This is a genomic window from Escherichia sp. WS3063 (assembly GCF_046486595.1).
Taxonomy (GTDB): Bacteria; Pseudomonadota; Gammaproteobacteria; order Enterobacterales; family Enterobacteriaceae; genus Escherichia; species Escherichia coli.
This window is the reverse complement of the sequence record NZ_JBJQKY010000035.1, coordinates 1-45,210: the sequence shown is the minus strand read 5'-3', so window position 1 is coordinate 45,210 and position 45,210 is coordinate 1. Positions and strand designations below refer to the sequence as shown.

33 protein-coding genes, 1 tRNA gene and 1 pseudogene are annotated in these 45,210 nt (G+C 49.9%); 16 read left to right on the top strand and 19 right to left on the bottom strand.

The window, feature by feature from the left end; genetic code table 11:
* Positions 1-95: 95 nt before the first annotated feature.
* Complete coding sequence (locus ACJHYW_RS22955) at positions 96-824, bottom strand: hypothetical protein (protein WP_061093050.1); 729 nt, start codon at positions 822-824, stop codon at positions 96-98.
* A gap of 279 nt (positions 825-1,103) precedes the next feature.
* On the opposite strand from ACJHYW_RS22955, the gene ACJHYW_RS22950 reads away from it, so the two are divergent.
* On the top strand, positions 1,104-1,895 hold the full coding sequence (locus ACJHYW_RS22950; RefSeq protein ID WP_061093049.1) for a hypothetical protein: 792 nt from the start codon (positions 1,104-1,106) through the stop codon (positions 1,893-1,895).
* 208 nt (positions 1,896-2,103) lie between these two features.
* On the opposite strand, the gene ACJHYW_RS22945 is transcribed toward ACJHYW_RS22950, so the two are convergent.
* The 16 genes from ACJHYW_RS22945 to tssB all read right to left on the bottom strand — a co-directional run bounded on the left by ACJHYW_RS22945 (position 2,104) and on the right by tssB (position 22,060).
* Positions 2,104-2,403, bottom strand: coding sequence for a hypothetical protein (locus tag ACJHYW_RS22945; protein WP_061093048.1), 300 nt, complete (start codon positions 2,401-2,403; stop codon positions 2,104-2,106).
* Between the two features lie 52 nt (positions 2,404-2,455).
* Positions 2,456-2,935, bottom strand: coding sequence for an Hcp family type VI secretion system effector (locus ACJHYW_RS22940; RefSeq protein WP_061093047.1), 480 nt, complete (start codon positions 2,933-2,935; stop codon positions 2,456-2,458).
* 21 nt (positions 2,936-2,956) lie between these two features.
* On the bottom strand, positions 2,957-4,312 hold the full coding sequence (locus ACJHYW_RS22935; RefSeq protein WP_061093046.1) for a VasL domain-containing protein: 1,356 nt from the start codon (positions 4,310-4,312) through the stop codon (positions 2,957-2,959).
* A 10-nt stretch (positions 4,313-4,322) separates the two neighbouring features.
* The gene (gene tssM, locus ACJHYW_RS22930) at positions 4,323-7,754 is read right to left on the bottom strand and encodes a type VI secretion system membrane subunit TssM (RefSeq protein ID WP_123056338.1); all 3,432 of its coding nucleotides are present in this window, start codon (positions 7,752-7,754) and stop codon (positions 4,323-4,325) included.
* A gap of 108 nt (positions 7,755-7,862) precedes the next feature.
* Positions 7,863-9,290 (bottom strand): type VI secretion system protein TssA, encoded by a 1,428-nt coding sequence (gene tssA / locus ACJHYW_RS22925; protein ID WP_061093044.1) that lies wholly within the window; start codon positions 9,288-9,290, stop codon positions 7,863-7,865.
* Positions 9,291-9,294: 4 nt separating this feature from the next.
* Positions 9,295-10,038 (bottom strand): type VI secretion system-associated protein VasI, encoded by a 744-nt coding sequence (gene vasI / locus ACJHYW_RS22920; RefSeq protein ID WP_061093043.1) that lies wholly within the window; start codon positions 10,036-10,038, stop codon positions 9,295-9,297.
* Positions 10,035-12,773, bottom strand: coding sequence for a type VI secretion system ATPase TssH (gene tssH / locus ACJHYW_RS22915; protein WP_061093042.1), 2,739 nt, complete (start codon positions 12,771-12,773; stop codon positions 10,035-10,037). The genes vasI and tssH overlap by 4 nt, the downstream gene beginning before the upstream one ends.
* A gap of 11 nt (positions 12,774-12,784) precedes the next feature.
* The gene (gene icmH, locus ACJHYW_RS22910; protein ID WP_061093051.1) at positions 12,785-13,555 is read right to left on the bottom strand and encodes a type IVB secretion system protein IcmH/DotU; all 771 of its coding nucleotides are present in this window, start codon (positions 13,553-13,555) and stop codon (positions 12,785-12,787) included.
* A gap of 52 nt (positions 13,556-13,607) precedes the next feature.
* The gene (tssK, locus tag ACJHYW_RS22905) at positions 13,608-14,951 is read right to left on the bottom strand and encodes a type VI secretion system baseplate subunit TssK (protein WP_061093041.1); all 1,344 of its coding nucleotides are present in this window, start codon (positions 14,949-14,951) and stop codon (positions 13,608-13,610) included.
* A gap of 2 nt (positions 14,952-14,953) precedes the next feature.
* Positions 14,954-15,457: a type VI secretion system lipoprotein TssJ gene (gene tssJ, locus ACJHYW_RS22900; protein ID WP_088170642.1), complete on the bottom strand. Its 504-nt coding sequence runs from the start codon at positions 15,455-15,457 to the stop codon at positions 14,954-14,956.
* A 26-nt stretch (positions 15,458-15,483) separates the two neighbouring features.
* The gene (gene tagH, locus ACJHYW_RS22895) at positions 15,484-16,770 is read right to left on the bottom strand and encodes a type VI secretion system-associated FHA domain protein TagH (protein ID WP_061093052.1); all 1,287 of its coding nucleotides are present in this window, start codon (positions 16,768-16,770) and stop codon (positions 15,484-15,486) included.
* A 16-nt stretch (positions 16,771-16,786) separates the two neighbouring features.
* Positions 16,787-17,830 (bottom strand): type VI secretion system baseplate subunit TssG, encoded by a 1,044-nt coding sequence (gene tssG, locus ACJHYW_RS22890; protein WP_061093053.1) that lies wholly within the window; start codon positions 17,828-17,830, stop codon positions 16,787-16,789.
* Positions 17,797-19,620, bottom strand: coding sequence for a type VI secretion system baseplate subunit TssF (tssF, locus tag ACJHYW_RS22885; protein ID WP_061093039.1), 1,824 nt, complete (start codon positions 19,618-19,620; stop codon positions 17,797-17,799). The genes tssG and tssF overlap by 34 nt, the downstream gene beginning before the upstream one ends.
* A 4-nt stretch (positions 19,621-19,624) precedes the next feature.
* Positions 19,625-20,047, bottom strand: a complete 423-nt coding sequence (gene tssE / locus ACJHYW_RS22880; protein ID WP_061093038.1) for a type VI secretion system baseplate subunit TssE — start codon at positions 20,045-20,047, stop codon at positions 19,625-19,627.
* Positions 20,048-20,049: 2 nt separating this feature from the next.
* Entirely contained in the window at positions 20,050-21,534 is a 1,485-nt protein-coding gene (gene tssC / locus ACJHYW_RS22875) for a type VI secretion system contractile sheath large subunit (protein WP_061093037.1), read from the bottom strand.
* Positions 21,535-21,553: 19 nt separating this feature from the next.
* On the bottom strand, positions 21,554-22,060 hold the full coding sequence (tssB, locus tag ACJHYW_RS22870) for a type VI secretion system contractile sheath small subunit (RefSeq protein ID WP_061093036.1): 507 nt from the start codon (positions 22,058-22,060) through the stop codon (positions 21,554-21,556).
* A gap of 682 nt (positions 22,061-22,742) precedes the next feature.
* On the opposite strand from tssB, the gene ACJHYW_RS22865 reads away from it, so the two are divergent.
* From ACJHYW_RS22865 to ACJHYW_RS22800, 14 genes and pseudogenes are all read left to right on the top strand, one after another.
* Positions 22,743-23,261 (top strand): Hcp family type VI secretion system effector, encoded by a 519-nt coding sequence (locus ACJHYW_RS22865; protein ID WP_016159310.1) that lies wholly within the window; start codon positions 22,743-22,745, stop codon positions 23,259-23,261.
* A 213-nt stretch (positions 23,262-23,474) separates the two neighbouring features.
* The gene (gene tssI / locus ACJHYW_RS22860; RefSeq protein WP_061093035.1) at positions 23,475-25,463 is read left to right on the top strand and encodes a type VI secretion system tip protein VgrG; all 1,989 of its coding nucleotides are present in this window, start codon (positions 23,475-23,477) and stop codon (positions 25,461-25,463) included.
* A gap of 10 nt (positions 25,464-25,473) precedes the next feature.
* On the top strand, positions 25,474-26,655 hold the full coding sequence (locus tag ACJHYW_RS22855; protein WP_061093034.1) for a DUF2169 domain-containing protein: 1,182 nt from the start codon (positions 25,474-25,476) through the stop codon (positions 26,653-26,655).
* Between the two features lie 2 nt (positions 26,656-26,657).
* Complete coding sequence (locus ACJHYW_RS22850; protein ID WP_077249119.1) at positions 26,658-31,076, top strand: PAAR-like domain-containing protein; 4,419 nt, start codon at positions 26,658-26,660, stop codon at positions 31,074-31,076.
* Between the two features lie 19 nt (positions 31,077-31,095).
* Positions 31,096-31,389, top strand: a complete 294-nt coding sequence (locus ACJHYW_RS22845; RefSeq protein ID WP_061093033.1) for a hypothetical protein — start codon at positions 31,096-31,098, stop codon at positions 31,387-31,389.
* 146 nt (positions 31,390-31,535) lie between these two features.
* A complete protein-coding gene (locus ACJHYW_RS22840) occupies positions 31,536-31,925 on the top strand; it encodes a hypothetical protein (RefSeq protein ID WP_061093032.1) in 390 nt (129 codons plus the stop codon).
* Between the two features lie 137 nt (positions 31,926-32,062).
* Entirely contained in the window at positions 32,063-33,145 is a 1,083-nt protein-coding gene (locus tag ACJHYW_RS22835; RefSeq protein WP_223718430.1) for an RHS repeat domain-containing protein, read from the top strand.
* Positions 33,142-33,669: a hypothetical protein gene (locus tag ACJHYW_RS22830; protein WP_061093078.1), complete on the top strand. Its 528-nt coding sequence runs from the start codon at positions 33,142-33,144 to the stop codon at positions 33,667-33,669. Before ACJHYW_RS22835 ends, ACJHYW_RS22830 begins: the two co-directional genes overlap by 4 nt.
* A 223-nt stretch (positions 33,670-33,892) precedes the next feature.
* Positions 33,893-35,425, top strand: coding sequence for an RHS repeat-associated core domain-containing protein (locus ACJHYW_RS22825; RefSeq protein ID WP_061102077.1), 1,533 nt, complete (start codon positions 33,893-33,895; stop codon positions 35,423-35,425).
* A gap of 12 nt (positions 35,426-35,437) precedes the next feature.
* Positions 35,438-35,995 carry an imm11 family protein gene (locus ACJHYW_RS22820; RefSeq protein WP_061093031.1) on the top strand — a complete coding sequence of 186 codons (558 nt, stop codon included), beginning with the start codon at positions 35,438-35,440 and terminating at the stop codon, positions 35,993-35,995.
* 627 nt (positions 35,996-36,622) lie between these two features.
* Positions 36,623-37,759: an ISAs1-like element ISEc1 family transposase gene (locus ACJHYW_RS22815; protein ID WP_061093030.1), complete on the top strand. Its 1,137-nt coding sequence runs from the start codon at positions 36,623-36,625 to the stop codon at positions 37,757-37,759.
* A gap of 169 nt (positions 37,760-37,928) precedes the next feature.
* Entirely contained in the window at positions 37,929-38,762 is an 834-nt protein-coding gene (locus tag ACJHYW_RS22810) for a DUF4225 domain-containing protein (RefSeq protein WP_226274223.1), read from the top strand.
* A 647-nt stretch (positions 38,763-39,409) separates the two neighbouring features.
* A pseudogene (locus tag ACJHYW_RS22805) lies at positions 39,410-40,545 on the top strand (ISAs1 family transposase).
* Positions 40,546-40,898: 353 nt separating this feature from the next.
* Positions 40,899-42,563: a hypothetical protein gene (locus ACJHYW_RS22800; RefSeq protein WP_223718429.1), complete on the top strand. Its 1,665-nt coding sequence runs from the start codon at positions 40,899-40,901 to the stop codon at positions 42,561-42,563.
* Positions 42,564-42,829: 266 nt separating this feature from the next.
* Here the strand turns inward: ACJHYW_RS22800 and cbl are convergent, their stop codons facing one another.
* Together cbl and nac are read right to left on the bottom strand one after the other, a co-directional pair.
* Positions 42,830-43,780: an HTH-type transcriptional regulator Cbl gene (gene cbl, locus ACJHYW_RS22795; RefSeq protein ID WP_001011018.1), complete on the bottom strand. Its 951-nt coding sequence runs from the start codon at positions 43,778-43,780 to the stop codon at positions 42,830-42,832.
* Between the two features lie 101 nt (positions 43,781-43,881).
* On the bottom strand, positions 43,882-44,799 hold the full coding sequence (nac, locus tag ACJHYW_RS22790; protein WP_061093028.1) for a nitrogen assimilation transcriptional regulator NAC: 918 nt from the start codon (positions 44,797-44,799) through the stop codon (positions 43,882-43,884).
* Between the two features lie 324 nt (positions 44,800-45,123).
* Here nac and ACJHYW_RS22785 point away from each other — a divergent pair.
* Positions 45,124-45,199, top strand: a tRNA-Asn gene (locus tag ACJHYW_RS22785).
* The last annotated feature ends 11 nt before the right edge of the window (positions 45,200-45,210 follow it).

Here is a 45,210-nt window from a genome sequence, read left to right as displayed (position 1 = left end):
GAACTCAGGGGTGAAAGTACGTTTGGTTTTCTTGTTCATTAAGTCACCTGTTTTGTGTTGAGGTGAGAATATCACCTTTAATCAGGTGGCCAAATTTACTGTGCCACTACAGTGGAAATCTGATTTGAAGGTTTTGCCAGAGGAGGAAAAAAGGTACGGATAAACTGCTCCAGATTTGTTCGTTTGATAACAAACCAGGCGTCATCCGGGAAATGGTAGACGGGAAAAAAATGGTGCTGCTCCCGGTTAATATGCAGTCTGCTCAATTTCTCCCTGTAATATTCCTGTTTACCGGAGGGCAGACATTGTAACTGTTGAGTAATACGTTGTTCTGATGAAATATCTTCGACTAACTGATATAAAGCGCCACCACTCTGAACAGTAATGCCGCAATGAATATTACACCGACCTGTCTGAGGAGGTGGAAGGCCCAGCGAAAAAGCCAGTCTTTGTTGCAACGCAATACATTCATGTCCCATTAATGGCGTATCAATAATATGTCTGCCAGGGGAAATAATATCGCCTTCTGTTTTTACCTGCCAGTAATCATCTGTTGCCAGACATTCAGGACTCAGATAACACAACCTACCGATAATATCATTATGTGTTTTTGCCAGCACAATGGCGTTTTTATTTTGTGTTACCCGGCGCATTTTCACCGGGGACTGAAAATAAACAGACAGGATTAAATGGCCGTACAGCGCATAGCGCCATATAGCAGCTTCGGTGACACTGATACCCGGTTGTTGATTAATAATATGTGCGGCTTCAGAAATAGTGACCCATTCAGGCACTGCGGAAGAATGATTGCAAATGGCATTCATATCTCGTTCTCCTTCATAACATTCCAGATTCCAGAGGTACTTCGTGCTGCTATAACGTACCCGACAACCGGAACACCGGGACAGACAATGGATGCGGTATTCGGTTATAAAACGGTATATATTTAAATAGTGAACACCATGAGCGTAATATATTTATTTGATGAATGTATTGATGAAAGGAAAATTGCTTTTTAGCTATTATCGGCGGGTGTATAATTTAGTCCGTTTTTTTCAAATAAATAATCGCAAATAGCATCTGATGCCACTGAGGACGCAGGTATGAATTTCAGACCAGCAGTATATTTATGTGCAGCAACATTTTTACTGGCTGGCTGTGCGCCACGCTCCCCCATTGATGCGAAGAAAACGGGCGCATCCGCCAAAGAGAGCAGCATCAGCAAAAACACAACGGCACAACTGACCGATAAAGATATTTTTGGCAATGAAACCACGCTGGCAGTTTCTGAGGAAGATATTCAGGCAGCACTGGAAGGCGAAGCGTTCCGCGTGCCGCTGAATTCACCCGTGATTCTGGTTCAATCCGGTAGCCGCGCACCGGAGGCCATGATGCAGCAGGAAATGAGTAAATATTATACCGTTGCCACATTCTCCGGTATCCCGGACAGACAAAAACCTGTGACCTGTAACAAAGACAAAAACAAAGATAAAAGCGAGAACCAGGATGTTGCTGTTGTTGAGAATATGAACTGGATGCAGGCACTGCGTTTTGTGGCTGCAAAAGGACATCAGAAATCGATTATTGTTTACCAGGATACGTTGCAGACAGGAAAATATGACTCTGCGCTGAAATCAACAGTGTGGTCAGATTATAAAAATCAAAAACTAACTGACACAATGTCATTACGTTTTTTGGTTCGCTTCACTCTGGTGGATGTGGCAACTGGCGAGTGGGCTACCTGGTCACCTGTAAATTATGAGTCCAGAGTTATCTTCCCTCAGACTGAAAAAAAGGGTGCAATCACTACCGATGTGACAGAGCAACAAATCACCCAGCTTAAGCAGAAAACATACGCAGCAATGACCAGGGATCTGGTGAACCGCTATCAGTAAGCAACATCCCCCTTACCTGCCGCTAATAAATAGTGGCGGCAGGCACTGGCACGAAAAACTCCCTGATGCTGACGATTATTAAACATCTTTCTGGTATTTTCTGTTGCAAACCATCCCATTCATAGCATATCAGTATCCATCATTTTAAATTTACAGTGATTGTATGCCTCAAAGCTAATCGCTTCCGATGATGGTGCCCGCAATAAATTTAATCGGAATCGTCTTCTGTATCCTCCTCATATGAATCCCTGACGGTCCCCAGTTTTGTATTGCCATTGGCAGGCGTCCCATCTCCCATCAGAACGTCGATGTCATAGCCAGGATATTGTTTCTTTATATTGCGTTTGAACTCTGAGACCGTCGAATCATTTTTGGACATTTTCACCCGCTGATATTGTGGCATATCTTTTTTATCACCCCGGACGTCCTTACCATCGGGTGTTTTGAAGCGAACATCAAATCCCTGTACATCCCAGATTTTCTTTTCAACATTTTTTACTAATGGCATTTTTATTCTCTCTTCAGAAAATTACACTAAATCAAAAAAAGTATCGCTATTCTTAATAGAGTCTCTCTTCCCATAAGCTATATGCACTGGTTCCTGCAACACAGTGCTCCTGAGTAATACTTTCATAGGTGAATGATATGGCCTCTTCTGGTTGTCCCTGGCTATTGTTGACAGTGTGCGGCACAATATGCTTTATGCTGGCAATGCGGGCGTTAATCAGCTTCACTTTGAAATACAGCTCGTTAATACCAAAACGGTTGGTGCGGTAATACTCAAAATCACAGGTCAGACACTCATTTTCGCTGATAGCCTTACTCAACAAAGGGGAAGATTTATCCACGGGTTTCTGAATAATGAGCGCTTGATGATTCACGTTTTGTGCACGGGTTAATCCGTGGCTGAGTCCCAGCACCATGATCTGATCCATATGCGCAATCTGCGCTTTGTTCCCAATAGATGCCAGTGATGAACAGCCTGCGGAGATCAGCCCCTGGAGATCGCCGTTCAGTGTCAGGTAAACAGGATTTGCCATATTAAGCTCCTTGGTCCGGGGTTATTTCCCGACCCCTTTATCAATAATTGCCGTTTCCGGTAGAGAGTGATTTTTCAGCAACAACCAGCGACTTAACACGCCGTCCAGCCGCTCGTTAATCTGTTTTTCCAGTACGTCGGTATTCTGCCCCTGCGCACGGGCGTCCTGGTACTGCGTCAGCAGCGACTCAACGGGTGTTTCCTGCCCCAGCCCCCGCTCCGCCTGCCAGATAACATTTTTGATGTAGGAAAGGGTTACCCCCTCTTTCTCACGTTTCATCACGAGGTCTGCAAAGGCATGTAAGTCCTGGCGGGCCTGTAACCAGCCGCGTAACTGTGGACTACTCTGCGCACGAGTTTTCAGCGTCTCATTCCACTGTGCGGTGGCCTGCTGCTGTTGCAGACTCTCCGGCCAGCGGCTGTCGGCGGTACGCGCCATCTGTAAGCCCGTATTCAGCGGCTGAACAGGTGAAGCATCAAGGAGTTGCTGTAGCCTGCGCTCATAGTTTTCCAGCTCAGGCGACACAAGCCAGACTGTCGCAGCGCCCTGCGCGGTATCGCTGACCTGGGTGAGTTGTTGCTGCATGGGAGAGACCAGCCACCACCAGAGAGCGGCGGCAACAGCCCCGGAGCAGAGAACACCCGCGATAAAACCTTTCACCGCACTGCCCTGCTTTGCCACACTGGTCGGTGGCGTACTGTCAGCCAGGCTGCGCACCTCCACCTTCATCTCCGGCAGTTCAGGCAGCGGCGGCATCACCGTTTCGGTTGCTGGCGTAATACCGTTTTCCGGGGCATAAATCAGCGTTCTGACCGTGGTCTGTGCGGTGTGTTCAACGCTGCTTTTCGGCTGCGGCTCAAGTCGTTTACGCGTGTTCTGAACAAAATAAAGCAGGTTTTCCACGCGCGGCTGGCGCTTCAGTTCCACCTGCTGGAGCTTGTCACAGATAAGCTGTAGTGCCCGTTCCGTGCGATATAACAGAGGCAGGTCAGCCTCCACAAAGGATATCTGCTGGCGCAGGATATTCCCGGTGCGGGTGTTGAACCAGTCCAGCATCTCGGTCCGCGCCGGGCCGCCCTGCGGCCAGAAGTTATCCCACTCGTGAGTGACCATCGCCGCCAGCAATTCCGCCCCTTCGCAGAATCCCGCCAGCCCCTGTGTCCGGGTCCGGGCCAGCGTGTAGTAGGTGGCGGTATGCAAATCCACCCCGTTGGCCTTAAATATCGCCAGCGCCAGCGACTCCACCAGTTTCCAGTTCAGCTCCGGCTGCGACGGGTGGCTGGCCTTGTTGATTTCCTCGCGGATGGCGCTGAACTCTGGCAGGCCACGCGGGTCACTGCCGGTAACGATAGTTTGTGTCAGTACGTTATTGCTCATCCCTGTCTCCTCAGTACAGCGTGTCCGACAGCCTGAACTGGCTGAAAAGCCCGCCACTGAATGGATTGTCCTCGGTGTCAGCGTGTATCCTGTAGACCATCGCGCCACCGTCCACGTTAAACCGCACGCTGAATGTCCCTGCCTCAACGCTGGTTAACTGCCCTGCCCCGAACAGGCGGAACTGCGCCCACGGCCCGGTGAAACGGATGCTGCGCGGCGCTCCGCCGCTGACACCTATCAGCGTCAGTTTGCTTTCATTGCCTTCCCGCATATTGTTCGGCCACACCAGGTGGGCGGTATAGTTGCGGCCCTGGCTGTAATCGACTAACTGACCGTCGAGGTTCAGTACACTGCGCCGTTTGTTGCCGGAGAGCGATACCGTTTCCACCGCAAACTGCGTTCCCAGACCGTTTTGTTTACTGAAGAAGATGTCGCGAATCTTCTGCGCAGTATCCAGTTGCCGGATGATGTCCTCACGGATAATCACCCCGTCATCGCCATCACGGCTCAGGTCATTTTCAATAAACAGTTTCAGGTTCTGCTGCCAGAATGTGTCCAGTACGCCATCCGGTTTAAAGAAACGCTCAAACGCATCCAGTGAGGCATCCTGCGCCGAGCGCGGATTAAACGGATAGTTACCGGCAAGCTGTTCATTGAACGGTTTCACCACGTTGTCACGCCAGTCAATTTCCATATAGTGAACGGCCTCCACCATCACCACATGCCAGGCCTGGTCGGCCAGCTTGCCCACCCAGCGGTTAAGTGGCGCGGGCAGGGTTTTCGCCATCTGGCGGGTGGCGAATATCGGGTCGCTACTGTTCTGGTCCAGACGTAGCTGGACGGCTTTCAGCGCCGATTTCCCCGGCACCGGCGCGTTCTGGATCGCCAGCAGATAGCGGTGCAGTTCCGTTAACTGCTGGTACACCGCCTGCATGGTACTTTCTTTGTCCTTCTGCACCGCGAGCGTACTGTTTTCCGGGGCGAATTCATGCCCGAGGCGCGTCAGCAGGCGGTAGTCCGGCTCCGCCAGCGCGTCCTCCCGTTCTTTATCAGAGAGTTTTTCAGAGAGTACCGCAGGCTGCGTGTTATCACGCAGGGCAGTCAGCGCCCGCTGAAGTGGCTGGTCACCACTGATAATCTGCTCCAGCGCACCGGTCAGTTGCGCAATGGATTCATAATCCCGGACGTTCAGGTTATCCATCCCGGCCCGCCAGGTGGCGGTGTAGTCGCTGAGATACTGTTCAGTCAGCTGGCGCTGGATCTCTGTCTGGTCAGCGTCGCTGTATTTCACGCTGCGGGTGAGGTTGAGTACCCAGGAATCCATCGCCGTCAGTTCAACCAGTTCATCGCGCTGCTTCACAAAGTAGCTTTGCAGGCCGTAACGGGTGAGAAACTGCGGAACAACCAGTTTGTTGTCATCGGCAGACGTGAACACCTGCTCAAAGGTCGGCCCCACCTGGTCACGCAGGTTAAGGTCAGCAGGCAGTACGCCCAGTGCCCGCGTTTTCAGGCTCTGGTAAACCCGCTGGTAGACAGGCAGTTTGCTCAGTTCTTTCTGTGCTGACACAACGGGCTTGTCATACGGCATCCAGCGGCTGATGGCGTCACCGTCACCCGCCTGACGCTCTGCGTGCCAGTCCGTGTGCGCCAGCGCGTAGTCAAGATGAGACATCAGTTGCGCCTGGATATCGCGCTGGCCGTGGAACTTTTCGCTCCAGCGTTTTGCCATATACTGCTTTACGACCTCATTATTACGTCCGCTTTTATCCTCCAGCATTCGCATCACGCGCAGCACAGCGAGTTTTTCCTCGCTCTCCGGCGGCGCGGCGTTCATCTCTTTGACCAGCCCGTTAAACAGGGCAGGCAAATAACGCTGCTCCAGCAGTTGCAGGTAGGTCTGCTCCACATACGGCCCGACACGCCGCCCCTGGTATAACCCCATATCCGCCAGGCGGCTGCGGTCGCCCCAGTCGCCATAAGCAAGAGTGGCATCACGTACCGGGTTCAGCAGCGGCAGTTGCAGGTTGCCATAGTCATCCATCCCCTGCGGGGGCGTGATATCCATAAACGCTTTCGCCTGCTTCAGCACCAGGACGCCGGAGGCATAGTTGTCATTGTAATAATGGTGCCAGCCGGTGATTAACAGCAGCGCCGCCACGCCGCCCGTTGCGGAAAAGGCGGTCAGGCGGCGGCGACTGCTGGTCAGCCAGGTCCGGCTCTCCGTTGCCAGGTTAGGCTCTGCCAGTAATGCCTGCGGGAACAGGTTGCGGGTGAAATACGGCGTGGTATCCACCAGCGGCCAGGCCGTCAGCGGACTGCTGCCCAGCCGGTACTGGCGGGCGGCGGACTGGGTAAAGATGTCATCCATCTGGCCGCGTTGCAGTGACGAGGTGAGATAGACGCCGCGCAGCATGACGTCCATGTTTTCGCCATCCAGCAATCCATCCAGCAGCGCCACCAGGGATTCCCGGCTTCCCTGCATCTGGCGGGCAAAGCTGAACAGGGAGCCACGCATATGGCTCTGCGCCAGCATCAGATCCGGCAGCGCCTGGTTCATTCGGTCACACCACGACTGCCAGAAGGCATTAAGTTCGCTTCGCCAGTCCTCGTTTTCATGGGCACGACGGGTGAACGTGACGCCCAGAATGGTGTCACGATCTTTTTTATCCAGTGACTGAAACAGCGTGGCAAAACCATGCAGCAGATCCAGCCGGGTCAGCACCACATAGACCGGCAACTGGCAGTGAAGCTGCTGGCGTACATCCTGGAGGCGGCTGCGCAGCGTCTGTAGCAGATACTCACGGCGGCGCTTGTCGGCGGTCAGCAGGTCAGGTAAATCGAGGGTCAGAATGAGCCCGTTCAGCGGCTGACGGGCGCGCTTCTCTACCAGCCAGCCCAGGGCATGTTCCCATAACCGGCGGTGCAAAACATTTGCATCCGGCTGTTCACAGAGCGAGCCATCAATATCGAATATCACCGCCTGTTGCCCGACATGCGGGATGAGATACAGGCGCGGCTCCGCCCCACGCACCGCTTCGGGGATATAAATTATGTCAGACGGAAAACCCTCGCGCAGCAGTGTCGTTTTGCCACTGCCCGCCGGACCGATAACCATATACCAGGGCAACTGCCACAGGTAGCGGCGGTTGTCGAGATGGCGTTGCAGGCGCAGTAACCAGCGGTCGAGGTAACGCTGCTGGGCGTTCAGCTCCACGCTGAGCGGATCAACGGCCTCTTCGCGCTGCTGTTTTTGCTGTTTTTCAAGCTGTTGCAGGCGCTTCATTACCCGGACAGTAAGCCACACCAGGGCAATAATCCCCCATGCTGCCGTTGCCAGCCAGCGGTTAGCCAGTGGTTTGAGCCACTGTTCTTCATACAGCGTCCACGTCGGGCCTTTCCACCAGATCCACACCAGCAGGAAAATCCACGCCAGTATCAGCAGCCAGAATGCAGAAACCTTAAACCGGGGCATCGCCGGGCGCAGGGCTGATTTGAGTCCGCTGAATAGTCGGGGTGTTGGTAATCTGAACACAAAAACTCCTGTTCTCTTTTATTGTTCTGCCGTGAATTTTTGTTCAAGCTGTTCAAGTAACGATGGCTCCCAGTCGGCCACCATCATTTGCAACCCCATCCTGAACAACATCCGGTACTGCTGCTGCGCAAGCTGTACCAGCCCCGCCTCTTCCGTCAACTGGGCGGCAAGGTACTGGCGGTGAAACTGATCGCGGGGATCGCCTTCGGGTAGCATGTCCAGATACCGCAGCGCCGCCTCCAGCCCCTGCTCAGCAAAACAGGCCCTGGCCGCCTGCGATTCCTCACCGGCCTGCGCAACCGGTGCCACTTTGCAGTCGGGCGAAGCGGACAGCCATTGTTTCGTCTGCTCACTGATAAACGGTGTGCGGTCATTAAACAGCAGCCCGGTAAGCTGGGGCAGGCGCTCAAGGAAGCGGGTGACCTCATCGCGGATGGCGTCTGCCACCTGTTTGTAACCCAGGCGCAGTGCCGTCTGTGCAGAAAGGCAGTGACCGTCCAGCCAGTAAGGAGCCAGCAGTACGCTTTTCTCCACCTGCTGCCACAGCGCCATATCCGCGCTGGCAAGCCGGGACTGGTAATCCGCCACCATATCGGCAGAAACCGCAGCCAGCGGGGTGCGTCCATCGCTTTCCACCTGGGGTGTACTGGTGATGTTCTGCCACAGCGCATGGCGGCGCAGACGGTAGCCCTGCGGTGAGTCCGGCTGGCGTTCACATAAAATGGCCGCCACTTTTAACAGCGTGTCACGCCAGGCTTTGTCGTCGTGACTGTCAACCGTAACCTGGGGGGCCGGGACGGCAGGCGCCGTACTGGCGTTTTGCGAAGCAGCGGATACGGGAGCAGCAACGGTTTGCGCCAGTGTGCCGGTATTTGCCGGAGAGGCCGGTGACACGGGCGCAGTACCATTAAACGCGCGCTGGTACAGGGCAAAAAGATCATCCGTCGCCTGTGCCAGTTCCGGGACGTTATGCGACTGCCAGCACTGCGCCAGCTTTGCCAGTTCCCCCAGCAGCGCATCGCGCTGTGCCGTGGCTGCACTTTCCGCAAAAGACGTGACGCCCGCCTCAAAACGTTTTATCACCTGACTGGCAAAGCGTTTTTTATGCGCCATATTCTGCGGCGCGGCCACCGCCCAGTAATGCTCCACATACAGCGCCAGCAGGCGCAAGGCCAGGAGCGGATCACCGGCATGTTGCAGGGTTCTCAGCAGATGCGCCAGCAGGCGAAAATCCTTACTCTCCGAAGCCAGAAGGACCAGCCCCCGGTGCTGGAGTTCAGGGATATCCAGCTGGCTGTGCGCCAGCGATCCCAGCTTGACAATCCCACCGTCGATATACTCCCAGTCCGGGTTATCGTCCTTCAGCGCTGATGCCAGTTTCTCTTCCGGCAGGTTTTCCAGCAGGTGCGATACCCAGACATTCGGATCGCGTAAGTCCATTGCCATATTTTTATTCTCCCGCCCAGTGGCAGGCATCGCGCAGGGGTGCAATCGCCCCTGCCAGCCCGTCAATGTTAAAGGTCAGCTTTCCGGCGGCGTTGTCTGCGCCGGTATCCACCGTCAGCGTTTTTGCGCCAAATAACTGTTTAATTTCATCAATACCGGATAACCCCCGGCTGGACTCCAGCAGGGTGCCGTTCTCGCGTACAAACCAGTGGCTGCGTAATGCCCGGCTGTCAGCATTCAGGGTAACGGCGATATCATGGACATCCAGAGGGTGCATCAGCGCCACCTGCATCCGGGTAATATTGTCCACGCAACTGAACATCAGCACCGGGCGCGGCGGAACATGGCCGATAGCCGGGGTGGTTATCACCACCGTCGGGCGTTCCCCCGGCACCTGCGTCACCAGCAGCTCCGTGGTGTTGCCCTGGCGGCGTTTTTCCTGCTCTGTGGCGCGGGTCCAGGCTTCGCCCACAAAACCAGCTTTGACCAGCGCCCCGTCAAACCCTGACGGGGACAGCGGTTCCAGCAGGCGGTCATAGCAGTCAAGCCGCTCCAGCGCCGCAGACTCCCGCCGACAGGACTGCATGGCCTGTAACGTGGCTGTCGCATCCGGCGGTGTCGCTGTGGCGACAGCTACTGCCACACCGGCCATTGACGATGTTTCTGCGGGCGCGGCACTGGCGGGTAAGCCCGCCATCAGGCCCGCGATAAACCATCCTGTCTGCCGGAAAACGCGCAACCTGCTCATAAAACCGTTTCATCCTCTGTGACGGACTCGTCGTCCAGAGCATCTTCCACATCTGCTGTGAACGCGCCGTCTGCCGCCGACAGCCGAATCCGGGCAATCGCCGTGTTGGCTGCCATCTTCTGCAACAGCAGCAGGGAGAGCGGCGGCAGCATGTCGCCGTCAATGACCGATTCGAGCATCCTCGCGCCGTTTTCCGCTCGGGTGACGCGGCTCATGATTTCGTCCGTCACTTCCGGTTCAATAATCACTTCTGCGCTAAAGCGGCTGCGCAGCACGTTATCCAGGCGGGTGAGTTTCCCGGCAATGATGGTGGCGAGTGTCTCTTTCGACAGCGGCAGGTACGGCACCACTTCCATACGCGCCAGCAGGGCAGGTTTAAAGAAGTCCGCCAGCACCGGATACAGGGCTTCCTGCATGGTTTCCGGGTCATCGGCATGTTCGACAATCACCTGGTAGCCGAGGTTGGAGGTGAGGAAGAAGACGATATTTTTGCAGTCAATCAGGCGGCCCTCACCGTCGGCCATCTCACCCTTGTCAAATGCCTGGTAGAACAGGTTGAGCACATCCGGGTGCGCTTTTTCCACTTCGTCGAGAAGTACCACCGAGTACGGTTTCTGGCGGATCGCTTCGGTCAGCACGCCGCCTTCGCCATAGCCGACATAGCCCGGAGGAGAACCAATCAGCCGCGAAACGGTGTGTTTTTCCTGAAACTCGGACATATTGATGGTGGTGAGGTACTGGCGACCGCCGTAGAGCAGCTCCGCCAGTTGCAGGACGGTTTCGGTTTTACCCACGCCGCTGGGGCCAGCCAGCAGGAACGCGCCAAGCGGACGTCCCGGACGGCGCAGGTCGGCGCGCGCGGTCAGCAGGTGTTTATGCAGGCTGGCAATCGCCAGGTCCTGGCCTTTGATGGTGTCGCCCAGCCATACCGGCAGGTCGGTGATGACTGACATCTCATTCTGCGACAGGCGGTTAAGCGGCACACCGGTCCATTCGGCAATCACCGCCGCAATCTGTTTTTTATCGACATGCGGGGAAACCAGCAACCGGTCGTTATGCAGGGCGTCCAGTTCGGCAGTGAGCTGTGCCAGCCGCTGCACCGGGGAAACTGTTTCAGCGGTCTCTTCCGGCTGTACACTGCCAGCTTCATCAGCCGGTGTGGCACCGGTATTATCCTGCTCTGAATCTGGCGGCGTATCCACTACGACATCTGTGTCCTCTGCCACGCCCAGTAACTTCTGACGCAGCGCGATAATCTCCTGTACCAGCGTCTGTTGCTGATGCCAGGCGGCCTCCAGTTCATCCAGCGCCGTCAGCGTTTCATCATACTGCACCAGCACTTCGGTCATCCGTGTGGTGTCGGTACGCAGCCCGATGCGAAGCTCGCGCTCAAGCTGGCGAATTTCCGCCTCCTGCTGGTGGCTCAGGGTGGTCAGCGCCGAGATTTGCTTCGGTGGCGATGACAGGTTGATTGCCACACGGGCGCAGGCGGTATCCAGCACATCAATGGCTTTGTCCGGCAACTGACGCCCGGAGAGATAACGCTCACTTAATGTCGCAGCGGCCTGCAAGGCGTCATCATCAATCAGCACGCCGTGAGACTGTTCATAGACCGAAGAGAGGCCGCGCAGAATAATGGTGGCTTCGGCGGCACTGGGTTCGCTGACCTTCACCAACTGGAAGCGGCGCGACAGGGCGGCATCTTTCTCAAAGTATTTTTTGTATTCGCTCCAGGTTGTGGCGGCGATGGTTTTCAGTTCGCCACGCGCCAGCGCCGGTTTGAGCAGGTTGGATATATCCAGCCCGCCCTGCTGGTTGCCCGCGCCAATCAGGGTGTGCGCTTCGTCAATAAACAGAATGACCGGCTCCGGGGACGATATGACTTCCGCCATCAGCCCCTTGAAGCGTTTTTCAAACTCACCTTTCACCGACGCACCAGCCTGCAATGCGCCCAGGTCAAGGGTCATAATATCGGTGTTTTTCAGCTTGTCCGGCACCTGGCCTGTCACAATACGCAGCGCCAGCCCTTCAATCAGCGCGCTTTTTCCCACGCCTGCTTCGCCCACCACAACCGGGTTGTTTTTACGGCGGCGGCAGAGAATGTCGATCATCAGGTCAATTTCATGATCGCGGCACAGCACCGGGTCGAGCCTGCCGTTACGGGCATCTTCGGTCATGTTTTTGGCGTAGCGGGCAAGCAGGGTGTCCCCTGTATCCACCACAACACTGACGGCCTTTTCGTCGACCCCCTGCATCGCGGTTTCTGCCGACTCGCGCGTCCACTGCGCAAAGTCCTGTTGCAGACGATCGCGGTTAATGCCGGTCAGCAGACGTGCGGCCACGCCGGGGACATAACGCAGTGGTGAATGCAGCAGGGCCAGCAGCAGTACACCGCCACGCAGTTCGCTGTGCTGCATCTCTGCGGAGGCCAGCAGCCCCCCCTCTTTCAGCCACTCGACCAGCATCGGGGAAAATGCCGGGTAATTGTCTGCTGTGCGCGACGTGGCGTAGTTCTCCACCGTCAGCGCCCGGCGAAGCTCATTCAGGTCGATGTCGGCCCGCTCAGAGATCACCCTTAAGTCGCTGCGCACTGATGCCAACATCTGCAACAGAACATGCGCCACCGTAATTTCCGATGCCTGCTGACTCATGCACTCCGCTGCCGCCGCTTCCAGCGCCTGGCGGGAAAACGGATTAAGATGTTTAACCAGTGAGGCCAGATTAATCTGGATCATATATTGTGTCCTTACCTGGCGAGCAGCCGGTTCAGTTGATGCAGAATATCCTGCGTCTGACTGTCCAGACGCAGCATGTAGAACAGATAAAACAATGCCAGTACCACCACGCCCCCCATCAGAACATGCTTTATGGTCAGGCGTTTCATTAACTGATAGCGCCCGCCCTGGGTCTTTTTGTCCTGGTGCAGTAATGGGAAGGGGGCATCGCCACGCAACGTATGCAGGACGTGGTGCAGACGGCGGTAGATCCGCTCAAACTCCCCCTGATCCTGGACGGCCACTTTGTAGCGCCCGCGAAATCCCAGCGAAAAACAGATAAAGATAAACTCCAGCAGATCCTGGTAGCGTTTTGGCTCACGGATCAGGCGCTCCAGCAGGATGAAGACCTTCTCCCCCCCCCAGGCTTCATTGTGGAAATGGACCAGCAGCGACTGTTTGATCCACTCATTCTTGTTCGACCAGCCGTTACCCAGCGCAGCCTCATCGATAAAAGTGCACAGAACATAGCGAAAAGAGACGATCACGCCAGGCTCATAGCCCTGCTCCTGGAGTAACTGCTCCACTGCCTGAACGTCGGTCACAACCTGTGCAAAAAGATGTTCCGGCATGGTCTGACTGTTCATCCCGTCCAGGCGCATCACCATCCCCAGTAACGGCGTGGCGGCATCGATCATCGGGTTCAGACTGTTACCGCGCAGGGGCAACCGGTACTGGCGGCTGGAAATATCGCCATCGCTGTCCGGCACCACGGTACTCTGCCTCTCCGGTATATTCCCCATAGCCAGATATTCATTTTCACCGGCTGGCAGGATGAACGGATCGTTCATGGCCTTAACCTCTTATTGCCCACAGTTGTACCCCCAGATCCGGGAAAGTGCCGGAAATATGCAGCGCCAGTGCCCCGGCTTTCATCACGTCCTGCCAGGCAGCTACGCCCTTGTCGAGTTCGAAGTAAACATAACCGTCGTGATAGGGTAACTGGCGCGGCGCGGCGGTCCGTGGCGTCAGCGGCACGCCCGGCACCTGGACGCTGACCATATCGCGGATTTTGTTGGTGGCGGCAATTTTTGACTGCTGGGTAAACTGGTGGATAAGCTGGCTGTGAGGCATTCGCGCACGCACCGCCAGAATAAAGGTGCCGGACTGCAACAGTGTAGGATCGTTAACGGTGGCGACATAAAACCCATCCGAGAAGACCAGCGGCAGGTTCTGCGCACGCGGCATCAGTACAGTATTGAGCGCCCGGCGCAGTTCCGGGATCACGGTACTGAATGAGTGGGTCAGATCGCGGTGACTGTACACCTCCACCGGACAGGGAAGACGGCTGTCCTCCGTGAAGGTCATCAGTTCACCCAGCAGGCGAACAAGATCCAGATAAAAGGTTTCCGGATGCAGGGTATGCAGGTGCGTGCGGTGAGTGAAGTGCATCTGGCTGCGGTTAAGCATCTGCAACATCATAAACTCGGCCACATCGGCAATGCCACTTTGCTCTGGCGAGCCAATACGCTTTGCCAGTTCGCTGGCGCGGTTGCTGATAAGCCCCTGCACATCACCGGCAAACCCGCTGAGTACCGGACTGACCCGGATGGCCTGACAGGTGGGAATAAAACTGTCGTCCAGCACCAGCGCGCCATTAGCCAGCTTGTCACGGATACGGCACAGCGGCAGCGTCACCATTGCGCTGAGATCATCCGCACCGCTGACAATTTTGGGTGCAAGTTGCCCGAGGACAATTTGCTGAACATCGCCATCATCAGAGTGCAAATCACGGACATCAGCACGGGCCAGGCGGTAACGCTCCGTCCCCTGCCCTGCGCTCTGACGTCCCTCAATTTCACAGGTAATATCGCTGATGACAGGCAGCGCCAGATAAATGTCATGGCTTCCGGGTTTTGAGAGATCAAGCGGCTGATACGGGACAGGAAGCTGATCCTGCTCCGGAATGCTGAACACCGTACCATCCGGCATACAGCCTGCTGCGTTGTCGAGCATGAGTTTTCCCTGGGCCAGCAGCTCGGTGTTAATCGACAATGACGTGAAGCCCCAGGCAAAATCATCCTGTGCGCTGATACGCTGGTTCAGCAAATACTCCTGGTTCCGCTGCTGTTGCTGAAAATGCTGCGGCAGGGCAAACAACCCTTCCTGCCAGATCACCCTGTTTTTCATGGTCGCCATTGTCAGTTTTCCTCTTTTTTCATTTCGATACTGCTTTGCCTTACATGCACCAGCAAACGGTAGTGATGGCCTGTACCTTCCACCGCTTCGATTTGTTTCCATTCGGTCGCCTGGTCATCGGAGAAGTAGGCCACGACACCGATAAACTGCGTTTTCTCATCCAGCTTTACCGGCGGCAGGGTTTTAATGGTGTCCGGCAGCAGGTTAAAGTCCTGGTGGTCGATATAGTTTTTACCCAGCACATCCGGCAGCGGCGTACTGGCGATCTGGTCATAGTCGGCTGCCTGCAACTTAGAGTCGTCGCTCATATAAATCAGTTGCACATCAACTGCCGCCGCCTCACCTTCTGCATTAATATTTGTGTCCGGCTCGGTCAGCAACGTGACCGTCACCTCTGAGGCCTGATCCGCCAGTTTCCCGACCTGAATATCCGGATTCTTGATCACCTGGCCGAGCTTTTTCACTGTTTCGCAGCCTGTCAGGGTGAGGCTGAACAGCACCACCATCGTGCAGACGCGAAAGAAGCGCGCGGTCATGCTTCCGGCTCCCGCTGTTTCTCACGCAGTACCCGGTCATAGACCTGGGCATAGACTTCGTTAAACAGCATTTCAAATCCCTGCTGGCGATCGGACGCCAGTTCTTCGTAATAATGGCTGTACATCTGCCAGGCTCCGGCGGCGTCCAGCGGCTGGCGAAGTTCATGGCTGCGGCGGTACTGCACAAAACGGCGCATCAGGCTCTGTGGTGAAAACGCATCCAGCAGCACGCGGAGCGACTCCACAATCGCCGCCCGGTTGGCCTCTTCGTGATGGCGGATATTGCGCAGGCTTTCGCTGACGGCGGCAGGGGCCGCCAGATGTACCGGGCTTTTGCCCTCTGCAAACATCACATCAAGCGCGGTGGCGTAATCCATGTTCAGCCGCAGCGGGTTATCTTCCAGCGGGCGCAAATGTTTATCCGACAGGCTGTTACGGTGCTGTTGTAGATCGAGTAACCCTTTTATTGCCGCCTGTAGGGTTCGTCCGGCCTCTTCGAGAAAACCATCCGCATCCTGCGAGTTGCGTACAGCCAGGGTACTACCCAGCCCACGCAGTAGCGGGGTAACAGCAAGATGGAGTTGGGCGATGTCAGTCGGATTAACGGAATCATCATGCTTCTCCTGCGGATCGGGATACACCGGAGGCAGATCCATAAACGGTTTGTCGATCACACCATCCCTGACGGGAGCCGAAGAGCGGGTTGGGACGATCCCGGAGAGAGGATCACCCGCCACCGTCAAACTTTCTGCCTGAAGCGCCTGCAACGGATCGGCTGAAAAACTGTTGGCCACGGTATCTGCAAGCTGGTGTCGCTGGGGCATACCTGGATATGCAGGCTGGCCGTCCGTTGTCAGCAATGAGTCCGCCAGACGATCACGGTTAGTGACGATAGTTTCAGGTGCTGCCATCTGTTCGCTGTAAGTGATCAGTTTTCCTGTGTGGATAAACACCTTCAGCGCCAGTGCCCCCAGCACGATCTCGTCCCCCTGTCGCAGACGTACCAGCCCGGCATCCAGGGCAACCGGAGCCAGGTTAATCATCAGTCCTGTACCCAGACTCTTCAGACAAAATGCGCCGTCATGCACCACCACCTGGCAGGCACGACCGGCAACGGAACCGGCCCTGTCCTGTACCGGCCAGTGGCACTCAGGCAGGTTACCGATATCCCCGCCATCAGCAGTAAAGAGGCATTTTGCGGCACGTCCGCTCTCCAGTTCATTACCGTTCATCACCTGTAATGTCATTGAGAGCCGGGAGGACTGCGTTTTTTCTTCAGCCATATGCGATTCCATAAAATTAATCCCTGATGTGAAGGGTGACGGAGGGCGGCGTTTTGGGCTGACCAATAAACGCCGTGCGTCCGATGCAGGAGCGGGAACGATCACCCAGCAGCATTCCTTTTGCCTGTTCCGGAGCCAGATCCAGCCGGAGATCCCAGGCAAACTGATCGCGCAACAGAAAGGCAATAAACATGGTCAGCGCCTGGTGGTTTTCGCCTTCCGGTAAAAACGAGAGATAGCACGCCATGGAAAGATTACTTAACCGCAGCAGAAATTTTCCGCTGCGATCAGGTACTCTGGCACCCAGCGTAAAATTAACGCCAATGACGGAGCGCCCTGGTACGTATCCGGCGGTTTTCTTTTTAGCATTACGCACGCCCAGCCGGTTCTGCTGGTCAGGCGCAATGACCACCTTTCGTAACTGCCAGCTTTCAATACTGACATCCGGCAGATCAAAGCAGTGGCTGACCAGGTTGCACACCACATCCGGCGAGCGCCCCGGCGTTGCCAGAATTCCGGCATACGCGAGCATTTTGCTGTGGTTGATGGCAAGCCTGTCACGCACACTCTGGTTGCCCAGCCCAACCAGCGCATACATTCGCTGTGAAAAGACATCCGTCCCACCGTTGCGAAAACAGATGTAATAGCGGTACTTACGCCAGGCATGGTAGGCAAATTGCGTCCAGCGGTGGCTGAACAGATCAAGAAATGCTTTCAGCCCTTCTTCATTCTGTGCGGATTCCCGCGCCATCCGATCCAGGTAATAACCGGGTAGCGGAGACTGGCCGCCGGAGAAACCGAGAAATTTTGTGGTCAGGGTAAACTGCCCGGAATCCCTGCGCTCAAGCGTGCTCAGGTCGCTACAGGGAAAGGCAATACTGGCGTCAGATTTAAACAGCGCCACTTCCTTTTCTGGCTCGGTGCGCAGGGACGGATCCTGATTCGGTGCACCATATCGGCGGTACAGTGATTCCATCAGCACATAAAAATTTATCCCGCGCACATCCGGGAGTATTCCCGTTCCCTCTATATCAGGGCGTGCTGGCCCGTATGTTGCCATTCCCAGGACTCCTGACTTTCCGTGTTAATAATTTTGAGGCAGTGAAATGAGTTGATGCTGGCATAAAGGGCAAAGAAGTATGAGAGCACCGTCCCCAGGAAATAGATCTCCCCCTCACAGACAAAGGGTGCGGGGTTAATCCACAGCGTGGTGGAGAGACCGCGGACCGGTATGCCTTTAAACAGGCGATCGACGGGACGGGATTCCATTTTTTCGATGGCATCCAGCTTCTGGGAGGAAAGCCGGGCCTGCTGCGGGTGATGAATGCCTGGTAAATCAAAAGTACGCAGTACCTGAACCAGTGCTTCCCTGTCCAGCAGCGAGAGGTAGTTCAGGTTCATGCTTGAAATCAGCGACCAGTGCATATCACCATCCGTCACCGGGTATAACGGGCGGGTTGGCCGGGTGACATTGCTGAAGGAAGCCACTGCCGGGTTTTTATTCACGGCTTCACAGATATCACCCACATGCAGTGACGCGGGCAACATCCGGTTGGTGCATACCAGCGAGGCCGTGAACACTTCTCCGTCCAGTAGGGCCTGCTCCGGCAGGCTGCCATCAGCATGGACAAAGGCAATGGAATGATCCAGTCCCCGGTGAAACAGTGACGTTTTTGTGCGGTGATGCCAGTAAACGACTTCACGCTGACGGCTGTACTCGATCTGGTGCTGAAAACCCTCAAATTCAGGCCAAAGGCGATACTTTTCCCCTTTGCTGACCGTTGGAAGTTTGCTGGAAACAGATTTTATCTGAAAAATATCATAGAACTCTGGATACTGTTGGCTGGCCGTTAATGGGTACTGTGGCGCACTGTCATCGGGCCTCACGGGTTCAGAATGATGGACAAACAGGTTCACTGCTGGTGTGCAATATGGACGAAGTGAAGCCTTACGCAGCTTAACATCCACCGGAAGAGGCAGATTAAAGTGCAGTCGTAGTGTAAAAGCATGGAGCGGGAAGCCTTTCGGCAACGGTGCAGCCTCCCGCAGATGAAAGAAGAAAAAGCTCTCCGGATAACAGAAATACTCCTGAAGTACACGGTAGCCATTATGTACGTTTTTCGGCCACGGCAGCAGCGCATCCTCCCGCTCAAATCCCGCAGCCTCAAGCCACAGATCCGGCAGCGCCACACGGTGATCTCCGGCTACCAGTTCCGCATCCATCAGACGCTCACTAAACCACAGATAGAGTTGATGGCGGGTATAATCATCCTCATTTCCCAGCCAGAAGGAGAGCTTATTCAGATCCAGTTCACCGGGAGAAACGTTTCCCTCAGTGAAAAAATCTATCTCAATGACACCTTCTTTGAGGGTACTGGTATTCCGTACATCCCTTACCATCAGGGGTTGTAGCCAGATATCACGCGCCAGTGTGAAATAGCAGTTCGGCAGTGCGGCTTTGTTATCATCATCGGTTAACGCCCCCCGAGCATAAGTTCGCATACTGCTGCCTGTCTGCGTTTTTATCAGCTCGTCGCGGTGTACCTGGACGGATGATTTCAGTTCCTTACGGGGTTGGTATTCAATCACTGCCATTGCCGGAACCGGGCGTAAATAGTTAGGCCACAACATATTAATCAGGCTATGCGTAAATTCCGGGAATTCATCCTCCAGCTTTTGTCGCAAACCGCCCGAGAGAAACGCAAACGCCTCCATCAGGCGTTCCACATCAGGATCACCTTCCTTTTCAGCCAGAAAGCGGGCCAGATAAGGTTTCTCCTGTGACAGCAGCTTGCCAAGCTGACGTAGATAATCAAGCTCTTCTCGATAGTAACGTTCTTCGAAGGCCATCAGATTACTCCACACACCAATGCTGGTGGTTATCCAGCAAAATATCAAATTCCAGAACATCCTGTCGGTCACTGAAATCTATGTACGCTACAATATGAAAACCTAGCTCCAGTGGCGCGTGCATTTCCTCTTCGGCAGCACTAACCACCACATCAGAAATGCGGGGTTCGTAACGCAGAATGCTATTTTTAATAGCCAGAATCATCCAGTCCCGGATGTTCATGGAGTCAGGGGAGCCATCATTAAAATCTACAATCCCAAGCTCCGGAGAACCGTGGCAACTACCAGAACGGGTGTTGAGTATATTGCGCAGGTTATTGCGAACAGAATGCAACAACGCCACCTTTGGACGTTGACGCGAAGAGGGATTTACCGCCTCACCAATACGCTCAAACAAACTTCCTCCCGACTCCCGTTCCGTTACCATGCTCACTCCTTGTCCAGACGTCCGACCAGGGATAATTCAAATGAAGCCCCCATGTATTTGAAGTGCGGACGTACTGCGATATTGACCTGATACCAGCCCGGTTCACCTTCAACATCAGCAACTTCAATTTTTGCCTGGCGTAATGGCTTGCGGCTGCGAACTTCTGAAGGCGGGTTTTCCTGGTCAGCCACATACTGACGAATCCAGGTGTTTAACTCGCGTTCAAGATCTCCACGCTCTTTCCATGAACCCAACTGTTCACGCTGAAGCACTTTAATGTAATGCGCCAGCCTGTTGATAATGAACAGATAAGGAAGCTGAGTGCCCAGTTTGTAGTTAGTCTCGGCTTCTTTTCCTTCCGGCGTATTGGGGAATACTTTCGGCTTCTGTACTGAATTGGCGGAGAAAAATGCTGCATTGTCAGAGCCTTTACGCATAGTCAGAGTGATGAAACCCTGCTCTGCCAGCTCATACTCCCGTCTGTCGGTAATGAGAATTTCCGTCGGGACTTTAGCCTGAAGCTGGCCCATAGCCTCATATAAATGCACGGGCAAATCTTTTACAGCACCACCACTTTGTGGACCGACAATATTCGGGCACCAGCGCGTTGACATGAAACTCTCAGCCATGTTTGCTGCCAGCAGAAACGCGGTGTTACCCCACAAATAGTGTTCGTGGTTTTTGCTGACATTTTCATGATAATTAAAGCTTTTCACCGGATTCTCATCAGGCGCATAAGGGTGACGCAACAGGAAACGCGGTGCTGTCAGACCGAGATTTCGGGAGTCTTCTGACTCACGCAGTGAACGCCATTTGGTGTAAGCCGGGCCTTCGAAAATGGCGGCAACATCCTTGATACCAGGAAGTTCGGTAAACGAATCCAGGCCAAAGAAATCAGGGGAAACGGAAGACAGGAACGGGCAGTGAGCCATCGCGCTGACTGCGCTGATATATTTCAGCAGCTTCATATCGGCGGCGGTATTATCGAAAGCGTAATTACCAATAACAGCGGCAACTGGCTCCCCACCAAACTGGCCGAAACCACTGGAATAAACATGCCGGTAGTATCCTGACTGGGTAATTTCCGGAGCAAATTCAAAATCATCCAGCAGTTCTTCTTTGGTAGCATGCATCAGATGAATTTTGATGTTTTCGCGCGGATCGGCATGGTCAACCAGCAGTTTCAGTGAACGCAGGAACGATTCCAGCTCCTGAAACTCCGGGGCATGGAGAATCAAATCCATTTGACGCCCCATGCGCTCATCGATGTCAGCAATCATGCCATTGACGGCAAGAATATCGACGGACTCCGCCTCTTCATCACTTTGTAACAGCGCAGTGATAAAAGCAGTCACGCCCTGACGGGCAATATCGTAGCTTTCTGATTCCGGTTTAAAACGAGTCTGCGCCATGATTTCATCCAGCAGGGTGGGCGCGGAGACCGGTGCAGCGGAAGCAGATACTTCCGGTAAGGTAGTTTCTGACATACTGAAGTCCTTGTACAAGTTATTTCCGGCCTGCGAGGCCCAGCTCTGCAATCAGTTGCTCACGGCTCTTTTCGTCATCAAGCAATGCCTGAAGTTGTGCACGGAACGCAGGGATATTGCCCATTGGCCCCCGAAGCGCCACCAATGCTTCGCGTAGTTCCAGCATTTTGCGCATCTCCGGCACCTGGGAGGCAATGTTGTCCGGAGAAAGATCGGCCAGCGAGCTGATTTTCAGATTTACGCTCATGCGCGTATCAGGCGTTTCGCTGAGAGCAGACGGAACGGTGAAATCACGACCAATCCCTGCCTGATCCAGCACTGCGTTAAAGTTGTTGCGGTTGATGGCAACGGGCTGGCGCTCATCCAGTGGCGTGTTATCTGCATCACCTGTCAAATTGCCAGTAACCAACAGATTTAGCGGTAATTCCACTTCTGCTGTCTGATTCCCCGTTTTTGGCTTAAATTTAATATTTACTCTTTCTTTTGGGGCAATACTGCCACCACCGTCATTTCTTCTGCTGCTCATAAGAATAATCCATAAGGTTATCATCCAGGCCATGAGCGCAGCATGTTCTGCATTTAAAAAATACAGCAAATACCAGCCCAATGGCAGTAAAAAAATAAAATTCTACACATTCATAGCGTCACATTCTACGCGCAGAAAAGCATTTGAAAAGAAAATTTTCAAGGGGTATCCTTCCACGAAACAATAGGAACAACAAAAGACAAAGAAGCCTGAAACCATGCATGCCAAGCACGCAATGCCCAATAGTGAATTATGTAACTCATTGATTTTAGATCTTTGATCAAGAAACACAAGGATTTCTTATGACTTACAGAATATATATAAATTCCGTGATTATAATTTGAAATAAAATAAGGATATCCTTATTTTTATCAAAGTGACAATTAAGAACAACAGAATATAATATATATTCATGATAAAGCCATGCCTTTTATAGATGGTGATTGAAAAACATTTACCAACCACTAGCGATCATCCACTCGTTGATTAAAGTTTAACTAAACAGAAAGTTTAAAATTTGTAAAAACAATTATTACGACAAGCGTTAATTCGCATTGTCTGTAAATCAAGCACAGAGAAATGGTGTGGTTCTAGGCATGGACCGTATCGTTATCTGCCTGCCAGGGATTAATGGCAGGTCATCAGCAAGTTGTTGTTAAGAACATTCACAAGGAGTTTACAAATGCCAACACCGTGTTATATCTCAATTACTGGTCAGACCCAGGGAAACATCACCGCAGGTGCATTTACTGCTGATTCCGTCGGCAATATCTACGTGCAGGGCCATGAAGATGAAATGCTGGTGCAGGAATTCCTGCATAACGTCACCGTCCCGACGGACCCACAATCTGGCCAGCCAGCCGGACAGCGCGCTCACAAGCCATTTATCTTCACTGTGGCGCTGAACAAAGCAGTCCCCCTGCTGTACAACGCGCTGGCCTCCGGTGAAATGCTGCCTACCACTGAACTGCACTGGTGGCGTACCTCTGTGGAAGGCAAACAGGAACATTACTTCACTACCCGCCTGACAGACTCGACAATTGTTGATATGAAGTTGCATATGCCGCACTGCCAGGACCCGGCAAAACGCGAGTTCACCCAGTTACTCGAAGTTTCGCTGGCCTACCGCAAAATCGAGTGGGAACACGTTAAGTCAGGCACTTCTGGCGCTGACGACTGGCGTGCACCGCTGGAAGCATAAGTTAAGACAACAGCATCCGACCGTCTGGCCGGGTGCTGTTTTTGTATTACACCGCAGGAAAAAAGGTTGTCAGTAAGGGGTTACGTTTTTACGGGAGATGGCGGATGCCGGATACTTCGGCGGTAGCGTGCCTGAAATCCAGCGTAACACTGTACTGTCACAGCAACTGAACTGTGGAGTGTGTGTTTTCCTGTAAGCATCAGGGAGGTCTAAATGTCATTAAAAGGATTGCGTTTTACGCTGAAAGTGGACGGCCAAAATGCGGACACCTTCGCCGTGGTAAATTTCTGGCTGATGCAGAATTTCTCGTTTCCATTTGTTATGGATGTAGATGTCGCCAGCAAGGAGTTTGGTATTCAAGCAAATAGCTTGCTGGAAAAAAAAGCCACGCTGATCATCTGGCAGGGCCCCAAGGCGCTGCGTTATGTATCGGGTGTAATTGCCAGTTTCGGAATGAAAGAAAACAATAACTGGCAGATGCAGTACCGCCTTCGTATCCAGCCACCTCTGTGGCGTAGCGGCCTACGCCAGAATTTCCGTATTTTTCAACAGCAAGATATTGCAACTATTTCAGCCACCTTACTGGATGAGAATGGTGTAACAGACTGGGAGCCATCCTTAAACAGTGAGCACCCTACTCGCGAGTTCTGCGTACAGTATGGCGAAACGGACCTGGCATTTCTGTCACGGCTATGGGCAGAAGAAGGCATTTATTTTTATGATAAGTTAGCCCCGAACGGCCCGGATCAGAAACTGACATTATGTGATGATGCAGCAGGTTTGTCGCCAATAGGAACCATTACCTTCAACCCAAATACCCGAACTGAAGCCGACAAGGAGTGCATCAATGCGTTTCATTACGAAGCTAATGTTCGTCCTTCATCAATACTGAGCAAAGACTACACCTTTAAAACCCCCGGCTGGGAAGGCAAATATATCCGACAGGGCGAGAATCTGAACAACCAGTTTGAACAGTATGAAATCTATGACTACCCAGGACGTTTCAAGGATGAACAGCACGGGCAGGATTTTACCCGTTATCAGATGGATGGGTTGCGTAATGATGCGGAATTAGGCAGCGGTAGCAGCAATTCGCCGAGGCTATGGCCAGGAACCCGTTTCAAACTGGAGAACCATCCACAGAAAACCCTGAACCGGGAATGGCAAGTGATCGGTAGCACACTAACGGGCGAACAGCCGCAGGCATTACATGGTAGCCAGGGTTACGGAACCTCGATGCATAACCAGTTTACTGTTATCCCGGCAGACCGTACCTGGCGTCCACAGCCAATGATGAAGCCAAAGGTAGATGGTCCACAAAGTGCCATTGTCACCGGTCCGGCTGGCGAGGAAATTTTCTGCGATGAACATGGCCGGGTACGGGTGAAGTTTCACTGGGACAGAACCAAAACCAAAGATGAGAATAACTCCTGTTGGGTACGAGTGTCACAAGCCTGGGCTGGAGCCGGATTCGGCAACCTTGCCATTCCGCGTATAGACCAGGAAGTGATTGTCGATTTTCTTAACGGCGATCCCGACCAGCCCATCATCATGGGACGTACTTATCACCAGGATAACCGCTCTCCCGGTGGTCTGCCTGGCACCAAAACGCAGATGACTATCCGTTCAAAAACCTACAAAGGTGAGGGTTTTAACGAACTACGTTTTGAGGATGCGACCAGTAACGAACAGCTTTATATGCACGCCCAGAAGGACATGGTGACAGAGGTACTGCATGACCGGACGACAACAGTGGATCACGACCATACCGAAACAGTGAAGAATAACCAGACGGTCACAGTAGTTGTTGGTCAGACGGTCAATGTGGGCAGTAAAAAAGAAGGCGGACACGACCAGAAAGTGACGGTTGCCCACGACCAGACAGTCACGGTTCAGAACAACCAGACGCTGAATGTCACAGAAAAGCGTGAAAAAAATGTGGGTGGAGACCAGAAGGTCACTATCACTGGCGGCGATGATGAAACTGTCATGAAGTCGCAAAAGGTAACAGTAAAAGAAAACTATACGCTTGATGTCACCAAAGAAACGAAGATTATTTCCGGCGAGTCGATTGAGCTTATCTGTGGCTCCTGCTCCCTGAAAATGGAAAAAGGTGGCAAGGTAACAATCTCCGGCTCAGAGTTTGATTTTACTGCTGGTGGCCTTGTGCATATCAACGGTAAAGACGTATTTATCAACTGAGGCGTGAAAAATGGAATTTCGTAATCTTACGCCGTTTTCAGTAATGCAATATGCAATGGACGACAAACACAACGAGCGTCATTGTGTGGTCGCCATGAAAACCGGCTTCCGGCTGAAGCAGGACGAGAATGGTCAGTGGCAGGCACAACTGATGGAAAACCCGCCATTGCCGCTCTGTGTGGAGGATGAGTATGCCGGGGAGATGAACACCTCTCCGGTACTGCGTGAAAGTGACCTTGCTCCTCTGAAACCCGCCTGTGACATCATCATCAACGGAACAGCTTATACGCCGGGAGGCGCTGCCGTGCCAGAAATGACGGCAGGCGTTCTTATGCTCTCATCGACAGGTGAGGTGCTGACAGACAAAAAACTGCGGATAACAGGCCAGCGTTTCTACAGGTACCAGCCGTTAATCCGCCAGTGGTATGAAACTGAACCGGAACCCTTCACCTCCCTGCCGCTTGACTACCGTTACGCTTTCGGCGGCGAATGCCGCGTGGAGGCAGGCAGCGAATATGCCAGCCGCGTCCCCGAAGAATATCGCCTGACCGAAGACCAGCGTCGGGAACACCCAAACCAGGAGAATCCACCACTGGCGCATATGGCCTGTCCGGTCAATCCACTCGGATTAGGCTATATGCAGCAGTGGTATCTGCGGGCCTGTCAGGTTCAGCAGGTTGAAGCGCCCCGCATCATCGCCGTGGACAGCCCATTCACACTCAAACAGTTCACAGACTGTCTCGAAGGGAAAGCAGACTGGTTTGCCCCCGAATTTCAGCCAGCCGGTTTTGGCTGTATCGGGCGCGCCTGGCTGCCACGGTTATCTCTTGCTGGCACCTATGACCAGGAGTGGCTGGAAACACAACACCCCGACCTGCCGGATGATTTTGATTTTAACTACTGGAACTGCGCCCCGGATGACCAGCGCATCCCTTTTCCTCTGCCAGGACTGGGATTTGTACTGACGGGTTTTCGCCCGGAGGGCGATATCCGGTTCACCCTGCCCGCACATGAAGGACGCCTTCTGTTGCGCGCCATGAGCGGGCATCGAATGCCATTACCCATGTTGCTGGATACGGTGGAAATCAATACTGACACCCTGACCGTGGCGCTGACCTGGCGCTTTCTGCTGCCCAACAGCACACCACCGGTGCGGGTACTGGAAGCCCGCTACAGAACAAGGAGCGCCTAAGGATGGCCGACAACTTTACAGCCCGTAAGCACGGACAATGGAAAGTCATCAGCACCAAACCGGATGTCTGTAAAACACCACGCGGAGATTCCACACCGCCTGTCCCCTACCCTGTCACAGCCAATATGGCTGAAGCAGTGATGGTGGTGCAGTCGGTGAAGCTGAACGGCTGCCCGGCAGTGGTCCTAAACCAGAGCACCATCCCTCAGACAAAGGGCGATGCCGCAGGTGCGGCAAAAGGTGTCAGCAGCGGTACAGTGGGTGATGTCTGCGAGCCGCTGGACCACAGCGAGACAGTATTTTTTGGCGGCAAGCCGATACTGCGTCACCACGATGAGTTCTGGATGAACAGCCGTAACACCATCGGCCTAATCGTGGGCCAGCCGCCACCGGCAGGCGTGCCTGCGGAAGAAGCGGACCCGCCGGATGAACCGGAGACGGAAGAAGAGGAAGAAAAGAGCAGCTGGCTGGACTGGGTGCAGACAGGACTGGATATTGCCGGGTTTGCACCGGGCTTTGGTTTTTTTGCCGATATGCTGAATGCGGGTATCAGCCTGGCGCGTGGTAATTATGCTGACGCGTTTATGTCTGTGGCGGCCTCACTTCCGGGGATAGGTGATGCGGCAGCGGCTGGCAGGATGGCAGTTAAAGGACGAAAAGCAGCAAAGGCGGCTAAAGAAGCCGCCGAACGAGCCGCAAAGAAAAAGCTGGAGAAGGAGGCGGCAATGCGCTCCCGTGCGCTGAGAAAAGCCCAGAAGAAAGCGGCAGCTAAAAAGAAAGGGGGTATCGTTAAGGGGAAAGCGAAAAATAACAAAGGCAAAGGTAAGGGTGCGGAAAGCAGTGATTGTACCAAACCCGGCGAACCCGTGGACGCCGGAACCGGCGACTTTCTCCAGCACTTCAGCGTTCTTTCCCTTCCCGGCTCACTTCCTCTCACGCTTTCCCGGTTTTACCGTTCTCAGGCACAACATGGCGGCATCTTTGGTCCCAAATGGACCGATGAATGGTCCGTATCCCTGAAGGTACACACTGACGGCAACCTGCACTTCACTGACGGTGAAGGGGTGGAACTGTACTACCCCATTCCGCAGGACGGCATTTTTGAGGGTGCAGCGAACTCCCGCCAGGCACACTACCGGCTGACGGGCGACATGAGCGGAGAACTGTCGTTGTCCGACCGCCGCACACAGCAGACACAGATTTTTTCTCAGGCAGGCACAGGTACTTATTTGCTGTCTGCCCTTCATGACAATTACGGCAACCGGATTGATTTTATCCGCACGGACGGCCTGCTGACAGAAATCCGCCACAGCGACGGCTACACGCTCGCGCTTGCCTGGCTACAGCAGCAACTAATGAGCATTGACCTGGCAACACCGCGGCGTCAGCGCCTTGTCACCTGTCAGTACGATGATAATGGTTATCTGGCAGAGTGCGATACTTTCCAGTTTTCTCATCTGTGGCATGAATACACGACTGAAGGGTTTATGACCCGCTGGCGGGATACGGATAAAACCTGCGTGGATATCCGTTACGACCCGCAGGGGCGCGCCATCAGCACCCTGTCAACCGAAGGCTATTACGACGACCGTTTTATCTATAACGATGAAGAGCACTGTACCACCTACGTGGATGCAGAAGGCGGCGAAACCCGTTACTGGTATAACGAAGACGGCCTGGTCACCCACAGCACCGACCCGCTGGGCCGTGAAGAGATTACAGTATGGGAAAACACGCAACTTCAGTCGCGCACCGACGCGCTGGGGCGTAAAACAGCGTATGAATATAACGATGAGGGCGATATCTGGCATGTTGCCCTGCCGGGCGGCTACAGCCTCTATTACGACTACAACGACGCCGGGCAGTTAACCCGCCTGACCCTGCCGGGCGACCAGGTATGGCTGTGGGACTACGACGATAAGGGCAGCATGGTCTGCCTGACCGACCCGCAGGGCCGGAAACAGCAGTTCAGCTACAGCCAACAGGGTGATTTACTGGCGCGGATTATGCCGGGCGGAGCCACCTGGCGCTGGAGCCATGACGCCCTGCACCAGGTGCGCGAGACCACTGCGCCGGACGGCGGCGTCACGCAGACTGAACAGGATATGCTGGGCCGCCTGCTGAGTGTGAAAGACCCGCTGGGCTTCACCACGCAGTTCCGCCACAGCAAAACCCACGCTGGGCCGCTGGGCAGCGTGGAAGAAATTAACCGCCCGGATGGCGTGCGGGAACTGATGCGCCAGAACAGTGAAAAGCTGCCGGAGAGCTTCACCGATGGCGAAGGCAAAACCACCCGCTACGAATATGGTGCATTTGACCTGTTAACGGCAGTTATCCGCCCGGATGGTGAACGGCTGGAGTGCCGCTACGACAAGCTGACCCGCCTGACCGAAATCACCAACGCGGAAGGTGAGCACTACCGTCTGGAATATGATAAAGCCGGGCAGCTTATCGCGGAAACCGACTTCACCGGGCGCACACTGACCTACAGCTACGATGCGGCAGGCCGCTGTACCCGCACCACCTTCCCGGACGGCACTCACCTGAACCGCCGCTACAACGTGACCGACCAGGTAACGGACGAGGAAGTCACCCAGGGCGACAGCAACCGTACCCTGAGCGCCACCACCTTCCTCTATGACACGCTGTGCCGCCTGGTGGAGGCGAAAAACGATGATGCCATCGTTACGTATGAATATGACAGTGCCAGCAGGGTTGTGGCCGAGACAATCAACGGCAGGCGTACAGAATACAGTTACGACAATAATCTCGACACAGTTTCACAGCGCACCACCGCAGGCATCACAGAGCACTTCACCCGCAACCTGATGGGCTATCTGACCACCTGGCAGATAGCCGACCATGCCCCGCTGACATTTGAACATGACCTGCGCGGCATGGAAACGTCCCGACGCAGCGAGGCCGGGTTTTACCAGACGCTGGCTTACACCCGCACAGGAATGCCAACGAAGCAGAATGCCGGGGACCACCGGGCCGGCTCGGATGAGCGGAATAAAAGCCTGAAGCGCCAGTGGCTGTATGACAAAGCGTATAATCTGACCGCAATCGCCGACTCGCTGCGCGGCTCCATGTTCAACACCATCACGGCGAACGACCAGATAAGCCACGCCACCTGGACGGGTGATTCCAGTCAGTTTCCGCTGTGTGAGGAACTGTTCACTTACGACAAAAACCTGAACATCACCCGCCGCCAGACCCGGGTGAATGACATACTGGAAAGCGAAACGCACCAGCAGAACCGGCATGGACGGGTGATATCAAGTGAGCATGAAGGCTGGCGGCACTCAACGCACCGCATCAATCCGCAGACAGGAAAACCGGAAGAAGGGAAATTTGTCCGGGTGGTGAACGCCCATAACGTCACCTGGAAATACGATGTTAACGGCAGGCTGATACAGAAGCTGGTCGATAAAGGCGGTTACCGACCGCTGGAATGGCGCTACAGATGGGACGCGCGCAGCCAGCTAACCGGGCTGGAAACCCCGGATGGTGAACGCTGGGAATACAAATACGACCCCTTCGGCAGGCGCATCAGCAAGCGCTGCACCAACCGCGACAAACCCGGTATGGATTTTCACTGGAATGGCGACCAGTTGACGGAGGAAATTCCGGTCGGCGCTGACAGTAGTCCTGATACTGAAAACAGCATCCGCTGGATATATGAGCCGGGAAGTTTTACACCGATTGCGCGTTATGAGAAGGGGCAACTGCATTATGCAGTGACGAACACGGTTGGCCGCGTACAGGAACTGCTGACAGAAAACGGCCTGATAGTCTGGAAAGGCAAGCAGCAGCTATGGGGCCGTGAGGAAGGCAGAAATAAGAAAGATGCGCCCACATGCCGGTTACGTTTTCCGGGGCAGTACGAGGATGTGGAATCAGGGTTGTACTATAACCGGTTCCGGTACTATGATTGCGAGACAGGACAATATCTGTGTGCTGATCCGTCAGGATTGGACGGAGGGATTAATCCATATGGGTATGTGCATAATCCATTAGGGTGGGCAGACCCTTTTGGGCTAGCCAAAAAGAACGCTCAGAATACAGTTTTCAGATATCTGAGTGCAGACGATCGTATTCGATATGAGAATGGTCAAAGTTTATTACCTAAAGGTGAGTTTGGTTCAATAGTTGAACATGTTGATGGAAAAAATACAGGACATATTTCTGCATCGCTTACCAAGTGTGCAGCTAAAATATTTGATTCGGGCAATGGGTATATAGAAATTGATGTTCAAAAAATTATCGACAGTGGTATATCATTTATTGATCACAAGAATGTTATGCAAGCGGTTCGTCGTAGCGGCTCTTTAACTAACAGGAGAGATGCCGAAAGAGCACTAGAAGTTCTCTTCAAAGGTGAAATTCCCTTTGATGCAATTATTCGTCATGTTATATAAAATAGGAAGGAGTGGAATAATGCCTGCACTATCTGAGTACTCGAATGTACACAACACTGTTTTTAATATTTTGATTTGTAAAGGATATCGATTGTGGCATGAAAAAAAACAAGAAAGATATTATGCCGAAAAAGATGGTTGGGATTTTGTAGCCAATAGCCCGTGTGCTCTCTTGGGGCTCATTGCTATTTATGAATATAAAAAACCCGATCATTATTATGAGTACTGGTGGAAAGATGAAGGATTACATTTAGAAAAAAACATTAGTGAAATCGCTCCTGAATATAACTCAATCATTTTAAAAAATAATTAGTTGTATACTACTATGATGATGACTCGGTAATAATAACAAACGAAACCCTCAACGGCAGACGGACGGAATATGGCCACGACGCAGAACAGGATTATGTCACCCGGCGCACCACCGCAGGCATTACGGAACGTTTCACCCGCGGGTTGATGGGTGAGCTGACATCGTGGCAGATAGCCGACCATGCGCCGCTGGCATTTGAATATGACCTGCGCGGCCAGGAAACATCCAGACAAAGCGAGGCCGGATTTTACCAGACGCAGGGCTACACGCAGACAGGAATGCTGACAACGCAGCGTTCGGGAAGCCAGGCAGAGCCGGAGGCGAAGAATAAAGACCTGCAACGCCAGTGGCTGTACGACCATGCGTATAACCTGACGATGATATCGGACACGCTGCGCGGGACGATGGTCAACAGCGTGACAGCGAACGACCAGATAAGCCATGCCACCTGGACGGGCAGCAGTAATATGCCGATGAGTGAGGAACGCTTCCTCTACGACAAAAACCTGAATATCACCGCCGCCAGACCTGGGTGAACGAGGTACTGGAGAGCGAGACACATCAGCAGCAACAGCATGGCCGGGTGGCGTCGCGTGGACACAAAGAATGGCGACACTCAACGCACCGGATTAACCCGGACACTGGCAAGCCGGAGGAAGGGAAATTTGTCCGGGTGGTCAACGCGCACGGTATCACCTGGAAGTACGATATTAACGGTCGTCTGGTGGAGAAGCTGGTCGATAAAGGTGGCTATCGCCCTCTCCAGTGGCGTTACAAATGGGATTCACGCAGCCAGTTGACCGGGCTGGAAACACCGGATGGTGAACGCTGGGAGTATAAATACGACCCGTTCGGCAGGCGCATCAGCAAACGCTGTACCAGCCACGATAAACCCGGTATGGATTTTCACTGGAACGGCGACCAGTTGACGGAGGAAATTCCGGTTGGTGTGGATGGCAAACCGGAAGACGAAAACGCCATCCGCTGGATATACGAGCCGGGAGATTTCACGCCGTTTGCGCGTTATGAGAAGGGGCAACTGAATTATGCGGTGACGGACACGGTTGGACGAGTACAGGAACTGCTGACCGAAGACGGCCTGATTGTCTGGAAAGGCAAGCAGCAGCTATGGGGACGTGAGGAAGGCATCAATAAGGGCGATGCACCCACCTGTCGGTTACGTTTTCCGGGGCAGTATGAGGACACAGAATCGGGACTGTACTATAACCGGTTCCGGTACTATGATTGCGGGACGGGGCAGTATATCTCTTCAGATCCGATTGGGCTGAGAGGGGGAATAAAACCATATGGCTATGTTCATAGTCCATTAAATTATATTGACCCATTAGGTTTAGCTAACGCTAAAGTTATAGATAATGTTTTGCATATTGTGGATAAATTTGGAGTAAATGGGGCTGCTCCTGATACTGCAGCATCCAGAGAATTGGCTGAGTTTGTAAAAAGATGGAACGAGCAGATAGTGGCGAATGGTGGTTCAATGGCCAGACGTTCTGTTTGTAAAGAAGTCAGAAAAGCAGCAAGTGAAGCCGCCGCTGCTGAGAGAAAACTTAACCCAAGTTTATATGCTAATGGTGAAGTGGCGGGGCATATTCCAGATGTTGGATGGGGTGGAAAAATTGATGGTCCGTTTATGCCGTTAAGTCCAAAAGTAAATTCTTATATTGGTGGGTTAACTCAAGCAGTGCCTGTTGGTACAACTTATACATCGGTAAGAATAGTGGACATTATACTATGAAAAAATTAAAAGAATTGATTAACGATATTTTGGTTGATTTAAAAATAAATATAACGGAATTACCTGTCACTTTACACAGCCATGATAAAGTACCCACGCTAAAAAAAGATTACTATAGAAATCTTAGCCCTATGCTAAAGGTTAGATTTGGTATGTTCTCTAGTTGGAAGAATGCAACACATGGGGATTGGCTTTCAATAGAAGAGATGATGGAAATTTGGCGTGATGATTTGGTAATAAATGACCGATTGTGGCGAATTAAGGAGAATCAGATAGCTGCTCGTAATAATTGGGACAATGATGCTTCTTCGCTTTTCAAAAATAATAGATTATCACTTTTTGCTGGAAGTGAGTCTACCTATGAACGAATATATCTGCTTTGGTTAGATAGTGAAATTGAACCTGAGATATGGGTATATGACTGCAATGGTGAATCGAGATATAAAAATCTAGAGTCTTATTTAAATGCATATATAAATGACGATGTTAGTGCTAGTAATGAGTCATGGAGAGCCAAATACTGACGCAGCGACAGTCACCCAGTTAGAGTGAGAGCATGAAAAATATGTTTTTATACAATATTTTATCGCTATATTTTTGTCATCTGTTTTTGCGCGAAAATCACTCGACAATTTGCATGATATAACCAATTACTCATTAAATTTACCTGCAGCCTAGTAGGGCTGTCTGACCACCTGGCAGATAGCGGACCATGCCCCGCTGACATTTGAGCATGACCTGCGCGGCATGGAAACCTCCCGACGCAGCGGGGCCGGATTTTACCAGACGCTGGCTTACACGCGCACAGGGATGCCAGCGAAGCAGAATGCCGGGGACCACCAGGCCGGGCCGCATGAGCGAAATAAAAGCCTGGAGCGGGAATGGCTTTACGACAAAGCGTATAACCTGACCGCAATCGCCGACTCGCTGCGCGGCTCCATGTTCAACACCATCACGGCAAACGACCAGATAAGCCACGCCACCTGGACGGGTGATTCCAGCCAGTTTCCGCTGTGCGAGGAGCTGTTCACTTACGATAAAAACCTGAACATCACCCGCCGCCAGACCCGTGTGAATAACGTCCTGGAAAGCGAAACGCACCAGCAACAGCAGCATGGCCGGGTGATATCCAGTGAGCATGAAGGCTGGCGGCACTCAACGCACCGCATCAATCCGCAGACAGGAAAACCGGAAGAAGGGAAATTTGTCCGGGTGGTGAATGCCCATAACATCACCTGGAAATACGATGTTAACGGCAGGCTGGTACAGAAGCTGGTCGATAAAGGTGGCTACCGCCCTCTCGAATGGCGCTACAGATGGGATGCAAGAAGCCAGCTAACCGGACTGGAAACCCCGGATGGCGAACGCTGGGAATATAAATACGACCCGTTTGGCAGGCGCATCAGCAAACGCTGCACCAACCGCGACAAACCCGGCATGGATTTTCACTGGAACGGCGACCAGCTAACGGAGGAAATTCCGGTTGGCGTTAACGGTAAACCGGAAGACGAAAACGCCATCCGCTGGATATACGAGCCGGGAGATTTCACGCCGTTTGCGCGTTATGAGAAGGGGCAACTGAATTATGCGGTGACGGACACGGTTGGACGAGTACAGGAACTGCTGACCGAAGACGGCCTGATTGTCTGGAAAGGCAAGCAGCAGCTATGGGGACGTGAGGAAGGCATCAATAAGGGCGATGCACCCACCTGTCGGTTACGTTTTCCGGGGCAGTATGAGGACACAGAATCGGGACTGTACTATAACCGGTTCCGGTACTATGATTGCGAGACGGGGCAGTATATCTCTTCAGATCCCATAGGATTACTTGGGGGGATAAATCCTTATGGATATGTTCGTAACTCGCTGGAATTGATTGACCCTTGGGGGCTAGACAGTAAACGCGCTCGACTCCTCAAACAAAAAGGATTCCAAGAACATCATATTATCAGCGATAAAAACAGCTTAACCAAAAACCATCCATTGTTGAAGGCCGCGGCATACGACCTACAGAAAATGAAAAACAAGATTTTCTTACCTACAAAATGTGAACTTCATGCAACTCGATCCATTCATAAAGGGAGGCATCAAAAAAAGGTAAGTGAAAACCTGGCAAATGAAATGGACAAAGTGTTAGAACACGGGAGAAAACATGGGTGGACGCAAAAACAATACAGTGACGCACTTGACGAAATAGTTGCTAAAGAAAGAGCCCTCTTGAAATCTGGCCATAGAGCTTTAAATAAAAACAGACGTGCATGGTCTGTTTTACTAACTTAACAGAGAAAATATATGTATAGATGGACAATCCCAGAACAATATGCCAATAAGTATATTGGAGAATATCAATATGAATCTTTTGATTACTTACTTTTTTCTCATAGCACACCAATTGAAAGAGTTGAGAATATCAATCCAGTCATTATCTACGCGATGCCCGATGAAATGATAAATAAATATGATTGCTTGCCAAATAGTTCATTGATCCCCGTAGTTAATGAACGACTAAAGGACTTCCTGGAAACACATGCCAAAGGTAATGTTGAGTTTCATAAAATAGACCTTCACACGAACAATGGACTCAAAGATGGTTTTTATCTTTTGAATACACTCACAAAACTACCGTTAATTGATATGCAGCACTCTCATTGCCAGTATATTCCCGGAACAACAGCGATCATGGGGTTTGAACAGGTTTTTTTTATTGAAGAGCCTCCGGAAGATTTTTGCATTGCACGATGCGCAGAATATTCATCTTATCTTATGTTATCTGATTCATTAGTAAAAAAAATGAAAAAAGAAAAATTTAAAGGAATTTCATATTCGAAAGTTCCTGTTCACCGAGGTTAAAATAATTGGACATATAACAAATATATTAAATCGGTAGCATCTCCAGGGAAGGATCATCGTATTCGTATGCCGTAGGCACGCCGTAATCTGGTATAACGAAGACGGCCTGCTCACCCGCAGCACCGACCCGCTCGGTCGGGAAGAGATTACGGTATGGGAGAACACGCAACTCCAGTCACGCACCGATGCACTGGGGCGTAAAACAGCGTATGAATACAACGATGAGGGCGATATCTGGCACGTCGCCCTGCCGGGTGGTTACAGTCTGTACTATGACTACAACGACGCCGGACAGTTAACCCGCCTGACCCTGCCGGGCGACCAGGTATGGCAGTGGGATTACGACGATAAGGGCAGCATGGTCTGCCTGACCGACCCGCAGGGCCGGAAACAGCAGTTCAGCTACTGCGCACAGGGGGATTTACTGGCGCGGATTATGCCGGGCGGAGCCACCTGGCGCTGGAGCCATGACGCCCCAGGGAACAGGGAAAGATCACGTAACGCTGCTTTTTTGTACTAAATAATTCGCATTTTATGTTTAAAAATTGAGATATTCCTCATTACCTAAAGCTTTTTTTTATTGCTTATACATGATCAAATACTCCTTACATAATTAAGGAGAACAAAATGGAACTTAAAAAATTGATGGAACATATTTCTATTATCCCCGATTACAGACAAGCCTGGAAAGTGGAACATAAATTATCGGATATTCTACTGTTGACTATTTGTGCCGTTATTTCGGGTGCAGAAGGCTGGGAAGATATAGAGGATTTTGGGGAAACACATCTCGATTTTTTGAAGCAATATGGTGATTTTGATAATGGTATTCCTGTTCACGATACCATTGCCAGAGTTGTATCCTGTATCAGTCCTGCAAAATTTCACGAGTGCTTTATTAACTGGATGCGTGACTGCCATTCTTCAGATGATAAAGACGTCATTGCAATTGATGGAAAAACACTCCGGCATTCTTATGACAAGAGTCGCCGCAAGGGTGCGATTCATGTCATTAGTGCGTTCTCAACAATGCACAGTCTGGTCATCGGACAGATCAGGACGGATGAGAAATCCAATGAAATTACAGCTATCCCTGAACTTCTTAACATGCTGGATATTAAAGGAAAAATCATCACAACTGATGCGATGGGTTGCCAGAAAGATATTGCAGAGAAGATACAAAAACAGGGCGGTGATTATTTATTCGCTGTAAAAGGAAATCAGGGGCTGCTTAATAAAGCCTTTGAGGAAAAATTTCCACTGAAAGAATTAAATAATCCAGAGCATGACAGTTACGCCATTAGTGAAAAGAGTCACGGCAGAGAAGAAATCCGTCTTCATATTGTTTGCGATGTCCCTGATGAACTTATTGATTTCACGTTTGAATGGAAAGGACTGAAGAAATTATGCGTGGCAGTCTCCTTTCGGTCAATAATAGCAGAACAAAAGAAAGAGCCAGAAATGACGGTCAGATATTATATCAGTTCTGCTGATTTAACCGCAGAGAAGTTCGCCACAGCAATCCGAAACCACTGGCACGTGGAGAATAAGCTGCACTGGCGTCTGGACGTGGTAATGAATGAAGACGACTGCAAAATAAGAAGAGGAAACGCAGCAGAATTATTTTCAGGGATACGGCACATTGCTATTAATATTTTGACGAATGATAAGGTATTCAAGGCAGGGTTAAGACGTAAGATGCGAAAAGCAGCCATGGACAGAAACTATCTCGCGTCAGTCCTTGCGGGGAGCGGGCTTTCGTAATCTTGCCCTGGGGTTTTGGGCTAACGAAATGGAAAATTTAACATAAATTTAATTCATGCTCTTGCCCTGATTTCGGGCTGACATAATAGTGAAGATTTTAACACAAATTTAATTCATGTCCTCATCCCAGTATAGACTTTAATTTTATTTTTTTGATAAGGTACTACATATGGCTTTCGTTTCTGCGTTAGTTAATTTGCGTTATGATTTAAACAAATATATTGTAGAGTTACGACGCATTTCAAATCTTGCCGCGACATTTCTTATGGAAGATGATTTTATTAAGAATTTCTATCTTAATGAAGTTGAAATAAGCATAAATAATTATAATTTTAGATTCAATAACGAGCGAAACCCATTCAAGCAAAGGGAAATAGTTTTTGAACTTAAAGAAGAAGTTGAGTTGGAAAAAAAAGAATATGATATATTAAGAATGAAAGATCATGTTACTTATATGGTAACTGATATGTTTGAAGAACAAGGCGTGTTAAAATATGTAAAAATATTTGGAGGGGTTGCTACAGGAGGAATAGAACTTTTCACTGCCTATGGGTATTATCAATTGGGTAAAACATTACACCTTAGAAGATTACGTGGGATAGCAATTGTTTTTGCTTCTTATGGCGTTGATAATATATGGGAGTCAGTCTCTCCTTTGATTTTTGAAGAAGCGAATGCAGGGCCTCTTAGACGTGTTATTCGGGGAATTGCTGATGAGTTTGGAATAAGTGAAGATGATTCTGATTTAGGGTATAGTTTTGTTGAATTTTCATTGTCCTTATATAATACTTTTAATGCAAGAAAATTGTTTCCGAATGAAAATAGGTTAGTTATAGGTGTGGGAAGAAAAAGGCCAGGGACTGGTAGGCTTTTTAATAATGTAAGCTGGGATTATGCATCTAAATGGTCAAAAATGAATACAAATATGAAGATTTGGAATTTAGGGTATAGCGCTTATAAAGCCAAACTGGAATTTTATGATGAGAAATATAAATTTAAATAATATTTCACATTACGTACTTTTAAAAAAGTATAATTATTAGCCGGTTAATTCAATTATATAACACAGCCTCATTGCGCTAAAATAAAATTCGTATACCAAGTTTTATCAGCTTTAACTGAGTGATGATCTTTACATTATTGTTTTTTGCATCTGAGCATAAAATCATGACACTAAATATTGAAAACACAGCAGACATAAAGAAAAAAGCGGCCCCTCTTTCCAAGAGGATTCCGAGAATGAAAGCAAAAAATGCCACTGCCGGAAACCATAGCGACAAAGCGTCTTTTGCAGAGTCATATATCACATCTATTAGTGTCAAATCTTTAGTTAAATTTGGATGAAGAGTTTTTTAATATTTTTAAAATTATGCCTAAGACTGAATAACTCGTTATATTTAAAACCGTTAGTAATAATTTTACGCCTTACTTTTTCCAGTTTCATTTATTATCACTCCTTGAGATCTTTAAATTATTATAGTGTATTTTTTAAGTGAGTCAATGCATCAGAGAAAGATCATCAGAAGAACTCTTTTTGTACTAAATAATTCGCATTTTATGTTTAAAAATTGAGATATTCCTCATTGTCTGAAGCTGTTTTTTATTGCTTATACATGATCAAATACTCCTTACATAATTAAGGAGAACAAAATGGAACTTAAAAAATTGATGGAACATATTTCTATTATTCCCGATTACAGACAAGTCTGGAAAGTGGAACATAAATTGTCTGATATTCTACTGCTGACTATTTGTGCCGTTATTTCGGGTGCAGAAGGTTGGGAAGATATAGAGGATTTTGGGGAAACACATCTCGATTTTTTAAAACAATACGGTGATTTTGAAAATGGTATTCCTGTTCACGATACCATTGCCAGAGTTGTATCCTGTATCAGTCCTGCAAAATTTCACGAGTGCTTTATTAACTGGATGCGTGACTGCCATTCTTCAGATGATAAAGACGTCATCGTAATTGATGGAAAAACACTCTGGCATTATTATGACAAGAGTCGCCGCAAGGGAGCGATTCATGTCATTAGTGCGTTCTCAACAATGCACAGTCTGGTCATCGGACAGATCAAGACGGATGAGAAATCCAATGAGATTACAGCTATCCCAGAACTTCTTAACATGCTGGATATTAAAGGAAAAATCATCACAACTGATGCGATGGGTTGCCAGAAAGATATTGCAGAGAAGATACAAAACAGGGAGGTGATTATTTATTCGCTGTAAAAGGAAACCAGGGGCGGCTAAATAAAGCCTTCGAGGAAAAATTTCCGCTGAAAGAATTAAATAATCCAGAGCATGACAGTTACGCAATGAGTGAAAAGAGTCACGGCAGAGAAGAAATCCGTCTTCACATTGTTTGCGATGTCCCTGATGAACTTATTGATTTCACGTTTGAATGGAAAGGTCTGAAGAAATTATGCGTGGCAGTCTCCTTTCGGTCAATAATAGCAGAACAAAAGAAAGAGCCAGAAATGACGGTCAGATATTATATCAGTTCTGCTGATTTAACCGCAGAGAAGTTCGCCACAGCAATCCGAAACCACTGGCACGTGGAGAATAAGCTGCACTGGCGTCTGGACGTGGTAATGAATGAAGACGACTGCAAAATAAGAAGAGGAAACGCCGCAGAATTATTTTCAGGGATACGGCACATCGCTATTAATATTTTAACGAATGATAAGGTATTCAAGGCAGGGTTAAGACGTAAGATGCGAAAAGCTGCCATGGACAGAAACTATCTCGCGTCAGTCCTTGCGGGGAGCGGGCTTTCGTAATCTTTCCCTGGAGTGAGTATTTTGATTTACTGAAATATCTTATTAGAAACGGATATATTGATGAAACATATAATGACTATATAACATATTTCTATGAAAACAGTTTAAACCGGAGTGACAAAGCTTTTTTAAGAAGTATTTCCGATAAAAAAGGGAAAGATTTTTCTTATGCTTTGAATAACCCCTCATTAATAGCAAGTCGATTACAACTTTATGATTATAGCCAGCAAGAAACGTTAAATTTTGATTTGTTGGATCACCTCTTGGATTCATTGACTCAACATACAACACAACTTAAGACATTTATATCTCAACTGAAAAAAGATAAAAATCTCCGATTTATTAAAGAGTACATGGACACTGAACGTAATATTTCAAGGTTAATCCCTTTATTAAATCAGCAGTGGAGTGATTTTTTTCAATTGATGTTGAATGAAAAATTATATACACAACAACAAATAAAATCATATTCCCTGGACAGTCTTTATTTTTCAAATCAAGACACTTTATTAAAAGTCAACCATAATGGCTGTCTATCACAGTATATATCTGAACATAAAACATATCTAAATATAGAACAGCCTCAAATTCAAATGCTAATAGATAAGTTTAAATGTTTAGATATTTTATTTAAGAATTTATCATATAACAACTCAGAAGCATCTTTATTTTCAGCCGTATATAAAGAGTCACTTTATGAACTTAATTATCATAATTTAAAAGAGCTTATTTGCTATGAATACAAATGTGCAGACGAAGATAAAATCAAACACCAAAACTTCACCATATTACTAAGCAATGCATCAACATATCTTTATAAAAAGATAGATAAAAATATCGAAAAATATATAGCTATAGTTCTCGAAAATTGTGAGAATAGTATAGCTGATGCTGAAAATGCAGTTGTTGTAATTATTAATAAATCAGGAATTGATGAGGAAATAAAAAAATCATACATAGCAAAACTCAATAATAGATTGAGTGACTTAAGTAAAATAGATGAATCAAATATGTGGTCTTACTTATTAGACCAACGAAAAATAGAGTATACTGCTGAGAATATTATTTTTTATTTTTCTCAGCATAGTGAATTAGATGAAACAATAATTAAATTTATAGATAGCGAAAAATCTATTACACTAGACTATTATAGTGGGTTTACAGACGATATCAAAGAGAGATTTTTCGACAAGGTCATCATTTGTGAACAAATTAGCGATAACAAATACTTCGAGATATTATCTTCATTAGACTATTGCTATGAATCATTTGATATATCCGGTTTGCAGGATGCGAAGATAAAAGTACTTATCGACACTAATATAATTCGAATGTCCATTCTGAATCTAGAGTTTCTAAGAACTACATATCCTAATAACCTTATGCATTATATAAATAAAAATATAATCGACTATATTAAACTACAGACAGGTGAATCTGCTGTTAGTGACACAAATGAAATTTTGAACGTCTTAGAATTAGATATTGATGATTCACAAAAAGAAAAGCTATCAATGATAGTAGATACTCCAATCTCTATTCAAAATAATAAATACTCAACTCTCTTTAAGAAACACATCCTCACAAATAAATTAGATATAAATGACATCCCTTATCTCATAGAAAATTATGGCACATTAGTAGCACTTCAATCGACAATTCTAATCATTTTAAGTGGTCACGTCAATGAGGTAAAAGATCATGCTGATAAATTATCGATTAACTTGTTAGAGGTCTTAATAAAGGATGCTCATTTTATCCATGATGATAATGTAGAATTATTTGTAAAGCAGATAACTAACATGAATAAAATACAAATCAAGAAGTTTCTAAAACTGATTAATTCTTCTGAGTTAACTATCTTATTAGATAAAAAATTGGCATCGATAAAAATAAGCTCGTCTAATGAAAAAATACTTAAGAGTTTCATAACAAATGGATTAATAAAATCCTACAGCCAAAGTACTGAAGATCCTGAATCATACATAATAGATTTCCCTGAGGAGTTTCTTGATTAATGCTAATCTTTAACAAGATGTCATAAATACACTTCAACAAAGAAAAAACCACCAGCATCTCAATTGCTGGTGGTTTTTCTTCTCCTAATTATCAGGAATCACCTCACGTAGCGGTCGGATGCAGTAGAAAAATTGGTGGTCATTCTGGTGGTCTTGACAATCTCGATTTTTTGTTTTAGCTTACCAATCAGCCAGTTAATGGCTACGGCGATCCCAGTCAGAGGAGCCCAATTTCTGAAAAACCCGCTTTTATAGCGGGCTTTTCGCTATATCTGATAATCAATTTCCTCTTCACTGTTTTCCATCACCTGGCGCTTGATATCCTCAACTGACAGTCCTGCATTACAAAGTTCCAGAAAGCGCCAGACATAGTTACGTTGAAGTTGCCCTCGCTTCAGTCCCAACCAGACAGTATTAGCATCGAAAAGATGCCTCGTATCCAGACGGATTAAATTCTTTTCCTCTTGTTCACCACTGGATTGTTCGGCAACTAATCCGATCCCCAGCCCAAGAGCAACATAGGTTTTAATGACATCAGAATCCTGCGCACTTAATACAATATCTGCCAGCAAACCTTTGCGGGCAAATGCGTCATCAATACGTGAGCGCCCCGTAATCCCCTGTCGGTAAGTAATTAACGGCCACTTCGCTATTGATTCCAGCGTCAACGGTGTAATTTGCGTCAAGGGATGATCGAGTGGAACAAGCAAACTATGGTGCCAACGAAACCACGGGAAGGCGACGAGCTGCGGGTCATTACTCAAACGCTCGCTGGCGATACCAATATCAGCTTCGCCATTTTGCAACAACGTCGCAATTTCCTGTGGTGTACCCTGGATTAGCTCCAGCCGAACCTCCGGGAAAAGTTCGCGAAAAGCTTTAATGACCTCAGGCAAGCTATAACGTGCCTGAGTATGCGTCGTTGCAATAGTGAGAACGCCAGACGTATCGTTGGTAAACAGGTCTGCAAGCCGACGAACATTACTGGCTTCATTCAGAATACGTTCTGCAATGACCAGTAATGCTTTGCCCGGTTCAGTCATGCCCAGCAGTCGCTTACCTCGTCGAACAAATATTTCGATGCCAAGTTCATCCTCCAGTTCCCGAATATGACGGCTAACGCCTGACTGTGAGGTAAAAAGCATATTCGCAACCTCTGTCAGGTTGTAATCCTGACGTGCAGCCTCGCGGATTATCTTTAGTTGTTGGAAATTCACGGTAAACTCCGGGCAGTTCAGATATCCCGTTATTGTTAAAGTCTAATGCCCGGCATAACAAATAATAAAAACCCGCATCTTATTCCATCCCGATATAACGCTTAGCTCACCAATTGCCACTGCCTTTTTTCCATCACTGGAGAATTCATCACTGACATTAACAACTCTTTCACTGCTTGCGCCTGTGGTGATAAGTTCGCTCTGGCGGGTAAATTTAATGACAAAGAGAGACTCATGGAAGGAGTGGTAATGCGTGACATCCAACCATTTACTGCGCCACATAACGAACGCGCGGCCGATTCGGGTAATACTGCAACGCCCATGCCGCTGGCAATCGCTGCGGTAAGCGTGGCAATAGACTCAATTTCACCAATGACTTTTGCCGTGAGTCGCCGTAGGGAAAAAGCCTCATCAACACGAAGTCTAATAGCACTGTAATCACTTGGGAGAAAAAGGTTCATTTGCGCAATAGCATTAACATCAACGCTTTGCCCCGGGCAATCTTGAGTTCCTACCAGAAAAAGATCTTCTTTCAGTAAAGCCTGACTGGATACACCAGCCACAGGGGAATGCTCATAAATCACCGCCATATCGAGTTGGTGATTTATCAGTTTTTCGTTAAGTACTGCACCGCTATTTTCATGAAGATAAATAACGACCTCCGGGAATTCAGCGCGAACCGCCTGTAATAAGGGCATGGTGATGGATGACGCAGCGGTTCCTGGCGCAAAGCCAATCGAGACTTGCCCCGATAATGCCTGACCAACGTTATGCACCGCCAGTTGGGCCTGCTCACACTGACGTAAAATGGCCCGCGCATGGGTATAGAGAATTTTTCCGGCGTCAGTTGGCGTAACACCCCGTTTTGTGCGAATCAAAAGTTGTTGATTTAACTCACCTTCCAGTGTGGCAACCTGCTGACTGAGCGCTGGTTGTGCGATATGCAATACTTCAGCAGCCTGGGTCAGGCTACCAATATCTACAATTTTTACGAAGTATTTCAGGCGTCTGAAGTTCATGTTGCCTCCGGTTTTTAAGAATCGGCCCAAGTGCCGCCATTACTTACAACCAGATTGCAAGATGCTTGCCAGTTTTATTTTGGCGTTGATGTACAAGCTAACCAACTGTCAAATAAGAGATTATGATAGTTTTGTCACTCGATCTTTTTATTAGAACTCGCGTTCTCTGCCCCAAGACATAAAGGTATGCACCACGATGGTTCATTACCAAAAAGATTGAAAGCTCACCATTTTGTCGAAATTGGCAGCAAACAAACAAAAAAATGCATTTCACCCTTTGACATCACCATGCACTGCCATTAATATGCGCCCCGTTCACACGATTCCTCTGTAGTTCAGTCGGTAGAACGGCGGACTGTTAATCCGTATGTCACTGGTTCGAGTCCAGTCAGAGGAGCCAAATTTTAGTCT

What these genes read in the sequence shown, in the direction of transcription:
- ACJHYW_RS22955 (WP_061093050.1), bottom strand. Translation starts at nt 824, where the DNA reads ATGAATGCCATTTGCAATCATTCTTCCGCAGTGCCTGAATGGGTCACT.
- ACJHYW_RS22950 (WP_061093049.1), top strand. Translation starts at nt 1,104, where the DNA reads ATGAATTTCAGACCAGCAGTATATTTATGTGCAGCAACATTTTTACTG.
- ACJHYW_RS22945 (WP_061093048.1), bottom strand. Translation starts at nt 2,403, where the DNA reads ATGCCATTAGTAAAAAATGTTGAAAAGAAAATCTGGGATGTACAGGGA.
- ACJHYW_RS22940 (WP_061093047.1), bottom strand. Translation starts at nt 2,935, where the DNA reads ATGGCAAATCCTGTTTACCTGACACTGAACGGCGATCTCCAGGGGCTG.
- ACJHYW_RS22935 (WP_061093046.1), bottom strand. Translation starts at nt 4,312, where the DNA reads ATGAGCAATAACGTACTGACACAAACTATCGTTACCGGCAGTGACCCG.
- tssA (WP_061093044.1), bottom strand. Translation starts at nt 9,290, where the DNA reads ATGGCAATGGACTTACGCGATCCGAATGTCTGGGTATCGCACCTGCTG.
- vasI (WP_061093043.1), bottom strand. Translation starts at nt 10,038, where the DNA reads ATGAGCAGGTTGCGCGTTTTCCGGCAGACAGGATGGTTTATCGCGGGC.
- tssH (WP_061093042.1), bottom strand. Translation starts at nt 12,773, where the DNA reads ATGATCCAGATTAATCTGGCCTCACTGGTTAAACATCTTAATCCGTTT.
- icmH (WP_061093051.1), bottom strand. Translation starts at nt 13,555, where the DNA reads ATGGGGAATATACCGGAGAGGCAGAGTACCGTGGTGCCGGACAGCGAT.
- tssK (WP_061093041.1), bottom strand. Translation starts at nt 14,951, where the DNA reads ATGGCGACCATGAAAAACAGGGTGATCTGGCAGGAAGGGTTGTTTGCC.
- tssJ (WP_088170642.1), bottom strand. Translation starts at nt 15,457, where the DNA reads ATGGTGGTGCTGTTCAGCCTCACCCTGACAGGCTGCGAAACAGTGAAA.
- tagH (WP_061093052.1), bottom strand. Translation starts at nt 16,770, where the DNA reads ATGGCTGAAGAAAAAACGCAGTCCTCCCGGCTCTCAATGACATTACAG.
- tssG (WP_061093053.1), bottom strand. Translation starts at nt 17,830, where the DNA reads ATGGCAACATACGGGCCAGCACGCCCTGATATAGAGGGAACGGGAATA.
- tssF (WP_061093039.1), bottom strand. Translation starts at nt 19,620, where the DNA reads ATGGCCTTCGAAGAACGTTACTATCGAGAAGAGCTTGATTATCTACGT.
- tssE (WP_061093038.1), bottom strand. Translation starts at nt 20,047, where the DNA reads ATGGTAACGGAACGGGAGTCGGGAGGAAGTTTGTTTGAGCGTATTGGT.
- tssC (WP_061093037.1), bottom strand. Translation starts at nt 21,534, where the DNA reads ATGTCAGAAACTACCTTACCGGAAGTATCTGCTTCCGCTGCACCGGTC.
- tssB (WP_061093036.1), bottom strand. Translation starts at nt 22,060, where the DNA reads ATGAGCAGCAGAAGAAATGACGGTGGTGGCAGTATTGCCCCAAAAGAA.
- ACJHYW_RS22865 (WP_016159310.1), top strand. Translation starts at nt 22,743, where the DNA reads ATGCCAACACCGTGTTATATCTCAATTACTGGTCAGACCCAGGGAAAC.
- tssI (WP_061093035.1), top strand. Translation starts at nt 23,475, where the DNA reads ATGTCATTAAAAGGATTGCGTTTTACGCTGAAAGTGGACGGCCAAAAT.
- ACJHYW_RS22855 (WP_061093034.1), top strand. Translation starts at nt 25,474, where the DNA reads ATGGAATTTCGTAATCTTACGCCGTTTTCAGTAATGCAATATGCAATG.
- ACJHYW_RS22850 (WP_077249119.1), top strand. Translation starts at nt 26,658, where the DNA reads ATGGCCGACAACTTTACAGCCCGTAAGCACGGACAATGGAAAGTCATC.
- ACJHYW_RS22845 (WP_061093033.1), top strand. Translation starts at nt 31,096, where the DNA reads ATGCCTGCACTATCTGAGTACTCGAATGTACACAACACTGTTTTTAAT.
- ACJHYW_RS22840 (WP_061093032.1), top strand. Translation starts at nt 31,536, where the DNA reads ATGGGTGAGCTGACATCGTGGCAGATAGCCGACCATGCGCCGCTGGCA.
- ACJHYW_RS22830 (WP_061093078.1), top strand. Translation starts at nt 33,142, where the DNA reads ATGAAAAAATTAAAAGAATTGATTAACGATATTTTGGTTGATTTAAAA.
- ACJHYW_RS22825 (WP_061102077.1), top strand. Translation starts at nt 33,893, where the DNA reads ATGGAAACCTCCCGACGCAGCGGGGCCGGATTTTACCAGACGCTGGCT.
- ACJHYW_RS22820 (WP_061093031.1), top strand. Translation starts at nt 35,438, where the DNA reads ATGTATAGATGGACAATCCCAGAACAATATGCCAATAAGTATATTGGA.
- ACJHYW_RS22815 (WP_061093030.1), top strand. Translation starts at nt 36,623, where the DNA reads ATGGAACTTAAAAAATTGATGGAACATATTTCTATTATCCCCGATTAC.
- ACJHYW_RS22810 (WP_226274223.1), top strand. Translation starts at nt 37,929, where the DNA reads ATGGCTTTCGTTTCTGCGTTAGTTAATTTGCGTTATGATTTAAACAAA.
- ACJHYW_RS22800 (WP_223718429.1), top strand. Translation starts at nt 40,899, where the DNA reads ATGGACACTGAACGTAATATTTCAAGGTTAATCCCTTTATTAAATCAG.
- nac (WP_061093028.1), bottom strand. Translation starts at nt 44,799, where the DNA reads ATGAACTTCAGACGCCTGAAATACTTCGTAAAAATTGTAGATATTGGT.